Below are 46,475 nucleotides of genomic sequence, written 5' to 3'. Positions count from 1 at the left end.
ACAGGTTATGCCAAAAATGAAAACCAATTCCAGTGCTAAAAAGCGTTTTTCGCTTACTGGAACAGGTAAAATTGCAAGAAAGAACGCCTACAAAAGTCACATCTTAACAAAAAAGAGTACTAAACGTAAGCGTAACTTAACCACCACTAGCATGGTAAATGATGCTGACATGGGCAACGTTAAACGTATGCTTTGCATCGGTAAGTAATTAATTTTTAACCCGATACTCGGTTTCAAGATTGCTGTAACAAGCAACACCGCTTATCAAAACACAACACATTATGCCTCGTTCGGTAAACGTAGTAGCTGCTAGACGCAGAAGAAAAAAAGTCCTAAATATGGCCAAAGGCTATTGGGGATCAAGAAGCAAGGTTTTTACCATTGCTAAAAACACAGTTGAAAAAGGTTTGCAATATGCATACCGTGACCGTAAAGCTAAGAAAAGAGAATTCCGTGCTTTATGGATCCAACGTATCAACGCTGGTGCTCGTGAGTACGGCGTATCTTACTCTCAACTAATTGGTAAATTAGCTGCAAAAAACATCGGTTTAAACCGTAAAGTTTTAGCTGATTTAGCGATGAACAATAAAGAAGCTTTCAAAGCTGTTATTGATGCAGTAAAATAAGATACTGAAATATTAAGAAAAGGGAGCGATGAAAATTGCTCCCTTTTTTTATATGCATCCTCGTCATTGCGAGGCACGAAGCAATCTTAGCTACCTTCTAAACTGATGCTGACCTATAGCGAAGCGGAAAGCTACGCAGTAAAATAAATTACGATGACGGATTATATTATAAAGTCTTCGTCACCCTAAATTTATTTGAGCATCTGCTAAATAATGTAATTGTTTAGAGGTTGCTTGGCTTGTAAGATTGCTTCGTGCCTCACAATGACGAGAAAGCTTGTTAATCAAATGTTGTAAAAACCATCTCCATTAATCTTTGTTCAATTTAAAAGCAATATACTATGTCTAAGTTTTCAGAATTGATTAATGGCGATAAGCCGGTGTTAGTAGATTTTTTCGCAGAATGGTGTGCACCTTGCAAAGCTATGGGGCCAATTTTAACAGAGCTGAAAAGCCAAATAGGAGATAAGGCTGCTATCATAAAAGTTGATGTAGATAAAAATCAAGCGGCGGCCAGTGCATTTAACGTACAAGGTGTGCCAACCTTTATTCTATTTAAAAAAGGTAAAGCTGTTTGGCGTCAAAGTGGTGCCGTTCCCGCTCCGCAACTAAAACAACTGATTGAAATGCATGCTAGCTAAATCATCACTGTTTTATAAATAATACTTTTTCTATAAGCTTACCAACGTTTATATAAATCCAATAATCTATTATAATTAATATCGGCTAATTAACCGATATTTTTATTTATCGGCTATTTAGCCGATATTTTTATTTATCGGCTTTTTTGCCGATATTAGATTTATGATTGCAGTAATAACAGGAGATATCATAAATTCAAGAGAACTATCAGTTCTTTGGATAGATACATTGAAAAAATCGTTATCGGCTTTGCCCAAAAACACTAAATGGGAAATTTTTAGAGGCGATAGTTTTCAAATAGAGTTAACACCAGCTACAGCATTGCTAACTGCAATTTACATTAAGGCTTGTATAAAAACCATTAAGGGCGCCGATGTAAGAATAAGCATCGGTTTCGGGAAGAAAGATAAAAAGACTTCTGAAAGGGTGACGGAGGCCAACGGCGAAGCTTATGTTAACTCTGGTGAAGGTTTCGATACCTTAAAAAGCAATAAAGTTAATCTAGTAATTAAAAGTCCATCAGTGGCTTTTGATGAAGATATGAACCTTTATCTAAAATTAGCACTTATTGCAATGGATAGCTGGAGCCCAATTGCTTCCGAAGTGGTAAAGCAAACTATCGAGAACCAAAACGAAAACCAGGACAAAATTGCAAAAATATCTGGTAGAAGTCAATCATCCATTAGCGAAGCACTTAAGCGAGCCCATTTTTCGGAAATAATGGAGCTGGAAAGTAAATTTAGAAAGTTAATTGTAAGCAGCTTTTAAAATGGATATTGTATTAATTAAATTATTGTTGGCGCACATTTTAGGAGATTTCTTTCTACAGCCAGATCAATGGGTAGCCGAAAAAGAGAAGCTAAAGCTAAAATCGAACAAACTATATCTGCATGTAGCTATACACATCGCTTTAGTGTTTTTAGTCTTCTTTTCGTTCAGTGCTTGGTTGCCCGCACTAATTATTGGAACAAGTCATTTTGCTATAGATGCTTGTAAACTATTGTTCCAAAGAACTTCGAACAAGCGATTATGGTTCTTTGCAGATCAGGTATTGCATATTGCGGTAATTGTGGTTTGCTGGCTATCTTTTTATGATGGTGCAAGTATCAATACTAATTTTCTCTATGATGCAAAAGTTTGGCTCTATGTCTTCGGAGCATTACTGCTAACATCGCCAACGGCTATAGTTATCAAAGTGCTTATTGCCAGATTTATACCTAGCAAAGGATCAATTTCATTGCATAATGCTGGGAAATTTATAGGTATTTTAGAAAGATTGCTTATTTACGTTTTTATATTAACAGGTCATTTAGAAGCGGTAGGTTTTCTCTTAGCTGCAAAATCTATTTTTAGGTTTGGAGATTTAAAGGAAGGAAACGATTTAAAGCTTACAGAATATGTTTTGATAGGTACGCTGCTCAGTTTTGGGATAGCTGTAGCGCTATCATTAGGCATTGCACATATCAATTTATAAGGTCAAATTTTTAATTTTGCGGAGAAATGCAATCGTTCGAACTAGATAAAACAGACCTTTCTAAGCTAAAGACGGCCATAGATGGCGACGACCAATTGCTGAGCGCAACTTTGGACGAATATCATGCGTCGGAAATTGCGATCTTGTTCGATAATATTAATTCGGAAGACAAACAGCGCATCATCAATCTGTTAGAAGTAGAAAAAGCTTCTGAAGTGATTGCGGAGATGAGCGAGCAGGCCCATCCAGAAGAGCTATTAATTCAACTACATCCAGAAAAACGTACGGAAATTGTAGAGGAGCTAGATTACGATGACGCTACCGATATTATTTCCCAGCTGGACGAAGAAGATCAGCAGGAAATTCTGGAAGACCTAAGTGCTGATGATGCCGAGAGTATCAGGAACTTATTAAGCTACGACGAGGAAACTGCTGGTGGTTTAATGAATACGCAGATGATTAAGGTGAATATTAATTTCACCAAAAAAGATGCGATTGATGAAATTATTAGGCAAAGCGAAGAAATTGAAGAGTTCTATACGGTTTTCGTAATAGACGACGATGAAACTTTCAAAGGAATTGTCTCATTAAAAGACATCATTAAAGCAAAGGGCAATCCCAAAATTACCGCAATGGTAAAACCCGATGCTGTATATGTAAAAGCAGAAACCGATCAGGAAGAAGTAGCCAAATTATTATCTCAGTACAATTTAACCAGTATTCCAGTAGTAAATGATGAACTTAAATTACTAGGGAGGGTAACTTTCGATGACGTTATAGACGTTATGGAAGATGAGAATACGGAGGATATCTTGAAAATATCTGGTGTATCTGAAGATGAGGAGCTAGCCGGTAATTGGATTGATGCCGTAAAGTCTCGTTTGCCTTGGTTAATTATCAATTTAGGGACGGCTTTCTTAGCATCTGCAGTGGTGAGATATTACGAAGATACTTTAGCCCATTTAGCCATTCTTTCTGCTTATATGACCATTATTGCTGGTATGGGTGGTAATGCTGCTACACAAGCTTTAGCTGTTACTGTTCGTCGTATTTCTTTGTTCGATTTAACAGATCAACAAGCTTACCGCACAGTTTTAAAAGAATTTACAGTTGGAATGATAAATGGAGCGGTAACAGGCTTGATTGTATTAGTATTTGCTTATTTCTTCGATGCCAATTTGATGTTAGGTTTAGTGATATTCATGGCTATGACAGGAAACCTAATCATCGCAGGTTTTACTGGTGCAGGTATTCCCTTGATTTTGAAAAGGGTAGGGATAGATCCAGCTATTGCTTCGTCTATTATTATTACCACTTTTACGGACGTTTTTGGATTTTTGTTGCTTTTGGGCCTAGCAAGTAAGTTGTTGTTGTAGACTAAAAATACTTACGAAGTTTTTAAAACTTCGTAAGTATTTGGATATCATAACGAGAAGTAGATTAAACAGCGGTAACCCTAGTCTCTATATTGCCTTTTGTAGCTTTTGAATAAGGGCAAACTGCATGGGCTTTATCTGCAATTGACTGCGCTTCTTCGATACTGATATCTGGTATATGTACATCCAAATCTGCCGATAAGGCAAAACCTTCACCATTTTTGTTAAAAGAAACGTGAACATTTACGTTGGCATTACTCGTGTCAACACCTTCTGGGGCGGCTACAGAATGTAAAGCGCCTAAATAGCAAGAGCCCCAAGCTGTAGCAAAAAGCTGCTCAGGATTTGGAGCGCCGCCTTGTCCGCCCATTTCCTTTGGTTTTCTTAAATCGGTTTCAAAAATTCCATCGCTAGATTTTGCGTGCCCATCTCTACCGCCAATAACGGTTACAGAGGCTGTATATAACTTTTCCATAATATTTTCAGTTTTTTATGGAACAACTAAATAGGGTTTTAGTTTGTACAAAACTATCAAGATGAATTAAGCCAACGAGATTTATATCTTGATTTTCTCCGTCAATTTGAAAATATCGTAAGATACTTTTTGGATCAGATCAAACTGCTCTGCAATCACTACATCTGCATCAGATAATTCTAATCCAGAGGTGTTTTTTAACCTGATGAGCGGTACGTTGCTCAATTCATCATTTTGTTTATTCAGATTTTCACCAGCGTTTTCCAAAAGATAATTAGTGTTTTCGGCAATAGGTTTAATATCCTGATAAGACACGCAAACGAAATTGTGCTCCTTAATATATAGTGATAAACTGGCAATATAAGATGATAGCAAATGGTTAAGTACCGTAAATTGATGCAATTCTTTCATGTAAACCTGCTTACTTTTAGGTTCAGAAAACATACGCTGAAACATCGAAGCCAAGTTAGAAGTAGTTACATAAACTTCTTTACGTGCTAATTTATAGTTAGTTAAATCAAATCCTTTCTCAAAATATAGCTTGGTAACTTCCTTAAAATACCATTGATTGGACTTAATCATATCAGCCATTGCTTCTTTCAACTTCTCGTGTTCCCAATTGGGAAATAAAGAATAACTGCCGATAAATGCAATGCCAGAACCAATTAAGGTATCATAAATCCTTTCGGTAGCGATAGACATGGTACCCATCCCCAAAAAATCAAAAATAATGAGGATATAGGGGGTCATGAAAATTACGCTAACTACATAGTTTTTACGCTGAAAACTGTAGCCAGCAATCATAAAAAGTATCAGGATAATGAACAGCGTGTTTTTATCGTGGATGTAATGTAAAATGCCCATCCCAATAAATGCGCCCAAAATAGTACCGATAATACGGTGGTAATTCCTTTCTTTGGTTAAGCTAAATCCTGGTTTTGATATTACCAAAATCGTTAGCAAAATCCAGTAGCTGTGGGCAAAATCTAGACTGCGAGCCGCTACAAAGCCAACCAGCATTACAATTGCTACGCGTACCGAATGCCTAAACGTAGAAGAGCTAAAAGTAAGGTTGTTTAATAATAATTTTGTATTGATTTCCTGAGAGTTAACAAATTTACCTACATCAACTTCGCCCTTTTTAATTTTACGTTGTTCTTTCTTGTTAAAATATTTGTTGATGGTTTTGATACGAGCTACAATATTCTCAATATTAACTTCGATATTTTTTAAGGCAATGATGCCTAAAGTGTTGTATTCTTTGTTTTTATGCTGTTCTAAATCACTAATTTCTTGGCGAAGTTTTTCGAGATCTTTTTCTAAATTTCCGGCAAGATGTGGTGTGCCGCCACTTTTTAGCGCAAAGGCAATGTCATCCAGCGAATCTGCAATTTTATTGATCGCTTCTTCGTAATGGGATAAAATACCAACCGAGTCGAACTGCTCGTGAAGTTGCTTGTAATTGTAATAGGTAGACATTACCTGCTCAAACAGGTCTACCATATCGGTAAAAACAATGAGCAAAAATCTTCCTTGCGGTGTAGATTCTCGAACAATTTCTCTCGTTTTAAACAAAACCTCACGCACTTCATCTTGCTTTTGGTGTACATCTACCTGCAGTTGAAGTAAATCAGCATAGTTCTTATCGTAATTGGTGTTTTGTGAGTAGAATTTAGCTTTGGCTCTTAAAAAATCGGCAACCTCATGTATCGAATCACTTAAGGTTTGTTGTGCCAAACGGTAGGGCCGCAACCTGTAAATAAGATAACTTAGAGAAGTGTACCAAATGCTACCTATAAATACCAACATGCTGTAGAAAATCACTTCCTGCCATGGTCTTACATCGTCAATGCTTAAAATCATGATCAACAAAACCGATGTGCCAATAGAGGCAGCTCTGTTGCCATACAAGAAGAGCATAGAAAAAACAAAGCTAAATACTACTAGTAAAACGCCAGTAAAAAGGTCGCTTTTGTTCGTTAATCCTACAATAATGGTCACTAAAAAAAGAAGCGCCGTAGTCACAAACATGGCATTTCTGCGGTGATGGATAGGTCCTGGCGAATCTACAATACTCACACACAAGGCTCCCAATGAAAGGGTCATGCCGTATTGTAGCATCCCGAAATGTGCCATCACCAAAGATGGACAAAGCACTCCAAAAGTGATGCGCAGCCCTTCGGCAAAATAGTTGCTCAATAAAAAGTCTTGGGTATCTCTAATTGGGCGGTGAAGCATATACAAATCTAACATTATTTGTGCTGAATTAGTTTGAAAATTGGCAGCAAATGCTTCTTTTTATACTTCAATAAATCTTATAAAATGAAGGTGAGAACATTTTTAGGTGTTGGTTTGGCTTTAGCGATGATTAGTTCTGTTACAGCTGCTCAAGAAAAACGCGGACGAGCAAGAGATTTTGGCGTATTCACTGGTATCCTTAAAGCAGGAAAATACAATGCCATTACTGATGTTGCCGGCGTAAAAGTTGGACACACTACATTGATTAAAGGAGATTCGGTTAGAACTGGCGTTACAGCAATTATCCCACATGGTGGAAACGTTTTTCAAGAGAAAGTACCAGCAGCAGTTTATGTAGGTAACGGATTTGGCAAATCGATGGGTTTGTCGCAAATTAAAGAGCTGGGCAATCTAGAAACTCCAATTTTATTGACGAACACCTTAAATACGCCTTTGGTAGCCAATGCACTACTAGATTATATGTTGGCACTTCCTGGAAATGAAAATGTGCGTTCTGTTAATGCCATGGTTGGCGAAACCAACGATGGTGGGCTAAATGATATTAGAGGCAGGCACGTAAAAACTGAAGATGTATTGGCAGCACTAGAAAATGCAAGTGCTGGTGTGGTTACCGAAGGCTGTATTGGCGCAGGCACCGGTACAGAGGCTTTAGGTTTTAAAGGTGGGATAGGGACAGCTTCACGCGTATTGCCCGCTTCTAAAGGTGGCTATACGGTTGGCGTGTTGGTGCAGTCTAATTTTGGAGGCGTATTGCAAATTAACGGAGCCCCAATAGGTCGTGAGTTGAATAATTTTTATCTGGCGGATAAAAGCAAACCTTACAAAGCCGATGGATCGTGTATGATTATTATTGCAACCGATGCACCGCTTTCTGATCGCAATTTGGAGCGCTTAGCTAAACGTTCGTATATCGCCTTTGGCAATGTGGGTGCATTTTCGTCTAATGGCAGTGGCGATTATTCTATTGCTTTTTCCACTTATGAGAAAAACAGAATACCTCACAACACAAAGGAAAGCATAAAAAACATATACGAATTGAACAATGATGATTTATCACCTTTGTTTTTGGCAGTTTGGGAAGCAACAGAAGAGGCGCTACTAAATTCGCTATTTGCGGCAACTGACACTAAAGGGAAAAATGGGCGAGAGGTAAAGGCATTGCCAATTAAAAAAACGATAGAAATTTTAAAGAAATACAACGCACTTAACCAAAATTTGCTTCCGATGGCAGTAGAAAAATAGCCAATTTTATCGCTTTTGTTAATAATTTGATTGTTAATATCTTAATATGTAAATTTGCAATACTTCGTTTAAAGCTAAAATTGCTCGAAAAGTATAATTATTAGATGTTTATAAGTGTCAATGATTTGGTTTATAACTTGTTAATAAATTAATTGCATTTTTGTTGGGATATATTGCTTTAGATCCTAATTTAGATGATATCAAAAACGAAGTACTTTGACCGTCTGAAAAAAATCCAAAACGAAAATCAAGCTGAAAAGCTACAAATTTTCGGGATTAAAATTGTATCAGCTACTCGTGTCTTTAATGACCTTGTAGGTTCAAATGAAGTTGAAAAACTGAAAGTGAATAATAAGCCAAAGATACTCAGGTCATTCGAAAGAACGGATGGAGTTAGGCAGATAGGTTTAAGACCTAAAAACTGAACAATAAACAGACATTGGTGGGAAAAACTGGAACTCTATGGAGAGAAAGTTTGAGAACATCATTTTAACGCAGAACAATCGAAAGAAAGGGAAGCAAAAGAGGTCAAGTAAAAATTCGATTGATAGCTTATCATTGTTTACGGATAAAGATAAGTTTAAAACGGAGAACCAAATCGAAAGAGGCAGTTCTCCGTTTTTGTTTTAATGGTGGTTTGTTGTTAGTTTGTTTACTGCGTCACTAACTCATCGGTTTGCTTATCTGCTCTAAATCCGTCGAACATAAATCATTATCAATATTCCTTATTTAATGCTAAATTTAACGTGTTATGGCAAAAAAGGAGAACCCACAGCTTTCTAAAAAGATTTTTGTATTAGATACTTCGGTAATATTATACGATCACGATGCAGTAAGTAATTTTCAAGAACATGATGTAGCCATACCAGCTTTGGTGTTGGAAGAGCTAGATAATTTCAAAAGTGGCAACGATACCAGAAACTTCGAAGCCCGTAATTTTATCCGTATTATAGACAATGCTTCAAAAAATAACCTCCTCAATAAGTGGTTTAACCTCAATAAAAAAGGCACAGGAAGGTTTAAGATACAGATGGAGGAAAATCCGACTGAGCAAAATGCAGAAACTTTGTTTAGCCAAGGGAAGTTTGATAACCGTATTCTTAACTCAGCTTTGGTTCTAAAGGAAGAAAATCCTAAACACAAGGTGATTTTAGTATCGAAAGATATTTGCTTAAGATTAAAAGCGAAAGCGCTTGGTTTGCATGCCGAAGATTACGAGACGGGTAAGATTAAAAACGTTGAAGAGCTGTACAGCGGAAAAACGACGTTAAATAATTTTGATTTGTCGCTTTTAGATCAGTTAAAAAAAGAAACTATAATAGAAACCGCGTCATTAGATTTACCTTATAAGCATTCTAATCATTTCTATATCCTCAAAAACAAAAGGAAAGAAATACCTGCATTTTATAATATTAACGATCGAACATTAAAGTTGGTAAAAGATGACTTGGTTTTTGGTGTTAAACCTCGCAACGCAGAACAGAGTTTCGCCATAGAAGCATTGTTAAATCCTGCTATAAAACTGGTTACTATACAAGGCAATGCTGGCACAGGAAAAACACTGTTGGCCTTAGCAAGTGCCTTAGAACAGCGCAGAGAATACAGACAGATTTACATTACCCGACCAATTGTTCCGCTAAGCAACAAGGATATTGGGTTTTTGCCAGGAGATATTAAATCTAAGGTAGACCCTTACATGGCACCAATTTGGGATAACCTTAAATTTATTAGAGATCAGTTTGCGAAAGATGAGAAAACGCAGTTAAAGATTGACGAGCTGGTGAGAACCGAAAAGATCGAAATAGCCCCTTTAGCCTTCATTAGAGGCAGAACATTAAATAAGATTTTCTTTATCATTGATGAGGCCCAGAATTTAACTCCTCATGAAATTAAAACAATTATTAGCAGGGCAGGAGAAGATACTAAAGTTGTTTTTACAGGTGATATTTATCAGATCGATACACCTTATTTGGATTCTGAAAGTAATGGTTTGTCCTATCTCATCGAAAATGCAAAAGATCATCCGCTGTATGCGCATATCACTTTGCAAAAGGGCGAACGTAGCGAACTTGCCAATCTGGCAACAGAATTACTTTAATCATCTCAATTCAAATAAATGATTTTTACGCTAACGTTTCCGTAACTATTTTAACCTATCCTTTACGGTCTAATAACCTAAATTATGTATTATTGGATATCCTTATATAAATAAAATGAGTAACCATAAACTATTACAAACTTGGCGTTGGTACGGTCCAATTGATCCAGTATCGTTACAAGATGTTAAACAAGCAGGTGCAACGGGCATCGTAAGTGCTTTGCATCACATTCCACATGGTGAAGTATGGCCAATTGAAGATATCAAAGAGCGTAAAGCAATTATAGAAGCAGCTGGCTTAACTTGGAGCGTAGTAGAAAGTGTGCCGGTTCACGAGGCTATTAAAACACGTAGAGCTGATGCTGGTAAATATATCGAAAACTACAATCAATCGTTAAGAAACTTAGCCGAATGTGGTTTGAAGACCATTTGCTATAACTTTATGCCAGTACTAGATTGGACACGCACTCAGTTAGACCTGGAAATGCCAAACGGTGCAAAAGCGTTGTATTTTAACTGGACTGATCTAGCTATTTTCGATTTGTACATATTTGCAAGAGAGGGTGCAGAAGCAGATTATGATGCTAATATTCTAGCAAAAGCGAAGGCAAAATATGCGACAATGAGTAAAGAGGAAATCGATCTTTTACGTACAAACGTACTGATGGGTATTCCAAATGAAAAAGAGATAGAATTAGAAACGCTTCGGGCGAGCATCAATGAATATAAAGCTATTGGTCACGATGGTTTGCGGGAGAATTTGGCTTGGTTTTTATCCAGCATAGCTGAAACTTGTACGGAGCTGGGGATTAAGATGACTATCCACCCAGACGATCCTCCGTATTCTATTTTGGGTTTGCCGCGTATTGCTAGTACAAAAGAAGACTTTGTGGATATCTTGAGAAGGGTAGATCAACCATTTAATGGTATCTGCTATTGTACAGGTTCGCTTGGAGCAGGTACCAAAAATAATTTGGTAGAGATTTTCGAAGCTGTTAAAGACCGTGTATATTTCTTGCACTTACGTAACGTAAAGAAAGATGAAGAAGGTAATTTCTTTGAAGCTGATCATTTAGGTGGCGACGTGAATATGTATGAAGTGATGAAAGCTGTAGTAGCTGAAAATGCTAAGCGTATTGATCCTATTCCCTTTAGGCCAGATCATGGCCATCAGATGTTAGATGATTTAAATAAGGTAACCAATCCGGGATATTCAGCTATTGGAAGGTTACGTGGTTTGGCCGAACTGCGTGGTTTAGAGTTAGGTATCTCTGGAAAGTATTAAACAGATAAAATTTTCAATTTTTTTTAGTTTAATGCCGCAAGAATTATATCTTTGCAGCACTATAACGAAAACGACTATTCGTTGTTGTCATTATAAGGGCCTCCATAGCTCAGCTGGATAGAGCACCGGTTTTCTAAACCGTAGGTCACAGGTTCGAATCCTGTTGGGGGTACATAGAAGGTCTTTAGCGATAATGCTAGAGACTTTTTTATTTTTTGCACCCATTTTTCGCCCATAAGAAAGGTTTACGCTTTTAAAACTGTCTTCTGGATAAAATATTTGCTTTTTCAGTAACCAATAGATCTAAACTTGGTGCCGCACTTAGCCTAGAAATACGTTGGTGTTATAGACTATAAGAAATATTTTGCTTAGTACGGGATTCTGGCTCTGGGTAGCTTGGTTTTCCACCTTCTGAGCACTTAAACCAGCGAATTTTCAACTTGTTGCTCCGTATTTCAATTGAGTAAATCGAATAGTTTCGTGCATCATTTCTTTAAGAACATCTATATTGATGTCTGAGAGTTTTTTGACATAGATACAGCCTTTGCCCATTTTGAATTTACCAAGTTGAGGTAGTAATTCATCATTTTTAGGTGTACCAGTATAAATATATAGCGAAATAGCTGCCTTGCGTGGAGAAAAACCTACGAGTGGCCAATCGCCTTCTTGTCTGCTTTTTTCTGATTTATAATGATAAATGCCAAAACCAATAATGCTTGGTCCCCACATTTTTGCTTCGTACCCAGTGTAATCTGTCATTATTTTCAATAGTTCAAAACCATCTTTTCGCTTTTGCTCGGTATCTGCAAAAGTATTAATGAAATCGGCAACGTTTGCCTCTGTTTGTTTAGTTTTAACAGTTGATTTAACTTGTTTTTTCTGTTCGGTAGACATAAATTTCACATTAGTGTTATTCTAATTTAGTCAATAGTTTCGGAAAGAAGATGAAAATTAAACCAATCATTTAATCAAAGATGATTTTTAAGTGGTTCTTTTTCTGATAGAGTTGGCGTCTACACAGATTAGCGTTTAGTTGCTGATTACCTTTATTGGGTTGCTCAACATTTTGTGGATAGGGCATTTATCTGCAATGATCATCAGTCGCTTTCTTTGCTCGTCAGATAAATTTCCAATTAATTCGATCTTGCGTTCAATCACTGTACCTTCATCCATCTCGTTTTCGGGACAAATTGCTAGATTTATCTTAATGCCTTCCAAGGGGATTTCTTTTCTGTCTGCATACATCCTAATTGTAATTGCTGTGCAACTGCCCAAGCTGGCAAGCAACAGCGCTCCTGGTGCCATGCCCTCGTCTGTTCCTCCCAAATCTTCGGGCTCATCAGCATAAATAAAGTGGCCATCTGCAAAAATTTTTGTTTTATATTTTGATTGATCTAGCTCTACAACTGCAGTAATTTGTTTTTTGCTCATATTTCTGTTTTTTCTTTAAATTTAATGAATGGAACAAGAAAATAACACTAATGATAGATTAAAAGTTTTCCAATCGTTTATTGGTAGAGAGGTAGTGCAGTCGCCATCTAACTTTATGAATTGGTTAAGACCTACGGTAATTAGTGCCGAAAAAGGGAGTTTGCATTGTAGTTACATAGTTAGAAAAGAAATGACCAATCCGTATGGTATTTTGCATGGTGGCATTACTGCTGGTATTATTGATGATCTTATTGGTGCAACAGTTTTTACACTTGGGTTGAAAAATGTTTATACTACGGTGAATAATAATATCGATTATTTTGCTCCAGCAAAAGAAGGAGATGTGATAACCGCAAAAACAAGCATTGTTAAACAAGGGAAAGTGATAATTAACCTTGAATGCGAAGTTTATTTGCCTTCGAAACGTGGAATAATTGCTAAAGGGTGTTCTAATATGTTAAATATTGGATGATATTTAACAATTTTCAACAAAAAATATTGGTTTATGATGTAGTTTGCGTAATTGTGCGTATATTCAATTATACAATCAACTAACAATTAACAAACTATGAACAGAAAATTTACACTAACCTTGTTAGGGTTCTTGCTGTTAGCCATGGTTACCTATGCTCAAAAAGCAGTTAAGGGTAAGGTAACTGATGCTGCCGATGGACAAGGGATTCCTGGAGTAAGTGTGTCGGTTAAGGGACAAACTGGCAACACTGTAGCAACCAACAACGATGGAACGTTTACCATCACAGTCCCGACTAATAATTCGATATTAGTTTTCAGCTATATCGGATACGAAACAAAAGAAATGGCTGTAGGCACGCAGTCAACCATTAATGTGGGGCTTTCTGCAAGTGACCAAGTACTTGACGAAGTAATGGTGGTAGCTTATGGTACCGCTAAGAGAAGTACCTTTACTGGTTCGGCATCAGTAGTAAGTGCAGAGAAAATTAAAGAAATGCCTAATACTTCATTTCAGAACAGTTTAGTAGGTAGGGCAGCTGGCGTTCAAGTAACTCAGACTTCTGGGCAAGCTGGTTCTACACCAAGCATTCGTATTAGAGGTATCGGATCTATTAACGCTTCAAATGAGCCATTGTATGTTATAGATGGAGTTCCAGTTATTTCAGGGAATTCGGGTCAGATGAGTGACTATACAATGGCCACTAACAACGTAATGAACACGATCAATCCAGCCGATATTGAAAGTATCACTATTCTAAAAGATGCTGCAGCTGCCTCCTTATACGGATCTCGTGCTGCAAATGGTGTTGTAATTGTTACTACAAAGAAAGGAAAATCTGGCAAGCCGAAGGTAGAATTTAGAACCTCTTTAGGTTTAACGCCTACGTGGGCAACTGATAATTATGAAACTGCTAGTACGCAGGAACAGATCAATATGTTATATAGCATACTTTATGATTCTCGTATTGCCGCAGGTAGAACACCACAGCAAGCTAACGAGCAGACATTGATGCGACTTAATTCTAGAAACTGGACGCCCGGATCATCTTATGGTCTTCCAACAACATCATATGGTTTTGGAATACACGGCTACGAATTTTCAACGCAAGGAACCAGCATGCAAGAAAATGTGATCATTAAAGGTAAAACTGATGGTGTAGAAAACAGAGATGGTAAGTTTTATGATTGGGATAATGCTTTGTTTAGGACAGCGCAGTATCAAACTAATGATTTAGCAGTAAGTGGTGGCGATGAAAATACTAAGTATTATACTTCGCTATCATATACCAAAGACCAAAGTAGAATTCGAATTAACGAGTTTGACCGTATCACAGGAAGAATTAACTTATCTCAAAAAGTAGGTAAGATTTTTGAATTTGGAGCTAATGTGAATATCGCTAGGTCTACACAGGTGGGTTTTAATGATACAAGAAATACAAATTCTAACTATTTTATGCAAACTAGAAACTTATTCTGGGGTTTCTATTGGCCAACAGATTATAAAACAGGTCAACCATATACCCCTAGATATAATAGTTTTGCACAAAACAATATTTTTTATGATAACGAATGGAATAATAATTCTGTAACTAAAAGAATTAGTGCTAGTCCTTATTTGCAGTTAAACATTTTGCCAGAGTTAAACGTAAAGTCAATTTTCTCTTACGATAATTCTCAAATTACTGATCATATTTATTATAGTGCAGCTCACTATAATGGAGCTGGGACAAATGGTTCTGTAAATGATATGACTACAAACGAAAACAAGGTAGTTTCTTCTACGACTCTAAATTATAACAAAACATTTGGTGATAATGGACTAAGCTTTTTAGCTGGTTTCGAAACTGAGAAAAACGTTACCGATTTTCAAAGAGCTACAGGTACTGACTTGCCCACAAGTTCGCTACAAACAGTAGCTACTGCAGGTATTCAAAGTGCAAGTTCTTACGAATGGGGTAACTCATTAGTATCAGGTCTTGCAAGGTTAGAATATAACTATAAACAAAAATATTTTTTATCAAGTTCTTACAGAAGAGACGGTTCCTCTAGGTTACACCCAGATACTAGATGGAGCAATTTTTTCTCAGTAGGTGGTTCGTGGCTGTTAAGTAGTGAAAACTTTATGAAAAGTGCTTCGTTTGTAGATAATTTGAGATTGAGAGCTTCTTATGGAACAAATGGAACATTCCCATCTGCCAATTACGGTTGGAGAGCCCTATTAACATATAGTGCGAAATATAACACACAGGCAGGTGGTACTTTAAATTCAATTCCTGATAAGGAGTTGAAATGGGAAAAAAACTATGCTACCAATATTGCTTTAGAATTTGGGTTATTTAAACGTATCACAGGTACAATAGAATATTTTAATAGAGACACTAGAGACTTATTGTTAGATGTAGACGTATCAAGAGTTACAGGGACATCTTCCGTACTAAAAAATATAGGTTCTATCAATAATAAGGGTATTGAAATAGATTTGAATGCAGACATATTGAATAAAAAAGATTTTAAATGGTCTGCCGGAGTAAATGCATCATTTTTATCTTCAAAAGTAACCGAGTTATATAGACCTGAGGGAGCTACAACAGGAAATGAATTTTTAAGAAATGATCCTACGGGTGGAGATAATAGAGCTTTATTTATTTATAGGGAAGGAGCTTCTACACTTAGCTTTTATGGTATAGAGTGGGCAGGTGTGCATCCAGACAATGGTCGGAATGTTTGGTATGTAAATGGAGCCACTCCAACTACAGGAGATTTCATTTATAATGGCCGAGGTGCTACTTACGCTTTTGCTAATGCTAATAGAAAAATAATAGGTGATGGTATTCCTGACGTTTTTGGTGGAATTAACACTACCGTAGAATACAAAGGAGTAAGCCTAGGTTTAGTGTTTAATTACAAAATAGGCGGTAATATTTATGACGGCGCTTACAAAGATGTAGCAGATGATGGCTACTATTGGGAGAGAGTTAGAGCAAAAAGCTACTACGATAATATGTGGACTCCACAAAATACTTCTGGTACCTTGCCGCTATTAAGTGGAGCTGACTTAACAGATCCAATGCAATTTAGTACAAGACAGCTACATGATGCATCTTTCTTAAGACTTAAGAATATTCTGTTGGCTTATCGTCTGCCAGCTAATTTAGTTTCTAAAGTCGGTGCCTCTAGCGCAAGGATTTACTTTAACGGAACAAACTTGTTGACGTTTTCTAAATATAAAGAGGCAGATCCAGAAGTTAATAATTGGAGTACTAGAGGCTGGGAAACACCTTTCGGTAAAACATACACTTTTGGTTTAGAATTTGGTTTTTAATGATTGCTAGTATAACGAAATGAAAAAGATTAAAATAATTTTGATGGGTCTACTGGTAATCAGTTTATCATCATGTAAAGATTTCTTGGATATGACGCCTACCAATTCTGCAGATGCGGATCAGGCAATTAAAACTCCAAAAGACGCTGCTGTTGTTATAAATGGTATCATGCGTTCAATGACATCATCCAGTTATTATGGTAGAGATTTCTTGCTATATGGCGACGCCAAAGGAGGAGACTTTACCGTGTTCTCGCAAGGTAGGGGTTCGGATGGATTATATACCTTTAATCATGCGGCCAACATAGGCAGTTATGCCAGTTTCTGGTCTCAGATTTACTATTGTATTTTGCAAGTGAACAATTTACTGGAAAATATAGAAAAGCAAGAAGCCTCGGGTGTAACTGGTTTCAATACAATTAAAGGACAGGCTTTAACTGCTAGAGCAATGATGTATTTTGATTTGGTACGTTTATATGGAAAAGTTTATGATCAAGATAAAAGTGCATTTGGCGTACCTTTAGTACTTACAAAACTTACTACCGATGTACAACCATTGAGAGCAACCGTAGAGCAAAATTATATTCAAATTGTAAAAGATTTAACTGATGCAGCTCCACTATTGCCAAAAACAAAAATAAATGGCTACATTAATTATTACGCTAATAAAGCAACCCTAGCAAAGGTTTATCTGTATATGAAATCATACGGAGAGGCATTGACTGCTGCAGAAGAAGTAATTAATGCGCCTTCGATGTACACTTTATATACTAACGCAAATTGGGTAAGCTCTTGGACCACTCAATACGGCTCCGAGTCTATCTTTGAACTAGCAATGGTTCCATTAGAAAATGACCTTGGTAATTCTTCTTTGGGTATATATCATCGTAGAAGAAGTCATGGTGTAACGGCGGCATTAGGTTTTTTCGTAGCTAGCGACTACTTTATTGCTAGACTAAATCAAGATGCTGCGGATGTTAGAAAGGGTGTTATGGCTGCCGATGAAATTAGTACCACACGTATGGGTGCGCTTTACAAATACAGTGGCAACACAGCCCTTGCCGGAGATGGAAAGGCTGGTAATAGTACTGCTGTTAATATTAAGGTAATTAGATTGTCTGAGGTGTATCTTATTGCAGCTGAGGCAGCATTAATTTCAGATCCAGCAAAAGCGGTTGGTTATTTAAATGCAATTCGCAAAAGAGCGCCTAATTTAGCCCCCGCAACAGCTGGTACAATTAACTTGGATATGATCTTACAAGAGCGTAGCAAAGAGCTTTATGGAGAAGGACATCGTTTTTTCGATATGATGAGAACAAATCAAACTATAGAGTTTAATGACGAAGTGGGTGCTCTTAGCGTTCCGCACAGAACAAAAACTATTAATAGAACGTTTTATAAAACAATTTTGCCAATCGGCGATGCAGAACTAAATGCTAACCCACCAATTAGGGCACAACAAAATCCAGGGTACTAATAATACATAATATCACAAAAAACGTCCCGAAAAATTTTCGGGACGTTTTTTGTTTAAAATATTTAGTGATTAAGCATTACCAAAAAATAGATAACACAAACCAATTGCGGTACAAATACCAACAAAATCTGCTAATAACATAGACCAAACCGTGTACCTGCTATTTTTAACATTTACAGCGCCAAAATAAACTGCAATAACGTAGAACGTAGTATCAGAAGAGCCTTGTAAAATAGCAGCTAAACGACCTGCAAACGAATCTGCTCCGTGAGTAGTCATCGTATCAATCATCATCCCTCTAGCACCACTGCCACTTAAAGGCTTAATTAGTGCAGTAGGGATTCCATCGATAAATCTTGTATCAGCACCTAAGACAGCAAAAACATTCTTAAAACCGTCAATTACAATTTCAAAAGTGCCACTAGTTCTTAGTAGGCTAATGGCAATCAGCATTCCTACTAGATAGGGTATAATCCTAATTGCAGTATCAAATCCGCCTTTAGCACCTTCTACAAAAGCGTCAAAAATATCAATGCGTTTATATAATCCGCCTAGTACGATAGACACAAAGATCAATAACATCAAGCCATTGCTTAACAAGCCAGAGAAAGATTGTAGGCCAGCGGTATTTAAGTTTACCACATACAACACCATTAAGGCTATTACTGCCGAAATGCTACCCACCCAAGCAATAATTACAGGTTGGAAAAGATTAATTTTTTGTTTGATGGAAACGATAATCATTGCGGCCATAGTGGCTACAAAGGTCGCAATCATACAAGGAATGAAAATTTCGGTAGGGTTTGCCGATTTCAAAGTCGCTCTAATGGCAATAATACTCACTGGAATTAATGTTAGCCCCGAAGCATGCAAACACAAAAACATGATCTGCGCATTCGATGCTACCGCTTTGTTTGGGTTGAGTTCTTGCAAACTTTCCATCGCTTTGATGCCAAAAGGAGTAGCTGCGTTGTCTAGACCTAACAGATTGGCAGAAAAATTCATCACCATGTGACCAGTAGCAGGATGACCTTTAGGAACTTCAGGGAAAATTTTAGAGAAGAATGGCCCGATAACACGAGACAGCAAGCGAATACCTCCAGCTTTTTCTGCAATACTCATAAAGCCCATAAATAAGGCCATTACACCAATTAAACCAATGCAGATTTGTACCGCGTTTAAGCTGGTTTGTATCACGCCATCAACTTTTGTAAGGTTGGTTGGGTCGTCGGCTTTGCCAATTACCATCCAGCTAAATATCTCTGTTTGACCAAAGAAGAAGCATTTTATAGAGGCTACCAAAATAGCTACAATAATAAATGCCGACCAAATTCTACTTAATGCCATTTGTGTTTGTTTAGTTTTATGCGTTGAATTTAGTGTTTTTGCGGTATTTTACCACAAATAGTTGCATTAAATTTACCAACTAGCCACAGATACTCAGATTTTAATTTTTGAGTGGAATGTGTATGAAATAATATCTGTGCATCTGTGGCAAAAAAATATATTAAGAGCTGATCTGATTTCCGTTTTTGAACGCTAAAACTGTTTGTGTATTATCAGTTAGTTTGAAGTTGGCTAGTTTATTAAAAACGATTTCACCTTTTATTTCACAATTTTTAGCATCATAAACGTGGTATGCGTCGCAGAAACTCAAATCGCCTATGTCTTGTATGCTGTAACTTTTATAGGTGTTCATTCCGTCTTCGTTCGGGTATTCATCGAAATTGATACCAACACTAACATGAGTTCCATCCAAAACAAGATTATTTATCATGATATGAAAAATCTGTTTGTTGTTTTGTGGTATGGCAAAGTAGTTCGCTGTAGTTTGTTTTTCGTAGCTTTTGCTAGCTATAGAAATTAATCCCGATAGGATAGAAGCGAAGTAATATTTTCTGATATGCTGCTTTTCTGGATCATTTAAGAAACCGCCTGCTTCAATTAAAATGGTAGATGTTCCCGCCTTTTGGAAATTATCGCCAAATGCCCTTGGCTCATATTCATCATCAAACAAGCCGATGTGATGCGGTAAAATTTGATCTAAATCTTGAAACATATCTGCAATAACCAACATTGCATTTTCCCGAACTTCATTTACTGATAATGCTTTATCAAAGGCTGGTGCTAAATAAGAAAGCGTTGCTGGTTTTAAAGTTTCGTCAACGCTCCATAAGGTGGTTTGGTCATGCAAATTGAAGCCGAAATGAGGTTCGAAATCATGTCTTGCCTGTTTTAAAATTTTACCTTCTGGTGTGGCAGTTTGGATAAAATCTCTGTTGATATCAATCTGTTGCGCATTTCTACGAGTGAATATCGCAGCTCCATCAGGGTTTACCATTGGGATGAAAAGAAATTCGCAGCTTTCCCTCATCAGTTTTACGGTGTCATGATCTTGTTGCAGGAAATTGAACAGATCGAACAAAGCCATTGTTCCTGTAGCTTCATTGCCGTGCATTTGGCTCCATAACATCACCTTAGTTTTGCCATCTCCCCATTTAACAGCGTTGATGCTTTTGCCTTTTACCGAGTTGCCGAGTTTTGTTACAGTAAATTGCACAGGTAGCTGGTTAATTAAAGGAATTATGTGTTCGTGTTTAAAAAAACGGTTGGTGAGCGTTTTCTCTTCAAAAGTAGCGTAGTTAGTTAGAATGGTTTGGATGTTCATTTGAAATCAAAATTAAAAAAAATCGCCATTGCTAGAAGAAGAAGTAATCTTTCTTAGTTGGATAGATTGCTTCGTCGTTTCTCTCCTCGCAATGACGACTTGAATAATTGGTAACTGTTAACTGAAAACTACCAGCTGAAAACTGCTTAAGGTTTCTCGTCGGTTAGTTCAAAGCCCCAGGTTTTTCCTTTTTCGGTTGCTGGTACGCCGCCAACCATCCAAACTGGCGCTTTAGCACCTTTTAAATAGTGATCGAAGAACTGTTGCTCACGAATTTGGATATCTTTTCTGTTTTGACGTTGTACCAAGTTGTGCGCTTCATTGTTATAATTAAGCAACCAAACCGGCTTACCCAAACGTTTTAAACCAGTAAACATCTCAATACCTTGATACCAAGGCACAGCTCCATCAGCATCGTTGTGCATTACTACAACCGGGGTATTTACTTTAGGGAAGTTGAACAACGGAGAGTTTTGAATATATAACTCAGGTTTTTCCCATAAAGTTGCACCAATTCTACTTTGTGTTTTTTCGTATTGGAACTGACGGTTCATACCACTTTCCCAGCGGATACCCCCGTAAGCAGATGTCATGTTCACCACAGGTGCGCCAGCCCAAGCAGCAGCATACATATTGGTTACTGTAATTAAATGAGCTACTTGGTAACCACCCCAGCTTTGTCCCTGGATACCGATTTTTGTGCCGTCTACCCAAGCGTTTTTCTTTAAGTGCTCTACACCAGAATTAATAAACTCCTCAGCAGATTTACCCGGATAACCAGTTTCGTAGCTGATATCTGGTGCAAAAACTAAATAACCATTGCTCACGAAGAACGGAATGTTTAAACGCGATGGCGTAGGGGCAGGCGCTTGATAAGAATAAAGTCCATCAGAAAGTTTCTCATAGAAATAAACAATCATCGGGTATTTCTTATTTGGATCGAAATCTTCTGGTTTGTACAAAATACCTTGAGATTTATAACCTTTTGGCGTAGTCCAACTTACCAACTCGCTGGTACCCCAATTGTAGTTAGCCTGTTGAGGATTGGTACTGCTTAATTTGGTAGCTGTTTTAAAATCCTTCGACAAATAAACGTCAGGAGATTGAATGTAACTTCCTTTATCGTAGATGAATAAGGTTGCATCTTTTGCTTTAACCAACGATGAAAATTTAGCTTTTTCCATAGCTAGCTGTTCTGGAAGTTTATTATCGTTAATCGCTTTGCGGAAAATGCCGTTCTCTTTTGTAACGTTATTTAAAGCATCAAAATAAAGTACTTCATTCTTTTTGAAGAAACGGTCGTCGCTGTTGCCTCCAGTATTTCTAAACCCGCCCAATACTCGGTCTGAACCAACGCCAATTCGTGATACACGTAGTGTGATATTGTTAGAACGACCGTAACCGATAGTTACATTTTTAGGAGCAGATTTACCGTCTGGAGAGAATGCCCAAACATCATAACGGTCGTTGATTAGCACTGATTTATCATCTTCAGTCCAGCCAGCTAAGCCGTAGCTTCTTGCGTAATCTGGTACATCGTTTTCTTCATCTGCAAATTTTACGCTCATGTTGTTGTTTAACAAGGTTACTTTGCCAGTAGTTACTTGGTAAGTATACCAGTTGCCATTTTCGTTGTTAAAATAAAGTACATATTGGCCACCGGGCGAAGCCATAGCTTGTCCAATTAGTCCATCGATGATTTTTTTGCGGCTACCGTTTTTAACATCTACCAAATAGTAATCTCTCTTGCTGCTTCCGGTCCACTGTGTAGCGGCACGGTTGCCGAAATCTGTAGATGCGAGTACATAAGGCGAATCGCCTTCGTTAATTAAAGATGCATCTTGTAATTTTACATCTGTTAAAGGAATAACTTTAGGATCAGAGCTGTAAATATCAATTACACTCAAATAACTTCTTTTTGATTCCCTATCTGCATTCTTTAATTGAATAGTTTGCAGATAATCATCCTTATAACCCCAAATATCTAGCTTAGCATTTTCAAACTCTACTAATGTGGTGTCTTTTGGAAGTTTTTGAGGAGCAATACCGAAGAACAATTTGCTGCCATCTTTGCTGAAATTTAATCTACCATCTGCACTAACTACATATTTGCTAGGTAAACCAGCAATTTCGTTATCAACTAAAACCTGTGCGGTGTCTAAGCTTAACGAGTTGAAATAAACGTTATAATCTTTAATTTCTTTTTTCTCTGGATCAGTTTCGCCTAAAAATGCTAGGTGTTCACTATCTTCATCAAATGTAAAACCTTTAAAAGTGCCTTTGTCTTTTACAAGTGTTTTCAAGGTCCATTTTTCAGTGTCTAACAAGAAAACACCATGTTTAGCTGTAGCGTCTTTTTTAGAACCAGATGCTGCAAATACTAAAAGTTTGCCATTTTTGCTAAAAGCATAATCAGTTACATATTTGTAGGTTTTTTCTACACCAGTAGTCAGGTTTTTAACTATAAGATCACTACCTTCTTTACTTGCAGCGCCGCCGGCTGCAGGTTCATCTGCTATAAAATCTCCATCGTTTTTTTCTGGCGCAGCCGATGATGGTCTTGCTTTTTTTGAAGTATCTAATGGTTTTTCTAAGTTATATGCAATAATTGCAGCACCTTTATCTGGAAATGAAAAAGACTTTACACGAGGAACTTTAGTGATATTCAAAGTAGTCAGATTCACAATCGCCAAAGTGTCTTTGGTCATTTCATCTGGCTTTTTCTTTTTGATTTTTGCTTGTCTAACATCTTTAAATAATGGCTTAACAGCTAGTGCGGCAAATTTAGAATCGTTGCTGAAAGACAAATTGGTACCTCTAGCTACGGTTAGTTTTCTACCAGTTGGAATTAGGGTTTCTTGAAAATAAAGATTTCCATCGCCTTCTTGCGGACTAACAATGTAACTTGCCCAAGCGCCGTTATTGGTTAGTTGTTTGCTACCAACCGATTGCCAGGCGTCGTAAACACTGTGGTCTAGTGGTTTTTTCTGCGCAAAAACAGCACTGCTGATCAGCACAAAAAACAAAAAGAGTTTCTTTTGCATGTTATTTTATAAATAAATTTTATTTGTTGGTTAAATTATTCTAAAAATCGTAATTAATAGAACTTAAAGCAAATGTTAAGGGAAATATTACAAAGTTTAATCAACGCGTCATTGCGAGGCACGAAGCAATCTTAAAGCATTATGTCGTTTTGTCGAAAAGAGGAAGCTGTTAACATAATGCTACTTTTTTCAGTTCATTTCTCCTTCAGTTGGTGTTATCACCAACTGAAACATAAATGTGTAGAATTATCGTTTAAACGGTAGTCCGTCATTTCGAAGATAGGAGAAATCTAATGCTTTGAAATTTTTCCTTGGTTTGTATCGTCATTAACTGAAACATTATTTTTGTTTCGGTTTAGGTTATCACCGACTAAAATGAATTAGCATTGTTGGTGATAACACCAACAATAGGCAGAAGAAGCTGTTAACATAATGCTACTTTTTCAGTTCATTAAGGATAAAGGAAAGATTGCTTCTTACCTCGCAATGAGGAGTTAGTTCCATAAAAAAAGCACCATTGCTGGTGCTTTCTGTATTATTGTTTTGTTTTGTTGTTGCTATTTTTTCTTTTGGTTAGCCTGCTGCTGTTGCTGACGCATGTAGTCTTCTAAGCGAGCTTGGAAACCAGATTTCTTTTTCTCTACTTTTGGCTTCGCCTTATTCTCTTGCAAAATGGCGTGGATTTTATCATCATTTACCATCTTTCTAATTAAAAACTGTTGCAAGAAGGTAAGCATGTTTGCCAAGAAATAGTAATAGTTTAATCCTGATGGATAGCTGTTTAGAACCCCTAGGAAAATGATTGGCATAATGTAACCAATGTATTTCATTTGTCCTGTAGCACCAGAAATTTGATTGTTAAAGTAAGTGTAGATCAATGTAGAAATGGTCATCAAAATACACATCAAACTTAAGTGGTCGCCAATAAAAGGAATGTTGAAACCGAAGTTGATGAAGTTATCGTAAGTCGACAAATCTTTCATCCACAAGAAGCTTTCTCCTCTTAATTCAAACAAGTTAGGGAAGAAGAAGAAGAATGCCATTACAAACGGTAATTGTAGCAACATAGGCAAACAACCACCCAATGGATTTACACCAACTTGCTTGTACAATTTCAAATATTCCTGTTGTAAAAGGGTAGGGTTGTCTTCACCAACTTTAGCTTTGATCTCATCCATTTCTGGTTTTAAAACTCTCATTTTAGCCATAGAAACGTACGATTTGTAAGTTAATGGCGACATTGCAAGTTTCAAGAGAATGGTTAAGACTAAGATGATTAAGCCATAACCCCAGTTAAATCCTTCTAAAAAGTTAAACACAGGTAATACCACAAAACGGTTAATGTATTTTAATGGCCAGTAACCTAAATCTACCTGTTTTTCTATTTCGTGACCTTGTGCTTTTAGCGTACTGAACTTGTTGGTTCCGAAATAGAACTTGAAGTTATAATTTTGAGCCGCTAATTGATTAAATGGCATTTGCATATTAGCACCATACCATTTAATTTTCCCTGGTTCTGTAGATACTTTTGTCTCCAAATTACCTTTTTCGAAAGGAACAGACGGAATTAAAACTGCAGAGAAGAAGTGTTGTTTGAATGAAAACCATTCAATTTTACCTTCTGTCAATTCTTTTTTCTCGTCTTTATGTAAATCTAAATGATCTGGAGTTTCTTCTACATATTTAAAGTACGGTCCAGAGTGCTCTTGCTCTTTCTTCGCATCTTTTTCTTGCTGTAATAATGTAGTTTCCCAATTTAAGTTTACACTATTACCTTGCACAACTTGGTTTAAACCATTTAGGTTAATATTGAAATCGACATTGTTACCTTCTGTAGGGAGTGTGTAAACGAAATCTACATATTTATCTGCACTGTAATTGGCACGCATGGTAACGCCATTGCCAGTTTTGGTAGCAGTAAAATATAAATCGTTAGTATTGGTGATTTTACCACCGATATTTAGATTAAGACCGAATTTATTTTGGTTGCCGTCAAATAAGATTAGCGGCTTGCCAGTGTAGGTTTTTTCGTTTTTAACTTCAACCGATCGGATTTTGCCACCTAAATTGCTTAAAGTAACTTTTAGGTTTTCGTTTTCAAGTACGGTAGCTTGTTCTGTGCCAGTAAGATTTGTGCCAAATGGCCCTTGAAGTGCTGCTGTGTCGACAGTTTTTACCACTTCTACAGCGGGTTGTGTTTTTGCAGGAGTTTTTTTGCCTGCATTTGCGATCGAGTCTTGTACCTGTTTTTCTCTTTTGATTTCGGCTTCAGATGGTCTCATAAAGAACACACCACCAGCTAAAATAATCATGATTAGGAACAGACCCGTAAAGGTATTTCTATCCATTATTTGTTTTTGATACTGCTTTTAATTCGTTTTCTTTTTTGCATGCTCCATTGCAGCGGCCACAAATTTAATAAAAAGTGGGTGAGGATTAGCAACTGTTGATTTTAATTCTGGATGGAACTGCCCACCTACAAAAAATGGATGGTTTTTCAATTCCACAATTTCTACTAATTTACTTTCTGGGTTGATACCTGAAGCAATCATTCCAGCAGCTTCGTATTGCGCTAAATATTCGTTGTTAAATTCGTAACGGTGGCGATGTCTTTCAGAAATATGTTGTTTTCCATAAGCAGCAAAAGCTTTGGTACCTTTCTTGATATCACAAGGATAAGCACCTAAACGCATGGTACCGCCTTTTGTAGTAATACTTTTTTGCTCTTCCATCATATTAATTACCTGGTGAGGCGCATTTTCGTCGATTTCGGTAGTGTTAGCATCTTTTAATCCTAAAACATTTCTGCCAAACTCAATTACGCAACATTGCATACCTAAACAGATGCCGAAGAAAGGAACATTATTCTCTCTTACATATTTAATGGCGTCAATTTTTCCTTCAATACCACGACTACCGAAACCAGGAGCAACCAGTACGCCATCTAAATGACCTAATTTCTCTTTTACGTTATCAGCATAGATACTTTCAGATGGAATGTATTCTACACGAACTTTACATTCGTTTTTTGCACCAGCATGAATAAATGCTTCAGTAATAGATTTATAAGCGTCAGGTAACTCCACATATTTCCCTACTAAACCTAATTTAACCTCAGAAGTTGGGTTTTTCAAACGACCTAAGAAATCTTTCCAGCTTTCCATATCAGGATCTGCCTTAGTAGGAAGTTTCAGTTTACTTAGTACAGTTTTATCCAATTGCTCTTTGTACATCAATAATGGTACATCATAAATGGTAGATGCATCCATAGATTCGACTACCGCGTTGATGTTAACGTTACAGAATAAAGCAATTTTTCTTCTAATATCTTGACTTATTGGGTGTTCTGTCCTGCAAACCAAAATATCCGGCTGGATGCCGTATTCCAATAATGCTTTAACAGAGTGTTGCGTAGGTTTGGTTTTTAACTCGCCTGCAGCAGCTAGATATGGAACTAAAGTTAAGTGAATTACCAAAGCATTGTTGTTGCCTTCTTCCCACTTAAACTGACGAACAGCCTCTACGAAAGGTAATGATTCGATATCGCCAACTGTACCACCAATTTCTGTAATGACGATATCGTATTCGCCACTTTCACCCAAAATACGCATGTTGCGTTTAATTTCATCAGTGATGTGAGGTACTACCTGTACGGTTTTACCTAAAAATTCGCCCTGACGTTCCTTATTAATTACGTTTTGGTAAATACGGCCAGTGGTGATGTTGTTGGCTTGAGAAGTAGGAACATTCAAGAAACGCTCATAGTGACCTAAGTCTAAATCTGTTTCTGCGCCGTCTTCAGTTACAAAACATTCGCCGTGCTCGTAAGGGTTCAATGTTCCTGGATCAATATTGATATAAGGGTCGAACTTTTGGATGGTTACTCGGTAACCTCTGGCTTGTAAAAGTTTAGCTAAAGATGCGGAAATGATGCCTTTTCCTAACGAGGAAGTAACACCGCCCGTAACAAAAATATACTTAGTCATGGATGAATTTTTGCTGCAACAAATACATTTTGTTGCTTTTTGTACGGGATACAAAGGTAAGAAAATATTGCTTGTGTTTCTGTGCTGTTGATAATATATTTTTTGCAGCGGCAATACGTTGACCTACAAATGATAATACAAATGTAGGGTCTGTTTATAATTTTTTGAAGGGCATAGAAAAGCCACAGATGCACAGATTTCTTTGAAAAATATTTATCTGTGCATCTGTGGCTAAGAAATCTATTTAGTCCTAGTGGGGCTTACTTCAATTAGAATACAACACGATGTTTTAAAGTTGCAACCTCATTTTAAAATAATTACATTTAGGAGAAAGAGTTTGAAAGGTTGAAGACATCCACCAGTAGTAGTTTATATCGCTCTAAAGTTGGGTGTCCTCACCCAACTTCATTAAATTAATTATGTTTTTAGATGAGGATGAAACAAAATGAACTTATTCCATAGAAGGCAAGGTCAAATGACCAATGATGTGATATATTTTTTCACAGCGACAATTAATAATTTCTATCCGTTACTAAACAATGATCAAATTAAAACGTTAATCATTGATTCACTTTCTCACTTGGTTAAAAATAATTTGGCAGTTGTTTATGCTTTTGTCATTATGCCTAACCACATCCATTTGATTTGGAAAACCTTAGGTAATAATGGAAATGAAACGACAGTTGGCAGTTTTATGAAATTTACAGCACATCAATTTCAAAAATATTTGAGAACTTTTGAGCCTAATAAATTGGATTTATACAAATCAAACGTTAGCGATAGAAGTTACCATTTTTGGAAAAGAGATCCGCTTGCTATTCCTTTAAGCAGTATTAATATTTTAGAACAGAAGTTAAGCTATATACATAGAAATCCTTTGCAAGAAAAATGGAAGTTGACTGATTTGGAAGAGGATTATAGGTGGAGCAGTGCTAAGTTTTACGAAAAAGGGATTGACGAATTTGGTATACTTACTCATCATAGAGATTAATATGTTGTTGGTATTGAAAGAATTGGTGGGTGGGGACACCCACCAATAGAACTAGAGTTCTAAAGTTGGGTGTCTTCACCTAACTTATTTCAATCTATTTAGTCCTAGTTGGTCTAACTTCAATTTTTGAAGGAAGCACATTCGGATTTAAATTCAGTAAATCAACCACCATCTGACCTAAATCTTCTGGTTGTATTTTCCAGCCATCTGCATCATTTGGTTGGTGACCGTTAAAATGAGAAGTTACAGAACCCGGCATAATGGTAGTGGTTTTCACATCGTATTCTCTCAAATCTAACATCGCTGCTTGGGTAAAACCAACCACGCCAAATTTAGAAGCATTGTAACCAGCGCCGCCTGCAAAGAAATTAGTTCCTGCTAAACTTGCGATAGAAATATAATAACCTTTATTAGCTTTCAGTTGTTCAACGGTAGCTTTTAAGGTATGGAAAACACCCGTTAAGTTCGTATCAATCATCGCATTCCAATCCTCTAAACTTAGCTGATCTATAGGGCCAAACTTGCCTACTCCAGCATTGGCAATCACAATATCCAACTTCCCAAACTTCTCCACTATAGTTGCAACTGCAGCTTCTTCATCAGTGTAATCAGCTACATTAGAGGAAATGGCTAAAACATTTTCACTGCTTAACTCTTCAGCAGCTTTTTCTACATCTGCTAAATTTCTACCCGAAATTGCCACTTTTAAACCTGCATCAACCAATGCTTTAGCAATTCCAAATCCTATCCCTTTTGTACCGCCTGTAATGTAGGCTACTTTATTTTCTAAACTCATAAATTCTAAATAAAATTGAAATCAAAAGTGCGAAATCAATATGTATTCAATGTTTTTTGTATGTAAAATAAGCTAACAGTTAACTAGTGCCAAGTCCTTGATAGCCGATAACATCATCGGTGCCTAACTTTTCTTTCAATCGTTGTTCGTCAGTTAAATCTAGCCTTAATGGAGTTATAGATACGTAGTTGCGTTCCATAGCCCATCTGTCACTGTTTTCTTCAGCTTGTTCTAATGATCTTACCGAGATCCAAAAGTTTCTTCTGCCCATTGGATCTTCACTTGGAATAACCGTACCGTCGTATAAAGCAACCGACTGTCTGGTCCATTTAATGCCGGTAGGTTTTTTAGGGAAATTGATATTGTACAAAGCAATTTCATCTGTCTCCAATAATTTGGTTAAGCATTGCTCAACAAATGGTTTAAGCGTGTCGAAATCTGGTTCTGTATTACCTACAGGTGTACTTAAGGCAATTCCCTTAACACCAAAAAGTACAGCTTGTTTTGCTGCTGCCAATGTGCCAGAGTGCCACATCGCATTACCTAAATTGGGTCCCATATTAATGCCTGATAAAACAACATCTGTGTCGGGATACATGTGTAAACCCAAGGCTACGCAATCGGCAGGTGTACCATTTACACGGAAAGCTTCAATTCCTTCAAATGTTATGGGTGATTTTTTATAAGTCAATGGTCTAGAATGAGTAATGGCATGGCCCATTGAAGATTGTTCTACGTCTGGCGCAACCACTCGTACAGTTCCAAATTTCAATGCTGTTTGTGCTAAAGCCGCTATCCCCGGACTATATATACCGTCGTCGTTTGTGATTAAGATATTCATATTCATTAATTTTTGGTGATGTATTAAAAACTATTGTAGACTGTTATTGTTGACAAGAAATGAAAATAGATTAGTCTTATGAAAATTGAGCAGACCAAAATACAGTTGATACACAACCCAACAGCTGGCGCCGAAGAGCACGAAGCTGATCATCTAGTTGAGCTATTGCAGGCGGCAGGTTACAAGTGCAATTATTCATCCTCAAAAAAGAAAATCCTTAAAAAAGTAGCTACAGATGTAAAGTATATTGCAGTTGCAGGTGGTGACGGCACTGTGCGCAAAGCGATTTTAGCCATGCTAGATAAAAAGCTAAAGTACAAAAGACCAGTAGCAGTTTTACCTTTGGGAACGGCGAATAACATTGCTAGTTCTTTAGCGATAGAAGAAAACTTAAGATTAAATACAGATGCTTGGCGAAAGGAAAAATTTCAAAAATTGGACATTGGTGTGGCTAGAACTCGTAAAGATGAAGAATATTTTATCGAATCCTTCGGTTTTGGCTTGTTTCCCGCTTTAATGAAATGGATGGATGAAAAACCTTCGACATCCTCAGAAGAACCAGAAGATGAGGTAAAACAAGCTCACAATGCTTTATTGCACTTAGCTAAGCATTACGAACCTATCAAAGCGTCAATGGTTTACGACGGAAAAGAGGTAAGCGACGAGTTCTTAATGATTGAGTTGCTCAATATCTCTCGCTTAGGACCTAAATTACAGTTGGCAAAAGCAGATCCAGGTGATGGTTTGTTAGAATTAGTTGTGGTTAAAGCTAATCAACGCCCAGTTTTAATCAAGTATTTCGAAGAAATGGCTGCAGGTAAGAAACCCATTTTTCCAATTAAGTCTGTACCTGTAAATCAGATTAAAATCTCTTCTGATACAAAAGACATTCATGTAGATGATGAAATAAAGGAAGTTAAATTGCCTACTTGGAATGTTAGTCTTTTACCTCACATGGTAGATGTGATTTTAACAAAATAAGTCGTTTTTATGGAGTTTAAGCCGTTCTATTTATTAATTCTGATTTCTTTAACAGTTGCTTGTAAGAGTGGACCATTCAATTTATTAAAGCCAGCATCGCCACACCAACAATATGAAAGGAAGCTGGTTAATGCTGGTTTAGATCAAAATACAATGGGCAGAGCTTGGATCACCAAAGCCAATAGTTTATTGCCGAATGCCGTTGGTGTAAAAGTACCCTACAAAGAAACTGGTTATTTCGCAGCAGATAAAGTTGATGGCGCTAGTTTTAAGTTCACGCTACAGCGTGGGCAATTACTTACCGCTAGGTTAGCTAAACAATCGGTAAGCAATTTCGCTATTTACATGGATATTTGGGAACGAAAAGACGATGGTGAGTTCAAAGTACTCGCATTTGCCGATAGTTTAGGTGCACAAATACAATTGGAAGCGAAAAGGAGTGGGGAGTATTTCTTGCGTTTACAGCCAGAATTGTTAGGGAGTGGCTCTTATACTTTAGAGTTGGCTATTGGTCCATCTTTGGCATACCCCTTAAAAGCAGTAAATAGAAAGCAAATTCAAAGTTTTTATGGTGTAGGTAGAGATAACAATACTCGAAGACATGAAGGAATTGATATTTTTTCGGGCTTTAGAACGCCAGTTCTGGCAATTGCCGAAGGCACCGTAACTCGTGTTAACGAAAATAATCTAGGCGGAAAAGTAGTTTGGCTTCGTCCAAAAGGGAAAGACTATACTTTATATTACGCACATTTAGATGAGCAGGTAGCCACTGCTGGGCAGCAAGTGTTAATAGGAGATACCGTAGGACTAATGGGGAATACAGGCAATGCCAAAACGACACCGCCACATCTACATTTCGGCATTTATACCAGTGAAGGTGCGGTAGATCCGTTGCCGTTTGTTGATCCATTAATTCCTGCTGTACAAAATATCAGTAGTGATATTGCTAAACTTAATGCTACGCTTCGTACTTTAAACAGATCGGTAGACGTGGCTGACAATCAAGAGTTGTTAAATCCAGAAAGTTTAAAGCAAAGCACAGTGGTAAGAGTTTTGGCAGCTGTTGGAAATCAATATAAAATAGAACTTCCAAATGGCAAAATAGCTTATGTAGCTCATAAATCTCTAGTAGAAACAAAACCACTAAATACACGTAAAATTGCAGTGTCAAATCAGCAATTGCTCGATTATCCAAATGCAATAGCTGGTGTTAAAACAACACTTAATGTGGGGCAAACCGTAAATGTACTAGGTAATTTCGAGGATTTTCAGTTGGTAAGTACAAGTGGCGGAGAAATAGGCTGGCTAAGCTTACGATAGAATATTCTAAGGTAAGTTTCAAAAATGTTGCAAAAACCTGCAAAAACAAGTAAAATCTGTGATGCTTTTTTAGATTTGTTGATTATCTTTATCGTTAAATCAAATAGATAACCATGAAATTGTTTTCCTTCTTAGCTGTTGCTGCGCTATTATTCTCATGTTCGCCAAAAATTAAGGCAACCAAAACAGATATCACTCACTCTGGAATAAAAACCGGTGCAGAACAAACAGAGTTGTACTTACCCTTAATTAAAGATAAGAGGGTAGCCATATTAGCCAACCAGACTTCCATTATTGGGAAAACACATCTCGTTGATAGTTTGCAAAAATTGGGAGTTAACATTGTAAAAGTGTTTGGTCCTGAGCATGGTTTTAGAGGTAATGCTAGTGCTGGGGCAAAAGTTTCTGATGAGGTTGATCAACGTACAGGTATTCCTATTATTTCATTATATGGCAAAAAGAATAAGCCAAGTAATGAAGATTTGCAAGATGTAGATATCTTAATTTACGATTTGCAGGATGTAGGTGTACGTTTCTATACCAATATCAATGCGTTATCTCGTTTAATGGAAGCTTGTGAAGCGAATAAAAAGACACTTTTAATTTTAGATCGTCCTAATCCAAATGCGTATTTAATTGATGGGCCGATATTGGATATGAAGTATAAATCGGGTATTGGAATGTTTCCAATTCCTATGTCGCATGGGTTAACCGTTGCCGAGTTTGCACAAATGGCAAATGGCGAAGGTTGGTTAACAAATAAAGTAAAAGCGGATTTAAAAATCATTCCTGTGGCTAATTATAACCACGATATGCCTTACACTTTGCCGGTGCCACCATCACCAAATTTGAATACACAACAGGCTATTTTGTTGTATCCAAGCGTGTGTATGTTCGAGGGCGTATATGTAAACCACGGTCGTGGGACTTATGATCCTTTTACCATCTTGGGAAGTCCGGCTTACAAGGGAATTTACAGTTTCAACTTTACGCCAAAAAGCATTAAAGGCATGGCCGAAAGCCCAATTTTTATGGATGAAGTTTGCTATGGTATTGATCTGCGCAACTATGATACGCAGAAGTTAGTAAAAAGCAAAAAAATCAATTTCGAGTGGATTATGGAACTCTACAAAGCACATCCTAAAAAGGAACAGTTTTTTGAGTCTAAGTTCAGCAATCAAATGAATAACATCGAAATTCAAATTGGCCGCGGCGATTTTAGACAACAAATTATCGATGGTGTGCCTATTGAAACCATAAGAGCAGGCTGGGAGCCAGGGCTAAAAGCTTACAAGGAAATGAGAAAGAAATATCTGCTTTATCCTTAGAGGCAGAAAGAAAGCTAGCAAACTCGTTTTGTTTTTCTATTTTTAACAGCAATTTCTTACCTTAAAACGATAAAGACGCTGTTTAAAGCCTCATGACCAAAAAAACGAAATCAAACTTATTGGATGCCGAACTCATTCTAGAAATAAAGAACGGTAACGAGCAGGCATTTTATGAGTTGTACACGAGGTATAGTGCTTTGTTATTGGTTTATGCTCATCGAAAACTAGCAGATAAAGAAGAGGCAAAAGATGTTGTGCAGGAAGTTTTTGTTCGCTTTTGGGATCAAAGAGCCAATTTAGAGCCAGACTTGCAGGTATCTGCGTATCTTTATAAGGCAGTGCTAAATAAAGTGTTAAATATCTACAAACACAAAGATGTACTGCAACGCTTCGAAACAGAACAAATTAACAGTGTAACCGCTGTAAGCAACGACACCGATTTCCTGATCCGTGAAAAGGAAATTAAAGCCATGATTGATCGGGAAATTGAAGCCATGCCACCACGCATGCGAGAAATCTATCAACTGAAAAAACAATATTTCCTAAGTACCAAAGCTATTGCAGAGAAATTGGATCTTTCTGAACACACCGTTTCTACACAGTTAAAAAGGGCTGCTAAGCTGCTAAAAGACAAGTTCGGCTTAGTTATTTACGTGCTTTATATTCTTCGTTAACAAGAAAATTAACTTTTTTTCATTTCCTTGTACCCATTTTTAAAAGATGAGTTGTTATACCTATAACAAGCATTATAAAAACGAATGGATATTGTTAAAGTAAATGAGTTAGTAGCTAAGTTACGAAACGGAAATCTTTCCAGTTCTGAGGAACAGGAATTGATGGTTTGGCTGCATCATTTTAACATGGATGGGAGTGCTGATTACAGTGATGATGAATTAGAAACCGCTCAACAAGAAATGTGGCAACAAATCGATGTCGCCAAAGTGATACCTATTAAAAATACCAAATCGTTTAAGTTATATAAATGGATTGCATCTGCGGCAGCTATTGTTTTAATAATGCTTGGTGTGTTATTATACAATAGTGCCGATAAAAACCGTTTTTACATTGCTAATGATATTGCAGCTGGTAAAACTGCAGCAACATTAATCTTGGCAGATGGGAGGAAGATAGATTTGGGAAGTTTAAAGTCGGGAGAGGTATTACAGCAAGATGGTCTGGTGGCTTACAAAACAGTAGACGGGCAATTAATCTATGAAATTCAGCCTTTAGCTGCTAAACGAACAAACAACGGCGGGTTAAACACACTTTCTACGGCTAACGGACAAACTTACCAAGTGCTCTTGCCAGATGGTTCGCGAGTTTGGTTAAATGCAGCATCTTCCCTTCAATATGCTACCGACTTTGCCAGCAAAAATCTTCGTGAAGTAACGCTTGAGGGCGAAGCATATTTTGAAGTCAAGAAAGACGATCTTCATCCTTTTAGGGTAAGAACGAAGGCGCAAACTGTGGAAGTACTAGGCACCCATTTCAACATCAGTAATTACCCAGACGAAAGTACTGTAGGTACCACTCTGGTAGAAGGTAGTGTAAAGGTCAAATCGGAAGCTTCGGGGTTTGAGGAGATCCTTCAGCCTAATCAACAAGCTATTGTCAATGCCAGAGGTATTCGAGTAACGACGGTAAAAACTGAAGAAGTAATAGACTGGAAAGATGGAAAGTTTGTTTTCAGCAATGAAAGTATAGAAAGTTTAATGCGAAAAATTGCCAGATGGTACAATGTGGAAGTAGTTTACGAAGGTGAAATAACTAAAGAACGCTTTGGCGGACAAGTATCCAGGTCGCAGCCAATTTCGAAAATATTAGAAGCGCTCCAACTCACAGGATTTGTAGAATTTAAAGCTGAAGGAAGGAGGATTACCGTTTTATCGAATGACTAACATTTAAACGGTAAGTCAAAAAAAACAGGCCCCGACTGCAATCAGGACCTGCAAAAGTTTGATTTATCGCTCAACATTTATTGGACTTAACAACAATTATCAACTAACAACCAAACTAAACAAATGTATAAAATTTACGTGTCAAAATTGACAGGACTGTGGGCCTTGCAGTCTAAATTGTGGAAAGTGATGAGGATAATCATTTTATTGATTTTAGCAGGTGTGTTTAAGGTGCAAGGAAATACCTATGCGCAGAAAATCACACTTAACGAAAAAAACGAGACTTTAGTTACAGTGCTTCAAAAAATTGGTGCACAAAGTGGATATGATTTCGTTTACGGAAATACCACCATCAAAAATGCAAAACCGATAAATATATCGGTAAGTAACGAAGAATTTGAAAACGTATTAAAAAAGGTTTTCGATGGACAAAGATTTACTTATACCATTAGAAACAAAACCGTAGTGCTTTACGATCAGCCAAAAGGTTTCTTTGAAACTATTGGCGATTACTTTAAGGCGATACGACTTACAGGGAAGGTTTTAGACCAAAATAACCAACCGCTGCCAGGAGTAAATGTGCAAGTAAAGGGTAGTGGCACGTTAACTTCTACAGATCAAAATGGTAATTACAGTATCACGGTGCCCGATGAAAATGCAGTTCTAGTATTCAGCTATATAGGTTTCGATACTCGCGAAATTAAAGTTGGCAAGCAAACCAAAATTGATGTAACACTACAAATGACTACCAATAAGTTGGAGGAAACGGTTATCATCGCCTATGGTACACAGAAAAAAACAGATGTGACAGGCTCATTAGCAACCATCTCTGGCGATGCTATTAAAGATTTGCCATCAACCATTAACGTAGAACAGGCTTTGCAGGGTAGAGCGGCAGGGGTAATGGTAATTCAAGAGAGCGGTCAGCCTGGTGCAGCAACAAGGGTTCGTATTAGAGGGGCTTCATCTTTGTTAGGTTCTAATCAGCCTTTATATGTAGTAGATGGTGTGCCTGTAGTAGCTGAAGGAAATATTCCAGCTAACGGTAATGCTTTAAATACCGAATTGATTAATCAAGGTTTAAGTTCACCGTTAAATAACTTAAATCCAGCAGATATTGAGAGTATGACTATATTGAAAGATGCTTCGGCAACTGCAATTTATGGTTCAAGAGCTGCTAATGGTGTTGTAATTATCACTACAAAAAAAGGAAGTGCCAAGACTGGACCAAGCTATACTTTTAATACTACAATAAGTTTACAAGAAGCACAAACGCAAAATGTTTTAAACGCAGCCCAGTTTAGAGAAATTTGGACAGAGGCAGCTAACAATTCAACGTCAACAGCGTTACAAGTACAACAAATTAAAAATGGCACCTACTTTAGGGATGCGGATACAGATTGGGAAAAAGAAGTAAGTCCAGAAAGTGCGCTTTCTAGAAATATTAATGTAGCAGCCAGTGGCGCAACAGATAAGGCGAATTATTATGTGAGTTTTGGTACAATGAACCAAGATGGAACATTTGTAAACTCAGATTTTAAACGCTACAATGCGTTGGTAAATTTAGATATTGCTGCATCAAAAAATATCAAGTTTGGTACTTCTCTAAATCTTTCTTCTTCTAACCAGACTTCTCCAGATGCAAACTTGCTTACTCGTATTTACAATTTTCGTCCCGATTTGCCTGTATATAATCCAGATGGAACTTTCACGTTTTCTGAAGGTCTATCATCAGAAAATCCGGTGGCGTTGTCAAAAGCTAATAATAGGAATACTACAGCGCAAGTTTTCGGTTCAATTTATGGAGAAGCTACTATTGCGAAAGATTTCAAATTACGTTCTGTACTGTCGGTAAATTATAATAATGGTGCATTGCGGAATTTTTATCCAAGCCAAACCGTACGCGGTGGATGGGGCAGAGCAACAGGCGATGGATCTGGTTATGGACAACAAAGTAGCACGCAATATTTATCTCACTTATGGGAAAATACATTAAATTACAATAAAGTATTTGGTGGCGATCACGCTGTTGATGCTGTTTTTGGCGCATCGTGGCAAGGAGATAATACCGAATTTATTTCGGCTTCTGGAATGGGTTTCCCGCAAGATGATATTTTAAATAATCTTTCAAGTGCGAGCAGCAATTTTATCATACAGGGAGGCAAAACACAGAGCGGTTTAGCATCGTTTTTTGGTAGAGCAAACTATGCCTACAAAGGAAAATATATGCTAAGCTTATCTGCTCGTACAGACGGTTCTTCGAAATTTGCGAAAGAGAACAAATGGGCATTTTTTCCAACCATTTCTGGAGCGTGGAGGTTGTCTGAAGAAAACTTTCTAAAAGGAGTTAATTTCTTAAATGAGCTGAAAATACGTGCCAGCATTGGTTTAACTGGACAACAAAATTTTGGCCCGTATCAATGGCGTACACTTTTCGAGGCAGATCAATATGGCGGATTACCGGCTGTTATTCAAACCCAGTTAGGTAACAACCGTTTAAAATGGGAATTAACTACACAAACCGATGTAGGTTTAGATTTTGAATTGTTTAAAGGCCGTTTGGGAGGTACTTTAGATTACTATGTGAAAGATACCAAGGACTTACTTTTTACAGTGGTATTGCCAGGGAGTTCAGGTTTTGCAAGTACAATTGCTAATCTAGGGCGTAGTCAAAATAAAGGTTTCGAGATTACGCTAAACGGCGATATCATTAAAGCAAAAGATTTTCAATGGAACTTGTCGGTAAATGCTTCCTTTAATAGAAACAAGCTCGTTTCGCTAAACAGTGACTTTTTCAATCCAGCTACCGGAAATATTTCTCCACCTTCTACGGGTTATAACTTAAGAATAGGTGCTCCATTCGGTTTAATTTATGGCCGTGTGGCCGATGGGCTGATCCAAACTCAGGCGGAGTTAGATGCTTTAAATGCAGGTTCATCTACAGGTGTTTATCAAAATGCAAATACACGACCTGGGGATATTAAGTTTAGGGATTTAAATGGTGATGGTAGAATTACTTCCGACGATCAAACTGTAATTGGAAATGCACTTCCTGATGTAATGGGTGGTTTTACAAATACGTTTAGATACAAAGGATTAAGTCTAATCGCATTATTTACCTATTCGCAAGGAAATGATTTACGTTGGAGTACATTATCTGCTAATGTAAATTATGCTGCAGTTGCATCTGGAGAGAATAAAATGGATTTGGCTTATAATCGTTGGAGACCAGATGCGCCAAGTAACATTCCTAGAGCCGTTTATGGAGATCCAAATCAAAATGCTTTGATTTCTAGCTACTACGTTTACGACGGATCTTTTATTAGGCTGAAGAATGTGACTTTAGCTTACGCTTTACCTAAAACTTGGTTAGCTAAAACGGGTTTCATCAAAAGTTTAGAAGTTAATGCAACTGGCACAAATTTATTCACAATTACGAACTATCCAGGTCCAAATCCAGAAACATCCAATTTGTTTAATAACGATTTAAGTGCAGGACTAGACTCGAGTCGTTTCCCGATTGCTAAAGTCTACACGTTTGGTTTAAGAGCAGCATTTTAATTTCATCAACTAATAGCAAATTACAATGAAAAAAATATATCAATTGCTACTGTTATCACTTTTATTTAGTGCTTGTAGCTTGACGGAAGTTTTAGAAGTAACTCCTCCTAACAACCTAACTCCAGATAACGTAGCGAAAAACAAGGAGGGAGCTAAAAATTTACTAAATGGTGCTTATGCATTACTGCACGCCCAACATTATTATATGCACACGGAGCTAATTCCATCTACTTTAGGAGGTACGATGCGTAGAGCCACTGTGCCAGACATCCAGTTCCAAGACAATAACCTCAATCCGCAGATTGCAAACGTAAACAGCTTTTGGACTGCTTTCTATAAGATGATTAATCAAACCAATTGGGTTGTTCAGCTAATTGGAGAACTGCCAGAAGGCGAACTTACTGCTACGGAAAGAGATCAAATGTTGGGACAAGCAAGAGCTTTAAGAGCAATGGCAACTTTCGATGCTTTGCGATACTTTGGTCAGTTTTACAATTTGAATAGTGCGTATGGTGTAATCGTAAGAACCGATGCAATAGATTTTACTACTCGACACACCAAACGTAGTACCGTTGCAGAAACTTACACACAAATCTTAAGTGATTTAGATTACGCCATAACCAACGCTCCCGATTTCACTAAGTCAACTTTATTTTCAAAAACTGCTGCTAAAGCTTTAAAAGCTCGTGTGCTATTGTTTAGAGGTGAGTATGCTAGTGCGGCGACCTTAGCCGATGAAGTTATTTTGGAGAACAAACGCTCTTTAAGTCCAACTTTTGCAAGAGTATTTGCTGACGGCTTTACTTCTACAGAAATGATATTTATGCGTGCTACAGATGCAGTTACCTTTGTGGCAGATCGTAAAAAATTCACTTACACCAATAATGCAACAATTGTTAGTCCTTGGTTAAAAACCTTTATGACTGGTGACCCACGTGTGGCTGCTTCTTTTAATGCAACTAGCAATAATATTATCAAGGTGAATAATGCGGCAGCTTTTGCACCAACATATTTTATCCGTTTGGTAGAGATGTATTTGATTAAAGCAGAAGGTTTAACACGTTCTGATGCGCCCTTGGCAGATGCTAAAATTCCGTTACAAACTATTATGAGTAGGGCTTGGGGAGCGCCAAGGGTTTCGGCAGCGACAACCAAGGCTGCTTTGTTAGATGAAATTCATGCAGAATACATCAAAGAATTATGCTTTGAGAACGGTAGCGATTGGTTTGCAAATATCCGCTTTGGTAAAATTTCTGCAATTAAGCCAACCGTGACCAATGTCAATCAATACATTTTACCCATACCAGAATCGGAAACGGTAGGCAATAATTTATTCGGCAGGCAAAACCCTGGTTACGAGTAAAAGTAAATTTAATCTTCCCAAGTCCTCCCTCTTTAATTCTCCCTCTAGAGGGAGATACATGGTGCATAGGCAATATGTATATCCCCCTCAAGAGGGGGCAGGGGGAGGATTTATAAGTATAACAACACACAAAAAGAAATTCAATGTACAACAACATAAAAATCCTATTATTAGGAACGGCATTTCTTCTTTGCTTGCAAGCAAATGCACAAGTGAAAAAACCTACAGATACCGCAATTGTTAGTAAAACAGCTACAGATGGTATCAAAAATTTTCAGGCTTTTTTTAAGGATGGCGTAGTTTCAGATACTGGGATGTTCATTAGCCACAAAGCTAACAACAGTTATTTTTTCGAAATTCCTGATAGCTTGTTAAGACGCGATATGCTGATGGTTTCTACACGTGTAGCCATGAGCAGCAGCGATTTTGAACAAATGGTAGCTGGCGAGCGAGCGCAACCAGGTTTAATGCTGCAATGGGATAAATCGCCCGATGGTAAATACATTTACCTTAGAAAAGTAACTTCTAGGGTAGCTTTGAAATTTACTGGTGTAGATACTAGCTTTAGAAAAGCGCTAGAACTGCAAACTTTAGATCCTATATTGATGTCTTTCCCCATAAAAGCTAAAGGAAAGAATGGTAAAAATGCCATCGTAGATATTCAACAGCTTTTTGTAGCTGATGTAAAGGATATCAGTCCTTTTGCACAACATCCCATTCAAAAAGCGATGGGTATCCCCGATAAAAAATATAAGGTAGAAACAGACCGTTCTTACATTGAGGGAGTGCAAAGTTTCGATAAAAACATCGAAGTACGTAGCTTGATTACCTTCACCAATGCCGAGGATATTTACTCGATTTTAGTGAACAGATCTATGGTGTTGCTGCCAGAAAAACCAATGATGGGCAGGTATGCGGATGATAGGGTAGGTTATTTCACCAAAACTTTCACCACGTTTAACGAAAGTGAGGCAACTGGAAGCAAAGCCTACATCAATAGATGGAAATTAGAACCAAAACCCGAAGATGTTGAGAAAATGAAAAGAGGTGAATTGGTTGAGCCAGCAAAGCCTATTGTATTTTATTTAGATGCATCTACACCACAAAAATGGAAAGAGTACATTAGAAAAGGGGTAGAAGATTGGAAGCCTGCTTTCGAAGCTGCCGGATTTAAAAATGCCATCATGGCTAAGGATGTTCCGCTGAATGATCCAAAATTTAATGCAGAAGATATTCGTTATTCGGTGATTAGATATACGGCATCGGCTATTCCAAATGCTAAAGGTCCTTCGGTTATCGACCCACGTTCTGGAGAGATTTTAGAATCGGATGTTATCATTTACCACAATATCCTGCAAATTCTTTCGCAGTGGCGATTTGCACAAACTGCAGCCAATGATCCTTCGGTACGTTCAGGTAAATTATCTGACGAAGTTTTAGGCGAAGCTATTCGTTATGTTGCAGCTCACGAAATTGGTCACTCGTTAGGTTTACGTCACAACATGGGTGCATCTTACGCATTTCCTGTAGATTCGTTGCGTTCTGCTTCTTTCACGCAAAAGTATGGCACTACGCCCTCAATTATGGATTATGCCCGTAATAATTACATCGCTCAACCAGAAGATAAAGGAGTGAAGCTAACGCCGCCGTTGTTAGGTGTTTATGATAAGTACGCTATTAGCTGGGGCTATAAAAATGTGGAGGCCAATACACCAGACGAAGAAACAAAAACGCTAAATGCTTGGATTGCCAAACATGCCAATGATCCAAATTATAGGTTTGCCGAGGGCGATGTAAATGCAAGTGACCCATCTTCACAAAGAGAAAGTTTAGGTGATGATGTGGTGAAAGCTAGCAGGTATGGTGTGAAAAATACCCGCTATATTTTAAGTAATATGCGTAATTGGATGAACCAGCCGGGTGAGAAATACGATGATTTGGAAGATATGTATTTGGCGGTGCTAAATCAGTATAATAGATATTTGGGGCATGTAGGAGCGGTTGTTGGCGGTACTTTTCAGTATTATCCGGTGCAGGGACAAGCGCAGCCTACTTATCGTTTCACTTCGAAAAAGCAAAATGAAGAAGCTGTTGCTTTTATGTTAGAGCAATACCGTCAGCTGCCGGTTTGGTTAAACGCTTTGCCAAAGGATATGATTATTTACGAAAAAGCTGGAAGTGTAAAACGTATTGTTACGGTAAGCACTTATGTAGAGCGTTTGGTGAAGAAAAGTTTCCAAGCAGAGTTGTTAAACGTAGGTAAGTTAGTGCATTTAACCAATAACGGCTTGCATAACACTAATGGCTATAGCGCTACCGATCTGCTAAATCAAATTAGAAATGATGCTTTTGCTGAAAGCAGAAAGTCGCTAAATTACTACGATCAATTGATACAAGCAGTTTATGTAGATAGATTGATTAACCTTTCTGCGTTAAAGAAAAGTGCAGCTAATGCTAAAGGTTTTGCGGGTACCTCGAATAACGATAACAATTGTTTTGAGTTGTTTGAGAATGTTGAAGCAGATAAGCAGCTTTATTTCCAATACATGGATTTAGTGGGCACAGATAAGCAATTTAAGGTAGAAACCTTAGCCATCTCAGAGTTGAATAGGGTTAGAACTTTGGTTAAGCAACGTCTGCAAACGAGCAATGGAGAAGTTGCAGATCATTACAGGTATTTATTGAAAAAGATAGATTTGACATTGGATTAATTACTTTGCTTTAAACGTAGCAAATTAAGACTTCCGAAGTTTGAAAACTTTGGAAGTCTTTTTTTTGCGCCAAGTTAGGTGTTTGTTTTTTGCAGAAGTTTGAGTTAAATAAACCTGATGGAAGCGAACACGTAGCGGCAAACCTGTGTGTTTGCCCGAAGTAAAGCGGACAGCAGGACGAACATTAAAATGAAATAGTGTCTTTGCTTTTCAAATAAATAATAGATCCTTCGCTGCACTTAGGATGGAAGGTAGGTTAAAAAAATAGCCCGAACGCTTGTCCGAGCTATTGAGTGTTGTAAGTAAGAGGCTTGGCAAAATAGATTGCCACGTCGTGCCTCCTCGCAATGACGCGTGATTGTTATGCCATTGCTTCTTCTTCCATATAGCTTTCTAAAGGAGGGCAAGCGCAAATCAAAGAGCGGTCTCCGTGACTATCGTTTACTCTACCCACCGAGGGCCAGAATTTGTAAGCAGCTACATAAGGTAATGGGAAAGCAGCAGTTTGACGGCTATAACCGTGGTTCCACTCATTTCCAGTTACTACAGCAGCAGTGTGTGGCGCATTTTTCAATGGATTATCTACTTTATCTAAAGTACCAGTTTCAACCTCGCTAATTTCATTTCTGATGGCAATTAAAGCATCGCAGAAACGATCTAACTCGTGCTTAGGCTCACTTTCAGTTGGCTCAACCATTAAGGTTCCAGCAACTGGGAAAGAAACCGTAGGAGCGTGGAAACCATAATCCATCAAACGTTTAGCGATATCAACCACCTCGATACCGAAGTTTTTGAAACCACGACAATCTAAAATCATCTCGTGTGCACAACGACCATTCGCACCTGCATATAATACAGGGAAATGTTGTTCTAAACGAGCTTTCATGTAGTTGGCGTTTAAGATGGCATATTTGGTAGCATTAGTTAAGCCTTCAGCACCCATCATAGCGATGTAAGCGTGAGAAATTAACAAAATACTAGCTGAACCCCAAGGTGCAGAAGATACTGCTGGGATAGATTTTCCTTTTTCGATATCTACCACAGCGTGACCAGGTAAGTAAGGCACTAAGTGTGCTGCCACACCAATTGGACCCATACCAGGACCACCGCCACCATGAGGAATACAGAAAGTTTTGTGTAAGTTTAAGTGACAAACATCGGCACCGATATTAGCTGGGCTAGTTAAGCCTACTTGTGCGTTCATGTTGGCACCATCCATGTAAACCTGTCCGCCGTTTTCGTGGATTACTTTACAGATTTCGATGATACTCTCTTCGAATACACCGTGGGTAGAAGGGTAGGTTACCATTAAGCAAGAAAGGTTTGCTGCATGTTCTGCTGCTTTTGCTTTCAGGTCTTCTACGTCAATTTCACCTTTCTCGGTAGATTTAACTACAACGATTTTCATTCCGGCCATTGCTGCAGAAGCAGGGTTGGTACCGTGTGCCGAAGCAGGAATTAAAGCGATATTTCTATGGTGGTCGCCACGATCTTGGTGGTAAGCTCTAATGACCATTAAACCTGCATACTCGCCTTGAGCACCAGCGTTTGGTTGGAAACTCATGGCAGCAAAGCCTGTGATTTCGCTTAACCATTTATCCAACTCATCAAATACGGTGTAGTAACCTAGAACTTGGTCGGCAGGAGCAAAAGGATGTATCTTGCTAAACTCTGGCCAAGTTACTGGTATCATTTCTGTAGTTGCGTTTAACTTCATGGTACATGAACCTAAAGCAATCATTGAATGACAAAGTGATAAATCTTTAGTTTCTAATGATTTGATATAACGCAACATCTCATGTTCTGAGTGGTGCGAGTTGAATACTGGGTGTGTTAAATATGCAGAAGTACGTTGTAATTCAGCTGGAATAGTAGTGCTTACTTTGTTAACCACAACTACGCTGTCTGTAGCAATTGCTTTCACTTTAGAGAAGATACGAACCAATAAACTTACGTCTTCGAAGTTGGTAGTTTCATCTAAAGAGATGGTTGCTTTAGTACCTTGATAGTTTAAATTGATGTTATTATCTAAACAATCTTTATGGATGGCACCTTTTAAATCGCCTAGTTCAACTTCAATAGTATCAAAATAAGCTTTGTTGCTTACGTTATAACCTGCCGCTTTTAACGATTCTGCTAATGAAACCGTTAAACCGTGTGTACGCTCAGCAATTAATTTTAAGCCTTTAGGGCCGTGGTAAGCAGCATAAAAACCTGCCATAATAGCTAACAGAGCCTGTGCAGTACAAATATTTGAAGTCGCTTTATCTCTACGGATGTGTTGCTCACGAGTTTGCAAAGCCATACGTAAAGCGTAGTTTTCGTTGCTATCGATAGTTACACCAATAATACGACCTGGAATTGAACGTTTGTATTCATCCTTCGTAGCAAAAAATGCAGCGTGTGGACCACCAAATCCCATTGGAATACCGAAACGTTGCGTAGTACCAACTACTACATCAGCACCCCATTCTCCCGGAGGAGTTAATAGCGTTAAGCTTAACAAATCTGCAATTACGGTTAACTTTACGTTTTGTGCGTGTAAAGCGTTTGCTAAATTGCTATAGTTGTAAACTTCGCCATTACCTGCCGGATATTGTACAATAGCACCGAAAAACTCTGCCGTAGGCTCAAAAGTTTCGTGGTTGCCAATTACCAATTCGATACCGAAAGGATTGGCTCTTGTTTTAAGAATATCGATAGTTTGAGCGAAAATAGCTTCAGAAACGAAGTACTTATTGCCCTGCTCTTTTTTACGCAAGCTGTATTGCATAAACATCGCCTCGGCAGCAGCCGTACCTTCGTC

At 37.7% G+C, this 46,475-nt stretch carries 33 protein-coding genes and 1 tRNA gene (1 of these 34 only partly in view); 22 read left to right on the top strand and 12 right to left on the bottom strand.

Annotated elements, in window-relative coordinates; translation table 11 throughout:
- The first annotated feature begins 7 nt into the window (after positions 1 to 7).
- The 6 genes from rpmI to mgtE all read left to right on the top strand — a co-directional run bounded on the left by rpmI (position 8) and on the right by mgtE (position 4,118).
- Positions 8 to 208, top strand: coding sequence for a 50S ribosomal protein L35 (gene rpmI, locus REI64_RS15680; RefSeq protein ID WP_097129443.1), 201 nt, complete (start codon positions 8 to 10; stop codon positions 206 to 208).
- A gap of 73 nt (positions 209 to 281) precedes the next feature.
- A complete protein-coding gene (gene rplT / locus REI64_RS15675; RefSeq protein ID WP_138727511.1) occupies positions 282 to 626 on the top strand; it encodes a 50S ribosomal protein L20 in 345 nt (114 codons plus the stop codon).
- 341 nt (positions 627 to 967) lie between these two features.
- Positions 968 to 1,267 (top strand): thioredoxin, encoded by a 300-nt coding sequence (gene trxA / locus REI64_RS15670; RefSeq protein WP_308851084.1) that lies wholly within the window; start codon positions 968 to 970, stop codon positions 1,265 to 1,267.
- A gap of 163 nt (positions 1,268 to 1,430) precedes the next feature.
- The gene (locus REI64_RS15665) at positions 1,431 to 2,036 is read left to right on the top strand and encodes a hypothetical protein (RefSeq protein ID WP_308851083.1); all 606 of its coding nucleotides are present in this window, start codon (positions 1,431 to 1,433) and stop codon (positions 2,034 to 2,036) included.
- 1 nt (position 2,037) lies between these two features.
- Positions 2,038 to 2,742 carry a DUF3307 domain-containing protein gene (locus REI64_RS15660; RefSeq protein ID WP_308851082.1) on the top strand — a complete coding sequence of 235 codons (705 nt, stop codon included), beginning with the start codon at positions 2,038 to 2,040 and terminating at the stop codon, positions 2,740 to 2,742.
- Between the two features lie 26 nt (positions 2,743 to 2,768).
- Positions 2,769 to 4,118, top strand: a complete 1,350-nt coding sequence (mgtE, locus tag REI64_RS15655) for a magnesium transporter (RefSeq protein WP_308851081.1) — start codon at positions 2,769 to 2,771, stop codon at positions 4,116 to 4,118.
- A gap of 64 nt (positions 4,119 to 4,182) precedes the next feature.
- Here the strand turns inward: mgtE and REI64_RS15650 are convergent, their stop codons facing one another.
- Positions 4,183 to 4,593: an organic hydroperoxide resistance protein gene (locus REI64_RS15650; protein WP_308851080.1), complete on the bottom strand. Its 411-nt coding sequence runs from the start codon at positions 4,591 to 4,593 to the stop codon at positions 4,183 to 4,185.
- Positions 4,594 to 4,674: 81 nt separating this feature from the next.
- Entirely contained in the window at positions 4,675 to 6,846 is a 2,172-nt protein-coding gene (locus REI64_RS15645) for an FUSC family membrane protein (protein WP_308851079.1), read from the bottom strand.
- Between the two features lie 69 nt (positions 6,847 to 6,915).
- On the opposite strand from REI64_RS15645, the gene REI64_RS15640 reads away from it, so the two are divergent.
- The 4 genes from REI64_RS15640 to REI64_RS15625 all read left to right on the top strand — a co-directional run bounded on the left by REI64_RS15640 (position 6,916) and on the right by REI64_RS15625 (position 11,649).
- Positions 6,916 to 8,094, top strand: coding sequence for a P1 family peptidase (locus REI64_RS15640; RefSeq protein ID WP_308851078.1), 1,179 nt, complete (start codon positions 6,916 to 6,918; stop codon positions 8,092 to 8,094).
- 751 nt (positions 8,095 to 8,845) lie between these two features.
- The gene (locus REI64_RS15635; RefSeq protein ID WP_308851077.1) at positions 8,846 to 10,192 is read left to right on the top strand and encodes a PhoH family protein; all 1,347 of its coding nucleotides are present in this window, start codon (positions 8,846 to 8,848) and stop codon (positions 10,190 to 10,192) included.
- A gap of 115 nt (positions 10,193 to 10,307) precedes the next feature.
- Entirely contained in the window at positions 10,308 to 11,477 is a 1,170-nt protein-coding gene (uxuA, locus tag REI64_RS15630; protein WP_308851076.1) for a mannonate dehydratase, read from the top strand.
- Positions 11,478 to 11,575: 98 nt separating this feature from the next.
- Positions 11,576 to 11,649, top strand: a tRNA-Arg gene (locus REI64_RS15625).
- Positions 11,650 to 11,912: 263 nt separating this feature from the next.
- On the opposite strand, the gene REI64_RS15620 is transcribed toward REI64_RS15625, so the two are convergent.
- Positions 11,913 to 12,371 carry a DUF1801 domain-containing protein gene (locus REI64_RS15620; RefSeq protein ID WP_308851075.1) on the bottom strand — a complete coding sequence of 153 codons (459 nt, stop codon included), beginning with the start codon at positions 12,369 to 12,371 and terminating at the stop codon, positions 11,913 to 11,915.
- 135 nt (positions 12,372 to 12,506) lie between these two features.
- Positions 12,507 to 12,908 (bottom strand): OsmC family protein, encoded by a 402-nt coding sequence (locus REI64_RS15615; protein WP_308851074.1) that lies wholly within the window; start codon positions 12,906 to 12,908, stop codon positions 12,507 to 12,509.
- Positions 12,909 to 12,936: 28 nt separating this feature from the next.
- Between REI64_RS15615 and REI64_RS15610 the strand changes: the two genes are divergently transcribed.
- From REI64_RS15610 to REI64_RS15600, 3 genes are all read left to right on the top strand, one after another.
- Positions 12,937 to 13,380 carry a PaaI family thioesterase gene (locus REI64_RS15610; RefSeq protein ID WP_308851073.1) on the top strand — a complete coding sequence of 148 codons (444 nt, stop codon included), beginning with the start codon at positions 12,937 to 12,939 and terminating at the stop codon, positions 13,378 to 13,380.
- A 96-nt stretch (positions 13,381 to 13,476) separates the two neighbouring features.
- Entirely contained in the window at positions 13,477 to 16,704 is a 3,228-nt protein-coding gene (locus REI64_RS15605; RefSeq protein ID WP_308851072.1) for a TonB-dependent receptor, read from the top strand.
- A gap of 19 nt (positions 16,705 to 16,723) precedes the next feature.
- The gene (locus REI64_RS15600) at positions 16,724 to 18,181 is read left to right on the top strand and encodes a RagB/SusD family nutrient uptake outer membrane protein (protein WP_308851071.1); all 1,458 of its coding nucleotides are present in this window, start codon (positions 16,724 to 16,726) and stop codon (positions 18,179 to 18,181) included.
- 69 nt (positions 18,182 to 18,250) lie between these two features.
- Here the strand turns inward: REI64_RS15600 and REI64_RS15595 are convergent, their stop codons facing one another.
- The 5 genes from REI64_RS15595 to REI64_RS15575 form a co-directional block, all read right to left on the bottom strand.
- Positions 18,251 to 19,528 carry a nucleoside recognition domain-containing protein gene (locus REI64_RS15595; RefSeq protein ID WP_308851070.1) on the bottom strand — a complete coding sequence of 426 codons (1,278 nt, stop codon included), beginning with the start codon at positions 19,526 to 19,528 and terminating at the stop codon, positions 18,251 to 18,253.
- Between the two features lie 160 nt (positions 19,529 to 19,688).
- Positions 19,689 to 20,849 (bottom strand): M14 family zinc carboxypeptidase, encoded by a 1,161-nt coding sequence (locus REI64_RS15590; protein ID WP_308851069.1) that lies wholly within the window; start codon positions 20,847 to 20,849, stop codon positions 19,689 to 19,691.
- A gap of 146 nt (positions 20,850 to 20,995) precedes the next feature.
- Entirely contained in the window at positions 20,996 to 23,893 is a 2,898-nt protein-coding gene (locus REI64_RS15585; RefSeq protein WP_308851068.1) for a prolyl oligopeptidase family serine peptidase, read from the bottom strand.
- 557 nt (positions 23,894 to 24,450) lie between these two features.
- The gene (gene yidC / locus REI64_RS15580; RefSeq protein WP_308851067.1) at positions 24,451 to 26,241 is read right to left on the bottom strand and encodes a membrane protein insertase YidC; all 1,791 of its coding nucleotides are present in this window, start codon (positions 26,239 to 26,241) and stop codon (positions 24,451 to 24,453) included.
- Between the two features lie 21 nt (positions 26,242 to 26,262).
- On the bottom strand, positions 26,263 to 27,879 hold the full coding sequence (locus tag REI64_RS15575; RefSeq protein WP_308851066.1) for a CTP synthase: 1,617 nt from the start codon (positions 27,877 to 27,879) through the stop codon (positions 26,263 to 26,265).
- Between the two features lie 445 nt (positions 27,880 to 28,324).
- On the opposite strand from REI64_RS15575, the gene REI64_RS15570 reads away from it, so the two are divergent.
- Entirely contained in the window at positions 28,325 to 28,870 is a 546-nt protein-coding gene (locus REI64_RS15570; protein ID WP_308851065.1) for a transposase, read from the top strand.
- A 94-nt stretch (positions 28,871 to 28,964) separates the two neighbouring features.
- On the opposite strand, the gene REI64_RS15565 is transcribed toward REI64_RS15570, so the two are convergent.
- Together REI64_RS15565 and surE are read right to left on the bottom strand one after the other, a co-directional pair.
- A complete protein-coding gene (locus tag REI64_RS15565; RefSeq protein ID WP_308851064.1) occupies positions 28,965 to 29,666 on the bottom strand; it encodes an SDR family oxidoreductase in 702 nt (233 codons plus the stop codon).
- A 79-nt stretch (positions 29,667 to 29,745) separates the two neighbouring features.
- A complete protein-coding gene (surE, locus tag REI64_RS15560) occupies positions 29,746 to 30,507 on the bottom strand; it encodes a 5'/3'-nucleotidase SurE (protein WP_308851063.1) in 762 nt (253 codons plus the stop codon).
- A gap of 78 nt (positions 30,508 to 30,585) precedes the next feature.
- Here surE and REI64_RS15555 point away from each other — a divergent pair, with 78 nt between their 5' ends.
- From REI64_RS15555 to REI64_RS15520, 8 genes are all read left to right on the top strand, one after another.
- Entirely contained in the window at positions 30,586 to 31,488 is a 903-nt protein-coding gene (locus REI64_RS15555) for a diacylglycerol kinase family protein (RefSeq protein ID WP_308851062.1), read from the top strand.
- A 9-nt stretch (positions 31,489 to 31,497) separates the two neighbouring features.
- On the top strand, positions 31,498 to 32,808 hold the full coding sequence (locus REI64_RS15550; RefSeq protein ID WP_308851061.1) for a M23 family metallopeptidase: 1,311 nt from the start codon (positions 31,498 to 31,500) through the stop codon (positions 32,806 to 32,808).
- A 113-nt stretch (positions 32,809 to 32,921) separates the two neighbouring features.
- A complete protein-coding gene (locus REI64_RS15545; RefSeq protein ID WP_308851060.1) occupies positions 32,922 to 34,136 on the top strand; it encodes a DUF1343 domain-containing protein in 1,215 nt (404 codons plus the stop codon).
- A 92-nt stretch (positions 34,137 to 34,228) separates the two neighbouring features.
- Positions 34,229 to 34,810, top strand: a complete 582-nt coding sequence (locus REI64_RS15540; RefSeq protein WP_308851059.1) for an RNA polymerase sigma-70 factor — start codon at positions 34,229 to 34,231, stop codon at positions 34,808 to 34,810.
- An 84-nt stretch (positions 34,811 to 34,894) separates the two neighbouring features.
- On the top strand, positions 34,895 to 36,034 hold the full coding sequence (locus tag REI64_RS15535) for a FecR domain-containing protein (protein ID WP_308851058.1): 1,140 nt from the start codon (positions 34,895 to 34,897) through the stop codon (positions 36,032 to 36,034).
- 123 nt (positions 36,035 to 36,157) lie between these two features.
- Positions 36,158 to 39,595, top strand: coding sequence for a TonB-dependent receptor (locus REI64_RS15530; protein WP_308851057.1), 3,438 nt, complete (start codon positions 36,158 to 36,160; stop codon positions 39,593 to 39,595).
- A gap of 25 nt (positions 39,596 to 39,620) precedes the next feature.
- Complete coding sequence (locus REI64_RS15525) at positions 39,621 to 40,958, top strand: RagB/SusD family nutrient uptake outer membrane protein (protein WP_308851056.1); 1,338 nt, start codon at positions 39,621 to 39,623, stop codon at positions 40,956 to 40,958.
- A gap of 143 nt (positions 40,959 to 41,101) precedes the next feature.
- On the top strand, positions 41,102 to 43,669 hold the full coding sequence (locus REI64_RS15520) for a zinc-dependent metalloprotease (RefSeq protein ID WP_308851055.1): 2,568 nt from the start codon (positions 41,102 to 41,104) through the stop codon (positions 43,667 to 43,669).
- Positions 43,670 to 44,030: 361 nt separating this feature from the next.
- On the opposite strand, the gene gcvP is transcribed toward REI64_RS15520, so the two are convergent.
- Positions 44,031 to 46,475, bottom strand: partial view of an aminomethyl-transferring glycine dehydrogenase gene (gene gcvP / locus REI64_RS15515; RefSeq protein ID WP_308851054.1) — the 3' portion only. 435 nt of this gene lie beyond the right edge of the window; the window shows 2,445 of its 2,880 coding nt (coding positions 436–2,880); its start codon lies beyond the right edge, outside the window — the gene reads right to left on this strand; it ends in the stop codon at positions 44,031 to 44,033.

This window comes from Pedobacter sp., from assembly GCF_031119335.1.
Taxonomy (GTDB): Bacteria; Bacteroidota; Bacteroidia; order Sphingobacteriales; family Sphingobacteriaceae; genus Pedobacter.
The sequence above is the reverse complement of the archived record's forward strand: the minus strand, read 5'-3'. Positions and strand labels throughout refer to the sequence as shown.

Bases quoted from the DNA above. Each gene is read 5' to 3' on its own strand.
- rpmI (WP_097129443.1), top strand. From the start codon at position 8: ATGCCAAAAATGAAAACCAATTCCAGTGCTAAAAAGCGTTTTTCGCTT.
- rplT (WP_138727511.1), top strand. From the start codon at position 282: ATGCCTCGTTCGGTAAACGTAGTAGCTGCTAGACGCAGAAGAAAAAAA.
- trxA (WP_308851084.1), top strand. From the start codon at position 968: ATGTCTAAGTTTTCAGAATTGATTAATGGCGATAAGCCGGTGTTAGTA.
- REI64_RS15665 (WP_308851083.1), top strand. From the start codon at position 1,431: ATGATTGCAGTAATAACAGGAGATATCATAAATTCAAGAGAACTATCA.
- REI64_RS15660 (WP_308851082.1), top strand. From the start codon at position 2,038: ATGGATATTGTATTAATTAAATTATTGTTGGCGCACATTTTAGGAGAT.
- mgtE (WP_308851081.1), top strand. From the start codon at position 2,769: ATGCAATCGTTCGAACTAGATAAAACAGACCTTTCTAAGCTAAAGACG.
- REI64_RS15650 (WP_308851080.1), bottom strand. From the start codon at position 4,593: ATGGAAAAGTTATATACAGCCTCTGTAACCGTTATTGGCGGTAGAGAT.
- REI64_RS15645 (WP_308851079.1), bottom strand. From the start codon at position 6,846: ATGTTAGATTTGTATATGCTTCACCGCCCAATTAGAGATACCCAAGAC.
- REI64_RS15640 (WP_308851078.1), top strand. From the start codon at position 6,916: ATGAAGGTGAGAACATTTTTAGGTGTTGGTTTGGCTTTAGCGATGATT.
- REI64_RS15635 (WP_308851077.1), top strand. From the start codon at position 8,846: ATGGCAAAAAAGGAGAACCCACAGCTTTCTAAAAAGATTTTTGTATTA.
- uxuA (WP_308851076.1), top strand. From the start codon at position 10,308: ATGAGTAACCATAAACTATTACAAACTTGGCGTTGGTACGGTCCAATT.
- REI64_RS15620 (WP_308851075.1), bottom strand. From the start codon at position 12,371: ATGTCTACCGAACAGAAAAAACAAGTTAAATCAACTGTTAAAACTAAA.
- REI64_RS15615 (WP_308851074.1), bottom strand. From the start codon at position 12,908: ATGAGCAAAAAACAAATTACTGCAGTTGTAGAGCTAGATCAATCAAAA.
- REI64_RS15610 (WP_308851073.1), top strand. From the start codon at position 12,937: ATGGAACAAGAAAATAACACTAATGATAGATTAAAAGTTTTCCAATCG.
- REI64_RS15605 (WP_308851072.1), top strand. From the start codon at position 13,477: ATGAACAGAAAATTTACACTAACCTTGTTAGGGTTCTTGCTGTTAGCC.
- REI64_RS15600 (WP_308851071.1), top strand. From the start codon at position 16,724: ATGAAAAAGATTAAAATAATTTTGATGGGTCTACTGGTAATCAGTTTA.
- REI64_RS15595 (WP_308851070.1), bottom strand. From the start codon at position 19,528: ATGGCATTAAGTAGAATTTGGTCGGCATTTATTATTGTAGCTATTTTG.
- REI64_RS15590 (WP_308851069.1), bottom strand. From the start codon at position 20,849: ATGAACATCCAAACCATTCTAACTAACTACGCTACTTTTGAAGAGAAA.
- REI64_RS15585 (WP_308851068.1), bottom strand. From the start codon at position 23,893: ATGCAAAAGAAACTCTTTTTGTTTTTTGTGCTGATCAGCAGTGCTGTT.
- yidC (WP_308851067.1), bottom strand. From the start codon at position 26,241: ATGGATAGAAATACCTTTACGGGTCTGTTCCTAATCATGATTATTTTA.
- REI64_RS15575 (WP_308851066.1), bottom strand. From the start codon at position 27,879: ATGACTAAGTATATTTTTGTTACGGGCGGTGTTACTTCCTCGTTAGGA.
- REI64_RS15570 (WP_308851065.1), top strand. From the start codon at position 28,325: ATGAACTTATTCCATAGAAGGCAAGGTCAAATGACCAATGATGTGATA.
- REI64_RS15565 (WP_308851064.1), bottom strand. From the start codon at position 29,666: ATGAGTTTAGAAAATAAAGTAGCCTACATTACAGGCGGTACAAAAGGG.
- surE (WP_308851063.1), bottom strand. From the start codon at position 30,507: ATGAATATCTTAATCACAAACGACGACGGTATATATAGTCCGGGGATA.
- REI64_RS15555 (WP_308851062.1), top strand. From the start codon at position 30,586: ATGAAAATTGAGCAGACCAAAATACAGTTGATACACAACCCAACAGCT.
- REI64_RS15550 (WP_308851061.1), top strand. From the start codon at position 31,498: ATGGAGTTTAAGCCGTTCTATTTATTAATTCTGATTTCTTTAACAGTT.
- REI64_RS15545 (WP_308851060.1), top strand. From the start codon at position 32,922: ATGAAATTGTTTTCCTTCTTAGCTGTTGCTGCGCTATTATTCTCATGT.
- REI64_RS15540 (WP_308851059.1), top strand. From the start codon at position 34,229: ATGACCAAAAAAACGAAATCAAACTTATTGGATGCCGAACTCATTCTA.
- REI64_RS15535 (WP_308851058.1), top strand. From the start codon at position 34,895: ATGGATATTGTTAAAGTAAATGAGTTAGTAGCTAAGTTACGAAACGGA.
- REI64_RS15530 (WP_308851057.1), top strand. From the start codon at position 36,158: ATGTATAAAATTTACGTGTCAAAATTGACAGGACTGTGGGCCTTGCAG.
- REI64_RS15525 (WP_308851056.1), top strand. From the start codon at position 39,621: ATGAAAAAAATATATCAATTGCTACTGTTATCACTTTTATTTAGTGCT.
- REI64_RS15520 (WP_308851055.1), top strand. From the start codon at position 41,102: ATGTACAACAACATAAAAATCCTATTATTAGGAACGGCATTTCTTCTT.